Origin of the sequence: Bacillus sp. AY3-1 (assembly GCF_008368785.1) — a bacterium.
GTDB lineage: Bacteria > Bacillota > Bacilli > Bacillales > Bacillaceae_G > Bacillus_A > Bacillus_A wiedmannii.
The window spans coordinates 114,026-171,696 of sequence record NZ_QORZ01000017.1 but is presented as its reverse complement, the minus strand read 5'-3'; the positions used below and the strand labels follow the sequence as shown (position 1 = coordinate 171,696).

The window sequence follows — 57,671 nt, the reverse complement described above, 5'->3', positions numbered from 1 at the left end:
ACGTGCGCCAACACCGACTGCAGCAGCTGAGCTGGCAGCGCCTAACATTATAGAGTTACAAGAAAAGGTATTACAAAGAACTCTAAGATTGCAAAGAGCAATGAGAGAGTTAGTACATAAAAAAGAAGAAAAACTACAAGTATTGCAAAAATCTTATGCGTTCCGTTATCCAAGACAAGTATATGAGCAAAAAGAAGAGCAATTAGATAGAGCGTTAGAACAGCTTGTTTTAGCGAAAGAGCGCTATATTGATAAAAAGGTAAATCAGTTAAAACAGCTTTCATTTTATTTAGAGAAGCACCACCCAGCTCAAAAAATTATGCAAACGAAGGTAGCGGTTGAAACATTGCAAAAGCAATTGCAACGTGAAATGCAAACATTACTTCAAACGAAAGAATTTGCCTTTGTAAGAGCTGCTCAAAAACTTGAAGCGTTAAGTCCGCTTAAAGTAATGATGAGAGGGTACGGGCTTGTATATGATGAAGAGAAGCAAGTGTTAAAAAGTGTGAAAGATGTCAGCCTTGGAGATGCTGTTTCAGTTCAATTACAAGATGGAATACTAGATTGTAGCGTATCAGGCATAGAGGAGCGTGAATTGAATAATGGAAAATAAATTAAGCTTTGAAGAGGCAATTTCGCAACTTGAGCACCTCGTTTCTAAGCTAGAGCAAGGTGACGTACCTTTAGAAGAAGCAATTTCTTATTTTAAAGAGGGTATGGAATTATCTAAGCTTTGTGATGAGAAATTGAAGAACGTACAAGAACAAATGGCAGTTATTCTTGGGGAAGATGGAGAGCTTGAACCGTTTACTGCTTTAGGAGATGAAGCATAGTGACTATTGCTTTTGATACTTTTTTGAAAGAAAGTAAAACTTTCGTAGAAGAGAAGCTTGTAAGCTATGCAAATGAATTACAATGCCCAAATGTACTTCGTGAAGCGATGGCATATTCTTTGGAAGCGGGTGGAAAGCGTCTCCGCCCGTTACTTTTATTTGCGACATTACAAGCGTTTGGTAAAGAAAGAAATCTTGGAATAGGTGCAGCTTGTGCTCTTGAAATGATACATACATACTCGTTAGTTCATGATGATTTACCTTGTATGGATGATGATGATTTAAGAAGAGGTAAGCCCACAAATCATAAAGTATTTGGTGAAGCGATGGCAGTTTTAGCAGGCGATGGTTTGTTGACGTATGCTTTTCAAGTTATTATGGCATATGAACAAAAGGAAATCTCTGCTGAAAAAAAAGTAAGACTTGTACTTGAGCTTGCAAAAGCGGCAGGACCAGAAGGAATGGTTGGCGGACAAGTGGCAGATATGGAAGCTGAAGGGAAACAGCTTACGATTGATGAGTTGGAGTATATTCATAAGCATAAGACTGGGAAACTACTTGAATTCGCTGTACTTGCAGGATCGATACTTTCTGATGCCACAGAAGAACAAGAAGAAAAGTTACTTGCGTTTGCAAAATATATCGGCCTAGCTTTCCAAATTCGAGATGATATTTTAGATGTGGAAGGAACCGAAGAAGAGATTGGAAAACCGATTGGTAGTGATGTTTCCAACGAAAAGAGCACATATACGACGTTATTTACTGTAGATAGAGCAAAGGATATTTTAGAAGAAACAATTGCAAAAGCAAAAGGTGCTATTGGTTCCTTGCAATTACAAGATGAATATTTACTATCTATTTGCGATTTGATTGCAAAACGTAATAACTAATATAACAGCGTTTCCATTTGTTGAGTCATTCATCATTTTATGATATAAATGTAGGAAAAGGTTTTTCTTTTCTTGTTATTGGCAAAAATATATGTAGATTACATTGCCGTTATCACTTCGTGTTAGCGGCTATTTTTTTCATCGCCTAAAGAAATATGGTTTATAATAGGATTAGGGCGCAATAGACTGGTTAATTGCAGGACAAGGTGAAAAATAAAAAAAGATAATTTCTTGTTTTGTGTAAATGTTTTTTATAATATTTGACATGTTGACAGATTATGAAATGAAAGTGAGTGATCCATGTGGATCTAACGCAAATTCAAAACCCTAGTTTTTTGAAAGATATGTCTATCGGTGAACTAGAGGGATTGAGTGAGGATATTCGTAAGTTTTTAATTGAAGAGCTCTCTCAAACAGGTGGACATATTGCACCTAATTTAGGTGTAGTAGAACTCACAATTGCTCTGCATAAATTATTTGATAGTCCGAAAGATAAATTTTTATGGGACGTAGGACATCAATCCTATGTACATAAAATTTTAACAGGACGTGCAAAGGAATTCGGTACATTAAGGCAATATCAAGGTCTATGTGGTTTCCCAAAACGTTGCGAGAGTGAGCATGATGTATGGGAAACTGGCCATAGCTCGACATCATTATCTGCTGCAATGGGAATGGCTCTAGCACGTGATTTAAAGAAAACGAAAGAATATGTTATACCAATCATTGGAGATGGTGCTCTAACCGGCGGAATGGCTTTAGAGGCATTGAACCATATTGGACATGAAAAAACAGACATGATTGTTATTTTGAATGATAATGAAATGTCAATTGCACCAAACGTTGGTGCGCTTCATAATGTACTTGGACGTCTACGTACCGCAGGGAAATACCATTGGGTAAAAGATGAACTAGAGTATATATTAAAGAAAATCCCAGCAGTCGGTGGGAAAGTTGCTGCGACAGCAGAGAAAATAAAAGATAGTCTTAAATATTTACTAGTATCCGGTGTCTTTTTCGAAGAATTAGGCTTTACATATTTAGGTCCAGTTGATGGGCACGATTATGAAAAGTTATTCGAAACGTTGCAATATGCAAAGAAAACAAAAGGCCCAGTGCTTGTTCATGTTATTACGAAAAAAGGAAAAGGTTATAAACCAGCTGAGAGTGATGTTATTGGAACTTGGCATGGAACAGGACCTTATAAAATTGAATCGGGTGACTTCGTTAAACCGAAAGAAGTTGCACCAGCATGGAGTGCTGTTGTTAGTGATACAGTACTTAAGCTAGCGAGAACGGATGAGCGTATCGTTGCAATTACACCTGCAATGCCTGTTGGATCGAAACTTGAGAAATTCCAAAAAGAATTCCCGGATCGTATGATTGATGTAGGTATTGCAGAACAGCATGCTACAACAATGGCGGCAGGTATGGCAACGCAAGGAATGAAGCCATTCTTAGCGATTTATTCAACATTTTTACAAAGAGCATATGATCAAGTTGTTCATGATATATGTCGCCAAAATTTAAATGTCTTCATCGGAATCGATCGCTCTGGTTTAGTAGGAGCAGATGGTGAAACGCATCAAGGTGTATTTGACATCTCATTCTTACGTCATTTGCCGAATATGGTACTTATGATGCCGAAAGATGAAAATGAAGGGCAACATTTAGTATATACGGCGATGCAATATGAAGATGGACCAATCGCATTACGTTATGCGCGCGGTAATGGACTTGGTGTTCATATGGATGAAGAATTAAAGGCGATTCCAATCGGTACTTGGGAAACGTTAAAAGAAGGTACACAAGCGGCTATTTTAACATTTGGTACGACAATACCAATGGCAATGGAAGCAGCTGAGCGTCTTGAAAAGGCTGGAGTTTCAGTGAAAGTAGTGAACGCTCGCTTTATTAAACCGATGGATGAAGCATATTTACATGATCTCTTAGGGAAAAATATACCGATTTTAACGATTGAAGAAGCTTGCTTAATTGGTGGTTTTGGAACGGGAGTAGTTGAATTTGCATCTGAGAACGGGTACCATAGTGCGTTAATTGAACGAATGGGTATTCCAGACCGTTTCATAGAGCACGGTAGTGTAACAAAATTATTAGAAGAAATTGGTTTAACGACAGATGCTGTTGTAGACCGTATTCATACAATGATTCCATCAAAACAAAAAAGGGCGTAACAAATGAGTGCAAAAAAAGAAAGAGTAGATGTACTATTAGTAGAGCGAGGACTTATAGAAACACGTGAGAAAGCAAAACGCGCCGTTATGGCCGGACTTGTATATGCGAATGAGATGAGACTTGATAAGCCAGGAGAGAAGATCCCACAAGATACAGAGATTACGGTGAAGGGACAAGTTATGCCGTATGTAAGCCGTGGTGGTTATAAACTTGAAAAGGCATTGGAGACATTTCACCTGGATTTACAAGATAAAGTTATGATAGATATTGGTTCATCAACTGGTGGCTTTACAGATTGTGCGCTTCAAAACGGAGCGAAATTATCTTATGCATTAGATGTAGGATACAATCAACTTGCGTGGAAATTGCGTCAAGATGAGCGTGTTGTCGTAATGGAACGGACAAACTTCCGTTACGTGACACCAGCAGACTTAGAACGTGGTTTACCGCAATTTGCTAGTATCGATGTTTCATTTATATCATTAAAGCTTATACTGCCGGTTTTAAAAACAATGCTTATGCCTAATGGGGATGTAGCAGCGTTAATTAAACCACAGTTTGAAGCTGGAAGAGAGCAAGTTGGGAAAAAAGGTATCGTTCGTGATCGAAAAGTACATGAGGCTGTCGTAGAAATGATTGTCGACTTTGCTATAAAAGAAGGATACGACGTAGAAGGTTTAACATTCTCACCAATTACGGGCGGGGATGGTAATATTGAATTTTTAATTCATCTGAAATGGCATGGTGAACGTGAGAATGGCGAAAATCATTCTCCAGTTTCTGTTGAGCAAGTAGTTACAGAGGCGCATGATGTCCTAAAACAAAAAGGAAAAGGGGAATAACATATGTTGTTCCTCTTTTTGTTGTAATTGTATAATGATTGTAAAAACAATTGTGTACAAGCAACGAATTATAAGTTAACATAAATAAGTGAAGTATACCAATGTTTAAACTATGGTAAGAGATAGTGTGAGGTGCAAATGTATGAATAAAGGTCAGCGCCATATTAAAATCAGGGAAATTATTGCGAACAAAGAAATTGAAACACAAGATGAATTAGTTGATATTTTACGTAATGAGGGATTTAATGTAACGCAAGCAACAGTATCGCGCGATATTAAAGAACTGCACTTAGTGAAAGTGCCATTACATGATGGGCGCTATAAATATAGCTTGCCAGCAGATCAACGATTTAACCCGTTACAAAAATTAAAACGCAATCTAGTGGATTCATTTGTAAAATTAGACACGGCAGGACATATGCTTGTGCTAAAAACACTGCCTGGTAACGCTCATTCACTTGGAGCACTTATTGATCATTTAGAGTGGGATGAGATCATCGGAACCATCTGTGGTGATGATACTTGCTTAATTATTTGCCGTACACCTGAAGATACAGGTGTTGTCTCTGATCGTTTCTTAAATATGTTGTAAAAAAAAATCTTGTTTACTTTCCTCTGTAAAGTGGAAAGTGAACAGGATTTTTTTATTGGTTAAAAATGTGAATTCTTAATTGTAATATAATATTTTCTTTGAATAAAATTAGAAAATAGGTGGATTGACCCGTAAAACGAATGTTTGGTACAATGGAGCGGTTAGAAAAGTAATTTATACATACAAACATATAGTTTGACTATTTGAATGAAGAACTGAGAAAAGCCCTTAATAGGGGATTAGTTTATAACGAGGTGAATGGGGCATTGTTATCGGAATTATCGATTAGAAACTTTGCTATTATTGAGGCATTAAATATTTCTTTTCAAAAAGGGTTAACGGTTTTAAGTGGTGAAACAGGGGCCGGAAAATCGATTATTATTGATGCGATTAGTTTACTTGTAGGTGGCCGTGGTTCAGCGGAATTTGTTCGATACGGAACAGAAAAAGCTGAGATAGAAGGGCTATTTTATGTAGAAGATGATAAGCATCCGTGTATTGAAAAGGCAGAAGAGTTGGATATAGAAATAGAAGACGGCATGATTATTTTGAAGCGTGATATCGCTGCAAACGGAAAAAGTGTATGTCGTGTAAATGGGAAACTGGTCACCCTTAGTATATTAAAGGAAATTGGAAAAACACTTGTTGATATTCATGGGCAGCACGAAACACAAGATTTAATGAATGAAGAGCGTCATCTATTTATGCTTGATCATTTTGATGGAGATCGCATTGTTAAACAATTGGGTATATATCAAAATGTATACGGTGACTATGAGAAATTAAAAAAACAGTTAAAATCGTTAAGTGAAAATGAACAACAAATGGCGCATCGCTTAGATTTAATTCAATTCCAGCATGAAGAAATCAGTAAGGCGGATTTAAAGATGGATGAAGAAATTGAATTAACTGAAGAACGATTGCGAATTTCTAATTTTGAAAAAATTTACAAAGCATTAGGCGATGCATATCGCTCATTAAGCGCTGACGGACAAGGGTTAGATAATGTACGAAGCGCAATGGGACAAATGGAGAGTATTACACATTTAGATGAAGTTTATCAAGAAAATCATGATTCAATTGCAAATAGCTACTACTTATTAGAAGAAGTTGCATATCAACTTAGAGAAAAGCTCGATATGATGGAATATGATCCGAAGCGTTTAGACGAAATTGAAACGCGTTTAAATGAAATTCGTATGCTAAAGAGAAAATATGGAAATACTGTAGAAGAGATTTTAGCGTATGCTGATAAAATTGAACAAGAAATTTTTACGATTGAAAATAAAGACGTTCATATTGAAACGACGAAGAAGCAATTAAAGGAATTAGAAAGTGTTATTCTGCAAGAAGCAACGTCGTTAAGTAATATGCGTCATGAGCTTGCAGAGCATCTTACAAATGCCATTCATCAGGAATTAAAAGAATTATATATGGAGAAAACAAAATTTGAAGTGAGAATCATGAAGAGAGAAGGAAATGCTGAAGAGCCTCTTGTTGAGGGTGCCCCGGTAAGACTTACGGCGGATGGCTACGATCATGTGGAATTTTATATTTCAACAAATCCAGGTGAGCCGCTAAAACCACTTTCAAAGGTCGCTTCTGGCGGAGAGTTATCTCGTATTATTTTAGCTTTAAAAAGCATTTTTTCTAAGCATCAAGGTGTTGCATCTGTTATTTTTGATGAAGTGGATACTGGTGTAAGCGGTCGAGTTGCACAGGCTATTGCGGAAAAAATTTATCGAGTATCAGTAAACTCGCAAGTACTTTGTATTACGCACTTACCTCAAGTAGCTTCAATGGCGGATTCACATTTATTTATTCGAAAACAAGTAGCGAATGATCGGACAATTACATCAGTTACCGTTTTAACTATGGAGGATAAAGTAACAGAAATAGCTCGAATGATTTCTGGTGTGGAAATTACAGATTTAACGACAGAACATGCGAAAGAATTACTTACGCAAGCGCATCATTTTAAACAGACAGCAGAGGCTATCCAGTAATGGATAGCTTTTTTTCTCAAATAATGATTTCTTAATTCTTCCGGTTATAAATAAAGCACTGCAAGGAGAGATTAAAAAGTGAAGCCAAGAAGAGGCTGAATGTGGGGTAGGAGCGAGGAGAGTGAACAAATTGAGATTAGAAAGATTTCGCAAAATAATAGGTCTTTGTCTCCTTGTTTCTTTAGTTTTTATTGGGTGTTTTAAACCGCTTCGGACGTTTATTTCATCTCCGAAGCAACTTGTTGTTTTTGAAGGACAACAATCAGAAATAGCTTCATTACCAGTTTTTCAAGCTTCATCTACAGATCGTCATGTGTTTACAGTAAGTTCCAATGAACAAAAACAAGGACTTATGGTAAATCCTCATCAAAATGGTGAAGCAGATATGGTGTTTCAGCTTGCTGGTTTTCCAGTGAAAAAAGTAAATGTGAAAGTATTGAAAGATTTTAAAGTTATTCCAGGTGGACAATCAATTGGTGTGAAGTTAAATACAAAAGGGGTACTTGTTGTAGGCCATCATTTAATTCAAACTGAAAAAGGGAAAGTATCTCCTGGTGAAACAGCTGGTGTGCAAATTGGAGATATGATTACTGAAATTAATGGTAAAACAATTGAAAGAATGAGTGATGTAGCACCATTTATTCATAATAGTGGTGAAACAGGTGAACCGCTTAATCTTGTTTTGTTAAGAGATGGAAAACATATCCGCACTAAGTTAACACCACAAAAAGACAGTGGAGAATCGTCTTATCGTATTGGTTTATATATTCGTGATTCGGCAGCTGGAATCGGAACAATGACATTTGTTCATCCTGATTCTATGAAATATGGGGCACTTGGTCATGTCATTTCTGATAACGATACGAAAAAGCCGATTCAAGTCGAAGATGGACAAATTATGCGTTCGACAGTTACATCAATTGAAAGAGGTAGTCATGGGAATCCAGGAGAGAAATTAGCGAGGTTCTCACCAGATCGTGAAGTGATTGGTAATATTACAATAAATAGTCCATTTGGTATATTCGGGAAATTAAATACAAATATACCAAATGGCGTAATGGATAAAGCAATGCCTATTGCACTATCTCATCAAGTAAAAGAGGGACCGGCAAAAATATTAACAGTTATTGATAAAGATAAAGTGGAAGCGTTTGATATTGAAGTTGTAAGTACAGTACCGCAAAAGTTTCCAGCTACAAAAGGCATGGTAATAAAAGTAACAGACAAACGTTTATTAGCGAAAACGGGTGGTATCGTACAAGGCATGAGCGGAAGTCCAATTGTACAAAACGGGAAAGTAATTGGTGCTGTTACACATGTATTTGTAAATGATCCAACATCAGGATATGGTGTTCATATTGAATGGATGTTACATGAGGCTGGAATTAACATTTATGAACAAGAAAGAAAAGCGAGCTAATTAATAATTAGCTCGCTTTTCTGTTGAAAAATTCGTTGAAATTTTGTAAAAGCTCCGCAAGAGGTGTTTTTTGTTGTAAAATAAAAGAAAAGGGTTGAACGTTTCGTTGTATTTCTATGATGGAATGTGTTGCGAAAGGGAATAAATGAACGATAAACATATTTTTTTGTGATTTTATCGGAAAGTAACAAACTTTAAAAGGGAATTTTCACACAATTGTCGAACAATTCATGTAGCCTAGAAGGATACACATGTCGGAGAATCGATTCGGTAAGGGAGGAAAAGCTGTGGAGAAAATTAAAGTCTGTCTTGTGGATGATAATAAAGAATTAGTATCAATGCTAGAGAGTTACGTAGCTGCTCAAGATGATATGGAAGTAATCGGTACTGCTTATAATGGTCAAGAGTGTTTAAATTTATTAAATGATAAGCAGCCGGATGTACTTGTTTTAGACATCATTATGCCACATTTAGATGGTTTAGCTGTACTAGAGAAAATGCGAAATATTGAAAGGCTAAGACAGCCTAGCGTAATTATGTTGACAGCATTTGGACAAGAAGATGTGACGACAAAAGCAGTTGACTTAGGTGCTTCATATTTCATATTAAAACCATTTGATATGGAGAATTTAACGAGTCATATTCGTCAAGTGAGCGGTAAGGCGAACGCTACCATTAAACGTCCACTTCCATCTTTCCGTTCAGCAACTACAATAGATGGAAAACCGAAAAACTTAGACGCGAGCATTACGAGTATCATTCATGAAATCGGTGTGCCTGCTCATATTAAAGGGTATATGTACTTAAGGGAAGCAATCTCTATGGTGTACAATGATATCGAATTACTTGGATCTATTACGAAAGTATTGTATCCAGATATCGCGAAGAAATATAATACAACAGCAAGCCGCGTCGAGCGTGCAATCCGTCACGCAATTGAAGTAGCATGGAGTCGTGGGAATATTGATTCTATTTCGTCCTTATTCGGTTATACAGTATCCATGTCAAAAGCAAAACCTACGAATTCCGAGTTCATCGCAATGGTTGCGGATAAGCTTAGACTTGAACATAAGGCTAGCTGAGAGTAAAGATAGTAAGGGATTTAAGTTTTAGTAAAGCTTAATCATTCTTTAAATTTATACTCGATATTAAATGTAAAACCAATGAACTTTTTATTTAATGACCAATGAATTTTAGAATTCGTTGGTCTTTTTATTTTATTGAGAACAAGAGATCATTTGATATCATGGAAGATAAATCCTGTTTTTAGTAATATTACATATAAGTGAGTTTTTTTATAAGATAATTAAATAGGTATAGATAGGGAGAAGGGGAATGAAAAATAAAATATTAACTTGGCTAGGAATAGTAGCAGCTATGGGAGTTCTTGCTGTTGCAGTTACATTTGGAATGTTAGAACTTGCCGATAATCCAGTAGATAAAGAAGTGAATGCTCAAATAGATAAAAAAGAAGATCCAACGATAGTAGGTAGAGAGGTAGATGGAGTCTTTGTTGATGTGTATGTTACTGAAAATTCTACTGAAAGCGAAGTCATTACAGTGATGCATCATATGACTCATCAAAAAGTAGTGGCAGAACGAAAATCAGAATCCATTCCAATGATTCAAAATAATGCTGAAAAATTAAAAAATATCATAAATAAGAGTGGCTTTGCGAAAAAAATGAGCTTTTAGAGATTGCTGATAGATGGGCGAAAAAAGATTTTAGTCAAATTGTAGAAGATCACAATTATTTCTCGGATGCCCAAGAAGGTAGCACTTGTAAAGCCACTAGAGCGATGGATGCGGTAGAAGAGCAACATTATATTTTAACTACATTCGGGGAGGAAAAAGCGAAAGAACTATACGATTCAGGAGATGCTCCGCACGTTCAATAAAAAATAATATAAGGGCTTCTAGTTTTATTATTACCTTGCTTTAAGGGCGCAATGGGTACTTGTGAATAAATATTTTTCTTTCTTTATGAATTGTAACAAAAAAGAAGATATATCATTCATTATTAAATGATGAAGTGAATGCTAAATCGCATCATAGTATATCTGTTAAAGGATTTTAGTAGGGAAGTCATCCGTGATATAATAGAAAATAATAAAAAGCCCTGCAAAACAGGACTGTATTATTCTTCGTCTTTATTTTGTTTTTCTAATTCAACTAACTTTTGAATTAGAATGTGCTGCGGCATATGCATAAGTTGTTCAAGTGGAACACCTAATGCTTTTGATAGGCGGACTGCAGTGTCTGGAGAAATTTGTAATGGTCTCATAGAAGTACCTCCTTTTTCGTATAGTATAGCATAAGATTGGGGGAGTGAGGATGACTCTTATATTTGCACATCGTGGTGCAGCGGGAACGTACCCAGAAAATACAATGATTTCATTTGAAGCAGCTGAATCTTTTAGAGCAGATGGAATTGAGCTTGATGTTCAATTAACGAAAGATGGAAAAGTTGTCGTCATTCATGATGAAACAGTGGACCGGACAACAAATGGAAAAGGTGCGGTTCGTAATTATTTATATGAGGATTTATGTAAATTAGATGCGAGCTATAAATTCGGTGATAAAGTAGGCTTTTGTAAAATACCTCTTTTAGAAGAGGTGTTAGAATGGATTGATAAAACAGAGTTGCTACTTAATATTGAACTGAAAAATAATAAAGTTCCATACAGAGGTTTAGAGGAAGAAGTTATAACGCTTGTACGGAAATGTAATCTAGAAGATCGTGTTATATTTTCTTCATTTAATCACTACAGTATGAAAAGGTGTCATATGATGGCTCCTGATATTCAAACAGCGATTTTATATCGCGAAGGTTTGCATAGTCCGTGGGCGTATGCGAAAAAAATGGGCGCTACAGCAGTGCACCCTAATTATCGTTATCTTCAAGATGCTGTTGCTGAATTAACGATGGAGAGTGGTGTGGAGGTTCGCCCTTATACAATTAATGAAGAAACGCTTATGCGTAAATATTTTGATATGAATATTTCGGCGATTATTACTGATTATCCTGAAACGGCAAGAATGTTATTGCCAATAAAAAAATGAGACCGCGTGTAACGGTCTCATTTTTTATTTATAAATAGTGGAGCTTTCCTATCTTTTAAAGCGAGCTTGTACTTTATTTCGTTTACGGTCTCGGTGTAAGACGAAGCCGCCAAAAATATAAAACCCGAGCGCGAAGCAAAGAGCGCCAATTAAAAATTGTAACCACAGTATAGAGAGTGGAGGAAATAGAATCCCGAATACAGTATCTCTCATTAACTTAATGCCAAACACAGCTAATGAAATAGGGATGAGTGCTAATGATAGAGCAAGGTAATGCTGCATATAAACGCTCCTTTTCAGATTTTTTTGTTTATTTCAATGATGTTATATGAAAAGGGGGTTTGTCAAGAGGGGGCTGAACGAGTAAGATAAGGGTGTGAAAAATTTTGCAGAGATACTTCGAGAGGAAGTGTAATATATGAAACAAAAAGTTTTAATTGTTGGTGCAGGTGAAGGTGGTAGTACACTGCTGAATCTGTTACAAAGTTCAAATATATTTCAAATTATAGGAATTATTGATATAAATCCGATAGCAAAGGGATTACAAATGGCTAAGGAATATGGGGTTGCAATTGGAGAGAGTGTAACGCCGTTTCTTTCTATGCATATTGATGTAATGTTTGATATGACGGGTGACGATGAATTACATAAAGATTTAATAAAGAAAAAGCATAAAGATACTCTTCTTATACCAGGTGATATTGCGAAAATTGTTACGAGATTAGCACATGAGAAGGAAGGTTTAATTGGAAAGTTAGAAGAACAGACGCAGCAAGGGGATTTAATTTTAAATTCTACGCATGACGGTATGATTGTGATTGATCGAGAGGGACAAGTACGTCTATTTAATAAAAGTGCAGAGCGTATTATCGGATATAAAAAAGAAGATGCGGTAGGGAAATATATTTTAGAAGTTATTCCGACTAGTAAGTTGCTTCGTATTATACGTACGAAACAAATAGAAGTAAATTATGAACTGACATTAGAAAATGAAAAGAAAATTATTACAACCCGTATTCCAATATTAAAAGAGGGAGGAGAGGTACAAGGAGCATTTGCGATTTTTAAAGATATAACAGAGGTTGTAGATCTTGCGGAAGAAGTTACAGATTTAAAGGAGATTCAAACGTTACTTGAGGCGATTATCAACTCGTCTGAGGAAGCAATTTCGGTCGTGGATGAAAAGGGAAGAGGATTAGTAATTAACCCTGCCTATACGAAATTAACAGGTTTAACAGAAGAGGACATTATTGGGAAACCGGCTACAACTGATATTGTAGAAGGTGAAAGTATGCATATGAAAGTACTTCGAACGCGTAGGGCGGTACGCGGAATACATATGAAGATTGGACAAAAGAAGCGTGATGTAATTGTAAACGTAGCGCCAGTTATAGTGGATGGGATATTGAAAGGAAGCGTTGGTGTAATTCGTGACGTATCAGAAATTCAAAAGTTAACAAATGAATTGAATAGAGCAAGGCAAATTATTCGAACGTTAGAAGCGAAATATTCATTTGATGACATTGTCGGAAATTCAGATGAAACAACGGCCGCTATTGAACAGGCGAAACTTGGAGCGAATACACCAGCAACAGTATTACTACGCGGAGAATCTGGAACGGGTAAAGAATTGTTTGCACATGCAATTCATAATGGAAGTAATCGAAAATATAATAAATTCGTCCGGGTAAACTGTGCTGCTATTTCCGAGACTTTATTAGAAAGTGAATTATTCGGTTATGAGGAAGGTGCATTCTCAGGAGCAAAAAGAGGCGGAAAACGAGGTTTTTTTGAGGAAGCGAATAACGGTAGTATCTTTTTAGATGAAATAGGAGAATTGTCTGCAAATACGCAAGCGAAACTCCTTCGCGTGTTGCAAGAAAAAGAAATTGTAAAAGTTGGTGGAACGAAAGCGATACCTATAAATGTCCGGGTAATTGCAGCGACACATGTGAATTTAGAAAAGGGCATTCTAGAAGGAGAGTTTAGAGAGGATTTATATTATCGATTAAATAAAATTCCAATTCACATTCCGTCTCTTCGTCAGCGAAAAGGAGATATACCGGCAATTGCAGACAGATTGATTCAAAAAATTAACCAAGATTATGGTCGGAATGTAGAGGGGCTCACTGATTCGGCTATTTCATATTTACAATCATATGAATGGCCAGGAAATGTGAGGGAGCTTGAAAACATTTTAGGACGAGCTATTATCTTTATGAATTATAACGAAATATATATTGATGTCCATCATTTACCACCTTTACATACAGAAGAGCAGACTGAGGTAAAACAAAATAACTTATTACCTGAATTAGAAGAAAAGCCACTTGAACAATTAGTGACAGAGTTTGAAGGGCATATCATTCATGAATGTTTAGAGAGGTTTGATGGAAATAAAACAAAAACTGCAAGAGCATTAGGAATTTCGGTTCGAAATTTATATTACAAGCTAGAAAAGTATGAGTGTGCAAAAAATAGCATGCAATAAATTGCGTACTGTGCAATTTATTGCATGGTATACAAAATGCGACAAAACAAGACAGAATGTTTTGTTATTTTCCAAAGTATTGATTTTACTGCATTTTGAATGCGTTTTCATTATTGGTAAGACCACTTTTAAAAGTTGGCACGGTATTTGCTTTATAAATAGACGAGGGACGACGGAAAGGGTTGATTACAAAATATGAAGTTAGAACACTTAATTGATCAAGCAGCAGGACAGCCTAAAAAAACTGTGGCTGTAGCAGTAGCTGAAGATCATGAAGTAATTGAAGCTGTAGCGAAAGCAATTAAATTACAGCTAGCTCAATTTCGTCTATATGGAAATCAAGAAAAAATAATGGGGATGCTACAAGAACATGGTTTACAAACTTCAGAACACGTTGAAGTGATTGCAGCAGCGTCAAGTGCTGAGGCTGCAGAACTTTCTGTTAAAGCTGTAAGAAATGGCGAAGCAGATGTGCTTATGAAGGGAAACATCCCAACAGCAAATATTTTGAAAGCTGTATTAAATAAAGAGTGGGGACTTCGTAAAGGTAGCACACTTTCACACGTTGCAGCATTTGAAGTTCCAAATTACGATCGTCTTATCTTTGTTACAGATGCAGCGATGAACATTGCACCTGATGTAACACAAAAAGCTGCTATTATACAGAATACTGTAGAAGTTGCCCAGGCAATAGGAATGGATTTGCCAAAGGTAGCACCAATTGCAGCGGTAGAGGTTGTTAATCCTGCGATGCAAGCGACAATTGATGCAGCGATGTTAACTCAAATGAATCGCCGCGGACAAATTAAAAATTGTGTCGTTGATGGACCACTTGCTTTAGATAATGCAGTATCACAAATTGCAGCAGAACATAAAGGCATAGTAAGTGATGTAGCAGGTAAGGCAGACATTTTACTCGTCCCAACGATTGAAGCTGGAAATGTGCTATACAAATCACTCGTATACTTTGCGGATGCAAAAGTAGGAGCTATGATTGCTGGCGCAAAAGCACCGATTGTTTTAACATCTCGTGCTGATTCAGCAGAAACAAAAGTATATTCATTAGCATTGGCAGTTGCGACTGCTTCAAAATAAACCAAAAAGGGTAAAACACTAGGGGGAAACGACAATGACATTAGAAATCTTCGAATACTTAGAAAAATATGATTATGAGCAAGTAGTATTTTGTCAAGATAAAGAATCTGGTTTAAAAGCAATCATCGCAATTCATGATACAACACTTGGACCAGCTCTTGGTGGAACAAGAATGTGGACATATGATTCTGAAGAAGCGGCGATTGAAGATGCATTGCGTCTTGCAAAAGGGATGACATACAAAAACGCAGCAGCTGGCTTAAACTTAGGTGGTGCGAAAACAGTAATTATCGGTGATCCACGTAAAGATAAGAGCGAAGCGATGTTCCGTGCATTAGGACGTTACATTCAAGGACTAAACGGACGTTACATTACAGCTGAAGATGTTGGTACAACAGTAGATGATATGGATATTATCCACGAAGAAACTGATTTTGTAACAGGTATTTCACCATCATTCGGTTCTTCTGGTAACCCATCTCCAGTAACTGCATACGGTGTTTACCGTGGTATGAAAGCAGCTGCGAAAGAGGCTTTCGGTACTGATAATTTAGAAGGAAAAGTAATTGCGGTTCAAGGCGTTGGTAATGTAGCATATCACCTATGCAAACATTTACATGCTGAAGGAGCAAAATTAATCGTTACAGATATTAATAAAGAAGCTGTACAACGCGCGGTAGAAGAATTCGGTGCATCAGCAGTTGAGCCAAATGAAATTTACGGTGTTGAATGTGATATTTACGCACCATGTGCATTAGGCGCAACAGTTAATGACGAAACTATTCCACAACTTAAAGCAAAAGTAATCGCAGGTTCTGCAAATAACCAATTAAAAGAAAATCGTCACGGCGACATGATTCATGAAATGGGTATTGTATACGCACCAGACTATGTTATTAATGCTGGTGGTGTAATTAACGTAGCAGACGAATTATATGGATACAATAGAGAACGTGCACTAAAACGTGTTGAGTCTATTTATGACACAATTGCAAAAGTAATCGAAATTTCAAAACGTGATGGCATAGCAACTTATGTAGCAGCAGATCGTCTAGCTGAAGAGCGCATTGCAAGCTTGAAAAACTCTCGTAGCACATACTTACGCAACGGTCATGACATTATTAGCCGTCGCTAATCATTCATATATTACTTTTACAAAAGGTGTGGTTACCTCTTATGAGGTTTCCACCTCCTTTTGAATTTATTAGTGGAGGTAGCAACAGTGTCTTTAAATCGAATTCTTGTTATTAATCCGGGTAGTACATCCACAAAAATTGGTGTTTTTGATAATGAAAGACCTGTTTTAGAAGAAACTATTCGTCATGACGAAGAACAAATTGGAAAATATAAGAGAATTATCGATCAGTATGAGTTTCGCAAAGAAACGATTTTAGAAGTTCTACATTCTCACGGTATTAACATTTCAAAATTAAACGCAGTTTGTGGGCGTGGGGGATTACTTCGTCCAATCGAAGGCGGAACATACACAGTAAACGATTCGATGTTAGAAGATTTAAAAAATGGGTTTAGCGGTCATCATGCTTCAAACCTTGGAGGCATTTTAGCATATGAAATCGCTTCTGGATTAAATATTCCGGCATTCATAGTAGATCCTGTCGTTGTAGATGAAATGGAGCCGATTGCTCGTATAAGCGGTATTGCTGGTATGGAACGTAAAAGTATTTTCCATGCATTAAACCAAAAAGCGGTTGCCCGTAAAGTAGCTGAAGAATTAAATCACAAATACGAGGATTTAAATTTATTAGTTACACATATGGGTGGCGGTATTACAGTTGGTGCTCATAAAAAAGGAAAAGTTATTGATGTGAATAACGGCTTAAACGGAGAAGGACCATTTAGTCCAGAGCGTGCGGGTACAGTACCGGTAGGGCAATTAGTTGAGATGTGTTTCTCTGGTGAGTATTACCGTGACGAAATGGTTAAAAAACTTGTTGGACAAGGTGGACTTGTAAGCCTAATCGGTACAAATGATGCGATCAAAGTAGAACAAATGGTTGAAAAAGGTGATCCGGAAGCAACTCTTATTTATAAAGCAATGGCATATCAAGTTGCAAAAGAGATTGGCGGAGCTAGCGCTGTACTTCACGGGAAAATTGATGCAATCGTTTTAACTGGTGGACTTGCGTACAGTAAAATTCTTGTTGATGAAATAAAAGAACGTGTTGACTGGATTGCAGATGTTATCGTACATCCAGGAGAAGATGAATTACAAGCATTAGCAGAAGGAGCACTTCGTGTATTACGTGAAGAAGAAGCGCCGAAAGAGTATGTTGTACGAGAAAAACAAACAGTAGCTAGGGGTTGAGATAATGGCAAGAGAATATGATTTAGTCATCGTTGGCGGCGGTACTGGTGGATATGTTGCTGCTATTCGAGCGTCACAACTAGGTTTAAAAACTGCACTTGTTGAAAAAGAAAATCTTGGTGGTACTTGTTTGCACAAAGGATGTATTCCTAGTAAAGCTCTTTTACGTAGTGCGGAAGTTTACGCAACTGCTAAAAAAAGCGAAGAGTTCGGAGTTATTGCAAGTAATGTAGAACTAAACTTTGCGAAAGTGCAAGAGCGTAAAGAGAAGATTGTAACGCAACTTCATAAAGGCGTTCAACACTTAATGAAACAAGGTAAAATTGATGTGTTTGAAGGTATTGGCCGTATTCTTGGCCCATCTATTTTCTCTCCAATGCCAGGGACAATTTCAGTTGAACTTGCAAGTGGAGAAGAGAATGAAATGTTAATTCCAAAAAATGTACTTGTTGCAACAGGTTCTCGTCCGAATTCATTACCAGGTTTAGAATTAGACGGAGAGTATGTTATGTCTTCCGATCATGCCCTAAAAATGGAAACGCTTCCTAGCTCGATTATTATCGTTGGTGGCGGTGTAATCGGTATTGAGTGGGCATCTATGCTTGCTGACTTCGGTGTAGAAGTTACAGTATTAGAGTATGCGAAAACGATATTACCACTAGAAGATCAGGACGTTTCAAAAGAAATGCAACGTCTATTCAAGAAAAAAGGTATTAAAGTGGTAACTGGTGCAAAAGTATTACCAGAAACATTGGTAAAAGATAATGGAGTAACAATTCAAGCTGAACATAACGGTGAGAATAAAGAATTTAAAGCAGAAAAAATGCTTGTATCTGTAGGAAGACAAGCCAATACGCAAAATATTGGTTTAGAGAATACGGATATCGTTGTGGAAAAAGGATACATTCAAACAAATGAGTTTTATCAAACGAAAGAATCTCATATTTACGCAATCGGAGATGTAATCGGTGGCTTACAACTTGCTCACGTTGCTTCTCATGAAGGAATTGTTGCAGTAGAACATATTGCTGGTAAAGAAGTTACACCAATTGATTACTCTATGGTATCAAAATGCGTATATAGCAGTCCGGAAGTTGCTTCTGTCGGTTTAACAGAACAAGAAGCGAAAGAAAAAGGCTATAAGTTAAAAGTAGGTAAGTTCTCATTCCGTGCAATCGGAAAAGCACTTGTATACGGCGAATCAGATGGTTTCGTAAAACTTGTAGTTGATGAAGAAACAAATGACATTCTTGGTGTTCATATGATTGGACCACATGTAACAGATATGATTTCTGAAGCTGGTCTTGCAAGAGTACTTGATGCAACACCGTGGGAAGTAGCACATACAATTCATCCGCATCCATCATTATCTGAGGCGATTGGTGAAGCAGCATTAGCTGTAGATGGAAAAGCGTTACACGCATAAAAATGTGGATTTAGGAGGTTATGAAAAATGGCAGAAGTAAAAGAAAAGCGCCATGAAGAGCTTGGCTTAAGTGATGAGCAAGTATTAGAAATGTTCCGTACGATGTTACTTGCACGTAAAATCGACGAACGTATGTGGTTATTAAACCGTGCGGGTAAAATTCCATTCGTAATTTCTTGTCAAGGACAAGAGGCTGCACAAGTTGGAGCAGCATTCGCTCTTGATAGAGAGAAAGATTATGCATTACCATACTACCGTGATATGGGTGTTGTACTAGCGTTCGGTATGACAGCTAAAGAGCTTATGTTGTCTGCTTTCGCGAAAGCTGGAGATCCAAACTCTGGTGGTCGTCAAATGCCTGGTCACTTCGGTCAAAAGAAAAATCGTATTGTGACAGGGTCATCTCCAGTAACAACGCAAGTACCACATGCAGTTGGTATTGCATTAGCTGGAAAAATGGAAAAGAAAGATTTAGTAACGTTCGTTACATTTGGAGAAGGTTCTTCAAACCAAGGTGACTTCCATGAAGGGGCAAACTTTGCTGGTGTACACAAACTACCTGTTATTTTCATGTGTGAAAATAATAAATACGCAATCTCTATTCCAGTTGAAAAACAATTAGCATGTAAAAACGTATCAGACCGTGCAATTGGTTACGGTATGCCTGGATATACAATAGACGGAAACGATCCGCTTGCAGTATATAAAGCTGTAAAAGAGGCAGCAGACCGCGGCCGTCGTGGTGAAGGCCCAACTTTAATTGAAACAGTATCATATCGTTTAACAGCACATTCTAGTGACGACGATGATCGTGTTTATCGTGATAAAGAAGAAGTAGAAGAAGCAAAGAAAAAAGATTCAATTATAACATTTGCAGCTTATTTAAAAGAAGCTGGCGTGTTAACTGAGGAATTTGAAAAACAAATGTTAGACGAAATTATGCATATCGTAAATGAAGCAACAGAATATGCAGAAAATGCTCCGTATGCAGCACCTGAAGATGCATTGAAGCACGTATACGCAGAATAGGGGGGAACGTTTCATGGCTGTAATGTCTTATATTGATGCTATTACATTAGCAATGCGCGAAGAAATGGAACGCGATGAGAAAGTATTTGTTTTAGGTGAAGATGTTGGTAAAAAAGGTGGCGTATTTAAAGCGACACACGGATTATATGATCAATTTGGTGAAGATCGTGCGCTTGATGCACCGCTTGCAGAATCTGCAATTGCTGGGGTAGCAATTGGTGCGGCAATGTATGGTATGCGTCCAATCGCTGAAATGCAGTTTGCTGATTTCATCATGCCAGCAGTAAACCAAATTGTTTCTGAGGCAGCAAAAATTCGTTATCGTTCTAATAACGATTGGACTTGTCCAGTTACAATTCGTGCGCCATTTGGCGGCGGTGTTCACGGTGCATTGTATCATTCACAATCTGTGGAAGCGATGTTTGCGAACCAACCAGGTTTAAAAATTGTTATTCCTTCTACACCATATGATGCAAAAGGTTTATTAAAAGCAGCAATTCGTGATGAAGATCCAGTATTATTCTTTGAGCATAAGCGTGCATATCGCTTAATTAAAGGTGAAGTGCCAGAGGATGATTACGTATTACCAATCGGAAAAGCAGATGTAAAACGCGAAGGTGATGATATTACTGTTATCACTTACGGATTATGTGTTCATTTTGCTCTTCAAGCAGCTGAAAAGTTAGCGCAAGATGGCATCTCTGCACATGTTCTTGATTTACGTACTGTATATCCATTAGATAAAGAAGCAATCATTGAAGCAGCTTCTAAAACAGGTAAAGTTCTTCTTGTAACAGAAGACAATAAAGAAGGAAGTATTATAAGTGAAGTGGCAGCAATTATTGCTGAAAACTGTCTGTTTGATTTAGATGCGCCAATCGCACGTCTTGCAGGTCCAGACGTTCCAGCAATGCCATATGCACCAACAATGGAAAAATTCTTTATGGTAAATCCAGATAAAGTTGAAAAAGCAATGCGTGAACTTGCGGAATTTTAATCGGGGGGACTATACATGGCTGTAGAAAATATCACAATGCCTCAGCTCGGGGAGAGCGTTACAGAGGGTACAATTAGTAAATGGCTCGTTAATGTTGGCGATCACGTAAACAAGTATGATCCGCTTGCAGAAGTAATGACTGATAAAGTAAATGCTGAAGTACCATCTTCTTTCACTGGTATTGTGAAAGAATTAATTGCTGGTGAAGGTGAGACGTTAGCTGTAGGTGAAGTAGTTTGTGTTATTCAAGTAGAAGGCGCAGATGAAGTAGCAGCGACAGCTGTTGAGGAAAAAATAAAAGAAGAACCAAAGGCAGAAGTAGCTACGCCTGAAAAAGCACCGAAAGCAAAACAACCAACTGATGGAAAACCACGTTTTTCACCAGCTGTTTTAAAACTTGCAGGTGAGCATAATGTTGATTTAGATTTAGTAGAAGGTACGGGAGCAAATGGCCGTATCACTCGTAAAGATATTTTAAAGCTAGTGGAATCTGGAAATATTCCGCAAGTAGGTGCGAAGAAAGAGGAAGCGGTAGCAGCAGTAGTAGAAGCGCGTCCAGAAGCACCAAAAGCACCAAAAGCAGCGCCAGTAGCACAAAAAGTAGAAGCTGCAAAACCAGTTTCTGTACCAACAATGCCTGGCGATATCGAAATTCCAGTAACAGGTGTGCGTAAAGCAATTGCAGCGAACATGTTACGTAGTAAACACGAAGCGCCACATGCTTGGATGATGATTGAAGTAGATGTGACAAACCTTGTGTCATACCGTAATTCAATTAAAGGTGATTTCAAAAAGCGCGAAGGCTTTAATTTAACGTTCTTTGCTTTCTTCGTAAAAGCAGTAGCGCAAGCGTTAAAAGAGTATCCTCAAATCAATTCAATGTGGGCTGGCGATAAGATCGTTCAGAAGAAAGATATTAACCTTTCTATCGCTGTTGCAACAGAGGACGAACTATTTGTACCAGTAATTAAACACGCGGATGAGAAGACGATTAAAGGTATCGCTCGTGAAATTACAGAGCTTGCAGGAAAAGTACGTACGAAATCGTTAAAAGCGGACGAAATGCAAGGTGGAACATTTACAATTAATAACACAGGATCATTCGGTTCTGTTCAATCTATGGGTATTATTAATTATCCACAAGCGGCTATTTTACAAGTTGAATCAATTGTAAAACGCCCAGTAATTATGGAAAATGGTATGTTCGGTGCTCGCGACATGGTTAACTTATGTTTATCACTTGATCACCGTGTACTAGATGGCTTAATTTGTGGTAAGTTCTTAGGACGTGTAAAAGAAATTTTAGAAAATACGTCAGAAAATAATACATCTGTATATTAATAAAAAGCTCGCTTATGCGAGCTTTTTATCATCTTATTTCTTCATCTACATCCTACTATATGTATAATATCTTCCCCAGTAATCTTACAATGAACGATTATGTATTAGGAATTTATGAAAATACATTGCTGATATATGGTATATGGATATAAAATAAGAAAAGAATAATTTTTTTGGCAAATCTTACTGACGAAACTGTAGTATAATATATTGTATTGTATGAAAAAGAGAGTTATTCTATATAAGTGTTTTATAGATAATGTGTAATCAGTCGTCAAAACATGAAGAATGTTGACTCCTGGTTTTTTATTTTGCTGTAACAATGTTTCAGGAGGATGTCATGAAAAGAAGTACCGAGTTTCTAAAAAGTTTAGATGTAAAATTAATATTAATTTTGTTAGCATTATGTGTTACGAGTATAGCTGCTATATATAGCAGTCAGCAAACTGGCCAATATGGAGAGGCAAACTTTGCGATGAAACAGGGTTTGAACTACATAATTGGAGTTGTATTGTTATTGCTTGTTGCAAGCATCGACTTAGATCAATTACAAAAATTGTCTTGGCCACTTTATATCGTCGGATTTGGTTCACTTATTCTTTTGAAAATACTACCGGTTTCCACTTTCACACCTGAAAAATTAGGTGCAAAAAGATGGTTTGTATTTCCGTTAGTTGGACAAATTCAACCATCTGAGTTTTTCAAAATTTCATTGCTTCTCGTAGTAGCAAGTATAGCAGTGAAACATAATGCGCAGTATATGGCAAGGACATTCCAAACGGATTTACAATTAGTAGGTAAAATTGTGCTTGTATCCCTTCCGCCTATGGCTGTTGTATATAGCCAACCGGATACAGGGATGGTGTTCTTATATGCTGCTGCAATTGCATGTATTTTATTTATGTCAGGTATTCAGAAGAAATTGATAGCGTTATGTACAGTTATTCCAGTCACCATACTATCGGCGTTAATATTTATTTACGTAAGGTATGAGGATTTCTTCTTTAATAAGTTAGTTACGTTACTAAAACCTCACCAACAATCACGTATTTTAGGTTGGTTAGATCCATTTGAACATACAGATCAAGGTTATCAAACACAGCAATCGATCTTAGCTGTAGGTAGTGGCGGTATGGAAGGGAAAGGATTTGGCGAAGGGAACGTCTATATCCCTGAGAAGCATACTGACTTTATTTTTGCTACAATTGCCGAAGAAGGTGGATTTATCGTAGCAGCGTTAGTTGTATTCTTGTTCCTATTACTACTATATCGAACAATTATTATCGGTTATTCTGCTGATAATTTATTCGGTACATTATTATGTGCTGGATCAATCGGAATATTAACGGTTCAAATATTCCAAAACATCGGTATGATCGTTGGATTAATGCCTGTAAAAGGGATTGCATTACCGTTCTTATCATATGGGGGGAGTTCCTTGTTCTCGAATATGATTATGATGGGTCTCATATTATCCGTACGAAAAACGTATAAAAAGTATATGTTTTCCGTCAAGTAAGAAAAGCTGATTCGTTTAAAAACGAATCAGCTTTTTTACATATATGCTCTTAAACGTTGCAAACTAAAGAAAAGTAGCAGTTTGAGATGGGTAAGGAGTGCAAAGTGATGCATATGCATATTTTTGAAGGGGCACGGCATCTTTCTAATAGTGAATGGGTTATTCGGGCTATTATAGCATACATATTTTTAATATTAGTTGCGAAAGCGATGGGGCAAAGGTCCATCGCGCAACTTCGTTTTTTAGATGTTGTATTAGTGTTATTGCTTGGTGGGAATATTTCTAACGCATTATCTGATGAAAAAGTGGGATTACTCGGCTCGATGATTACAACGTTCATACTCGTTGTACTTCACATTATAAGCTCAGTCTTAATGTTGAAATGGGATAGATGGAGACGCTTTTTAGAGCCAGCACCTATTATTCTTATACACAATGGTTCCATTGATTTTAGCAATTTGAAAAAAGCGAGAATTACGGTGGAATATTTATTTTCGGAACTTCGTATGCGAAATGTGAGTGATATTCAAAAGATTAAATTAGCATTATGGGAAGCGAACGGTGTCGTTTCTATATTTCAGTATCCAGAATATGAAGGAGTTTCGCGGCTTGATCTGAAAGTGGCGGGAAAAAAATCTCCAGTTTCATTTGTATTAGTAAAGGATGGGAGCATTCAGAAAGATGTTCTTGCTTTATTAGGGAAAACAGAAGAATGGGCGAGAGAATTTCTAGAGAAAAACGCAGAAGTTGAATCCATTATGTTAGCTACAGTAGATGAAGCACATAAAATAAATATTTTGTTAAAAAAATGAAAAATATACGCATTTTGTCGTTTCATACATATGATACAATAGTGTGGACAACGAAAAAGGAGGCGATACGATGGGATATGTAGAAGAATTACGAAAAATAGTTGGTCATCGCCCTTTAATTTTAGTTGGTGCTGTTGTACTCGTTATAAATGAAAATGGGGATGTTTTATTACAGCAAAGAACAGAGCCTTACGGAAAATGGGGATTGCCTGGCGGATTAATGGAGCTTGGCGAATCACCAGAAGAAACAGCTTGCCGTGAAGTATATGAAGAGACAGGAATAGAAGTGAAGAACTTGCGATTAATTAATGTATTTTCTGGAGCGAATTATTTTACAAAACTAGCAAATGGTGATGAATTTCAATCCGTAACGACAGCCTATTATACCGAGGAATATGAAGGGGAGTTTGTTATGAATAAAGAAGAAGCGGTTCAGCTTGCATTCTTCCCACTAACAGAACTACCTGATTATATTGTAGGATCGCATAAAAAAATGATTGCTGAATATATGAAAATTATGGAAAAGTAACGAAAAGGTGTTAGAACAGGGTTCTAACACCTTTTCTATGCTGAAATACAAGTAAACTTACTTGTATTTCATAAACATTAACTGGTAAGATACAAATAGATAGTTTTAGAGGAGGGAAAAGATTGATTAATTTTAACTTTTTTATGAATGATGTTGTCCGCCAAGCACGTGAAGAGATTGTCTCTGCTGGATATACAGAATTGACGACGCCGGAAGCAGTAGAAGAAGCGTTTAAAAGAAATGGAACAACACTTGTAATGGTAAACTCTGTATGTGGTTGTGCAGGTGGTATTGCTCGTCCTGCTGCTGCGCATTCCGTACATTATGATAAACGTCCTAACCATCTTGTAACGGTGTTTGCAGGTCAAGATAAAGAAGCAACAGCAACAGCTCGTGAATATTTCGAAGGATATCCACCTTCTTCTCCATCATTCGCTTTATTAAAAGATGGAAAAATTGTAACGATGGTAGAACGTCATGAAATTGAAGGTCATGAACCAATGCAAGTTATTGCAAAACTACAATCTTATTTCGAAGAGAATTGTGAAGAACTATAAAGTGAAACTTTAATCAGTGGGGGCATCCCCCACTGATTATCAGCCCTCACCAATCGGGCTTTTACTGCCAGTTAATGCGGGGTAAATAAAAAAAGGCGGTACGTCCACAATGAAGTGGATGTACCGCCTTTTTTTATTTAGTATTAAAATTTATGGGATATGCATAGTTGTGTTGTTTTATGCAACATTTTATACATACAAAACGGTGTTTGTATTGATATTTTGTTTATTTTTATTTTATATATTGCATAAAAATGAAAGTGCTGATACAATACAAACATCGAATGAATATTCTATTAAACTTTTAAATATACATTATTAGGGGGAAGAAAGATGAAGAAGTTATTATCAATATCGTTTGCACTTATTTTAATTGTAAGTATGTTCAGTGCTTGTAGTAATGGGGAAGAAAAGGCTACTGGAAAAAATAAGAAAGTACTGGTTATGGGGACTTCAGCAGATTATAAACCATATGAATACGTAGAAGCCTCAAAAAGTGATGAAATTATCGGCTTTGATGTTGATGTTGCTAAATATATCGGAAAAGAACTTGGTTATGAAGTGAAAGTGAAAGATATGGATTTTGGTGGTTTATTAGCATCTCTTAGCTCAGGAAAAGTTGATTTCGTAATGGCAGGTATGACGCCAACGGCAGAGCGTAAAAATAATGTTGATTTCACAGATATATATTTTGTTGCGAAAAACATGGTCGTTTCTAAAAAGGATTCCAATATTCAATCTGTAGAGGATTTAAAAGGGAAAAAAGTAGGGGTACAAACAGGATCTATCCAAGAAGAGAAAGCAGCAGAATTTAAAAAACAAGTAGATTTCAAAGTTGAGGGACGTGACCGTATACCAGAAATCGTACAAGAAATTAAAGCTGGTCGTTTTGACGCTGCAATTATAGAAGACACAGTTGCTAAAAATTATTTAGAAAAAATGAAAGAATTACAAGGAATTGAAATTAAAGAAGCACCAGAAGAAGTAGGAGCAGCAATTGCCCTTCCGAAAAACAGTGATAAAACAGCAGAATTTAATAAAGTAATTAAAAAAATGCAAGAAAATGGAGAAATGGATAAATTAGTGAAGAAATGGTTTGGCAGCGAGAAGTAAGCTGCCTTTCACTTTTCTGTGAGGGGAATGAAAAGAATGAACTTAGATTTTTCGGCGATTACGCCTTCGATACCATATATACTAAAAGGCCTAGAAGTTACTTTAAAAATTGTAGCAGTATCAGCGTTAGTTGGGTTTATTTTAGGAACGTTATTAGCGCTTTGCAAAATTGCTAGAATACGAGCATTAAATATAGCGGCAGATTTTTATACATCAATTTTCCGTGGTACACCACTTGTATTGCAATTAATGATTATTTATTTCGGTGTCCCGCAAATAATTGGTTATGAAATACCAGCATTCGTAGCAGCTGTATTAGCATTTAGCTTAAATTCAGGTGCATATATGTCAGAGGTAATTCGTGCCGGCATTCAAGCGGTTGATAAAGGACAAACAGAAGCAGCGATGGCTTTAGGGATTCCTTACGGGAAAATGATGCGAAATATCATTTTCCCTCAAGCATTAAAAAATATATTACCAGCGCTTGTGAACGAGTTTGCGACACTTACGAAAGAATCGGCTGTAGTAACAGTAATAGGAGCGACCGATTTAATGCGCCGTGCTTACATTGTAGGCGGTGAGACGTTTAAATATCTTGAACCATTACTTTTTGTTGGATTAATTTATTATATGTTAGTCATTATTCTTACATTAGTCGGGAAGGCAATTGAAGGGAGAATGAAGAAAAGTGATTAAAATTGAAAACCTTCATAAATCATTTGGAAAAAACGAAGTATTAAAAGGGATTACAACAACGATTGAAAAAGGGGAAGTAGTAGCAATTATTGGACCGTCTGGATCAGGGAAATCAACATTTTTACGTTGTATGAATGTGCTAGAAGCACCGACAAATGGTCACATTTGGATTGGAACAGAAGAAGTAACGAATCCGAAAACGAATATTATGCACGTTCGTGAAAATGTCGGAATGGTATTTCAGCATTTTCACCTATTTCCTCATATGACTGTATTAGAAAATATTACGTATGCTCCTATCAATGTAAAAGGAGTAACGAAACAAGAAGCTGACAAGAAAGCCGAGAAACTTTTAGAAAAGGTCGGTTTATTAGATAAAAAAGATACGTATCCCAATCGTCTTTCGGGAGGACAAAAGCAACGTGTAGCAATTGCGAGAGCGTTAGCGATGGAACCAGAAGTTATGTTATTTGATGAACCAACATCAGCACTAGATCCAGAGATGGTAAAAGAAGTGTTAGAAGTTATGAAATCATTAGTTACGACAGGAATGACAATGGTGATTGTTACACATGAAATGGGATTTGCAAAAGAAGTAGCAGATCGTGTTCTCTTTTTAGATGGTGGAAAGCTTGTAGAAGATAGCGCGCCAACAGAATTTTTTGTAGCACCGAAAAGTGAACGTGCGCAACAATTTTTACAAAAAATATTGTAATATGTAAAGGTTGCGTGAATAATAAGAAGAAAAGGATGACATTGTGTCATCCTTTTTTTATACTAACTGTAAATACGTTTATACATATAGGAGCAGTGCTATGTTCAAAATTGGATACCGTACAGTAAAAACAGCAATAGGGACAGGCGCAGCAGTTTTTATTGCGCAGTTATTAGGATTAGAATTTTATAGTTCAGCGGGCATTTTAGTTATATTATGTGTACAAAATACGAAACGTAAATCACTTCAAGTGTCGTTACATCGTTTTTTAGCTTGTGTATTATCAATGGTATTCGCTTTTTGTATTTTTGAAACAATTGGATATACACCACTTGCAATTAGTATATTATTACTTACATTTATTCCGACTGCAGTTATGCTTAAAATTCAAGAAGGTATTGTCACAAGTTCAGTTATTGTGATGCATCTATATTCATTGAAACAAATTACATGGCTTATTGTTGGGAATGAAATTGCGATATTAACGATAGGAATTAGCGTGGCTTTATTAGTGAATATGTATATGCCAAGTAGTGAAAATAAGCTAAAAGAGTATCAGGATACAATAGAAAGTAATTTTAAAACAATTTTGTTTGAAATGGTCGTGTATTTACGAAACAGAGAAAGTAGCTGGAGCGGGGCAGAACTTATTGAAACTGAAAATATGCTAAATGAAGCAAGGGATTTATCGTTTAAGAAACTTGAGAATGCATTTATGCGAGAAGATGGCTATTATTATCGTTATTTTAATATGCGCATGCAACAATTCGAAATTTTAGAACGGATGATACCATTAGCAGCTTCTTTATCATGGACATATGAACAAGCTGATATGATTGCGGATGTGGTTGAAAACATTGGAAATGCTATTAGCCCTGAGAGTACTGGGGTTATTTCCTTAAGACAGCTTCAAGAAATGAGAGAATTATTTAGAGACATGCCATTGCCCGTTACACGTGAAGAATTTGAGATACGTGCGAAGCTTGTTCAACTTGTGTATGAAATGGAACAATATTTACTCATTAAAAGCCGTTTTAAGGGAAAGGATAATATAAAAGAACTTATATAGAAGGTAGGAATTATTATGCCGTATCTTCTCTCTTTCATATTATGTCTTTCTTTATCGCCTATTTGGCCTCTTGGTGACAATCCACGTGCTGGAGATCCTTTTATTATTGTAAATAAAGCGACGAATAAACTAGCTTATATTGACGATGGAAAGATTCAAAAGGTTTTTCCAGTAGCGACAGGGAAAACAAATGAATTAACTCCAGAGGGAACTTTTGATGTTGTAATGAAAGCAAAGGATCCGTATTATATTGCGAAGGATATTCCAGGTGGGTCACCGAAAAATCCACTTGGGTCAAGGTGGATTGGATTTAATGCAAGAGAAACTGATGGAAGTAAATATGGAATACATGGAACAAACCAACCTAGTTCAATTGGAAAGTATATTTCACAAGGATGTATAAGAATGAAGAAAAACGATGTGGAATATTTATTTGACCGCATTCCAATTGGAACGAAAGTATGGATTGTGAAGTCGAAAAAATCATTTCAGCAATTGGCAAAACAAAAAGGAGCCATTGCATATGAAAAAGCCAACGAAAAGGTTGGCTTTTTCTACTGTAATAAGTTGTCTTGACATGTGTACATAACCATGAGTTAATGAGAGTATAGAAAGATAAAGTGAAACTTTAATCAGTGGGATGTTTTTTACCCGCGGATTATCAGCCCTCACCAATCGGGATAAAAAATTAGATAAAGGGGTTGCTCATATGTACTTGAATCCAAAAATTTCGTATATGCAATTTTTTATGGGATTTCTATTTGTTATTACATTCATATTGGCAACTTTTAATATATGTTCTTATCTTGTAGCAATTGTATGTATGGCATTACTCAATCTTACTTTTGTTATTGGAGCATTTCAGCAGAAACAATATACAAGTTTTATAACAGCACTTGTAATGTCATTCTCCTTTAGTATTGTAGCGATTGTGCTTTATATAAAATAAACCATCTCGATATCGAGATGGTTTATTTTATTATGTTATGTGTAAAAAGTAAAAAAAGGACGAACACATCGTCCTTTTTACCAAAACATACTTGCGCCAGCAAGTAATGTTGTTACAAGCATAGAAATTAGCATTACATAAATCATAACTTTTTGAGCTTTTTTATGCATCGTTAAGCCTCCTTGCAAATCAGTACAATATTATTGTAACGAGAAATGATATTGTGGACAAGGGGAGAGAAGTGACAAAATTCGAGAAGTGCGTGTAAAGTATAACAGGAAATTTGTATGTATGTAGAGAATATATAATTAATGATAGAGTATAAGTTTTTTGTTATGCAAGCTGAAGAATGGAGATACGATGATGAAAATATATGAAACAAATCGTTTACATTTAAGGGAAATTGATGAGTCGTATGCTGAAAAAGTTCTTCAATATTACGACAGAAATCGTGAATTTTTAAAAGCTTGGGAAGAGTATAGACCGGATGATTTTTTTACGTTAGATTATCAGAAGAAAAAGTTACAAAAGGATAGAAAAGAGTTTGCAGAAGGTAAAATCATCAGGCTTTGGATTTTTAAAAAGGGTGATGATACGAAAATAATTGGATGTATTTCATTTAATTTAATTGTTCGCGGAATTTATCAATCTTGTGTACTCGGCTATAAATTAGATAAGGCAGAGTTAAACAAAGGTTATACGACAGAAGCGCTTAGAAAAGCGATTCAAGTTGCTTTTGAGGAATTTCAGTTACATCGTATAGAAGCACCGATTATGCCACGAAATTTAGCATCTATACAAGTAGTGACGAAGATAGGCTTTCAATATGAGGGCGTGTCTAGGAAAATGCTAATGGTTAATGGAGTATGGGAAGATCATATGCGCTGGGTATTGTTAAATGAGTAATAGAAAGCAGATGGTTATCTAGACATATAAACCGTCTGTTTTTTGTCTTGTATTTCGAAACTTTTGCGAAATTCTGTTATAATTAATAGTGTTACATACATAATGGTAGTGCAGGAGGCGCAGTCTTATGATTAATCAAGAACGTTTAGTAAATGAATTTATGGAATTAGTACAAGTAGATTCTGAAACGAAATTTGAAGCAGAAATTTGTAAAGTATTAACAAAGAAGTTTACAGATTTAGGTGTAGAAGTATTTGAAGATGACACAATGGCTGTTACTGGGCATGGTGCAGGTAATTTAATTTGTACTTTACCAGCAACAAAAGATGGTGTTGATACAATTTACTTTACTTCTCATATGGATACAGTAGTTCCTGGTAATGGAATTAAGCCTTCTATTAAAGATGGATATATCGTATCAGATGGTACTACGATTTTAGGTGCGGATGATAAAGCTGGATTAGCATCAATGTTCGAAGCAATTCGTGTTTTAAAAGAGAAAAACATCCCTCATGGTAAAATTGAATTTATTATTACAGTTGGAGAAGAATCTGGTCTTGTTGGTGCAAAAGCATTAGATCGTGAGCGCATTACAGCGAAATACGGTTATGCATTAGATAGCGATGGAAAAGTTGGTGAAATCGTTGTTGCAGCTCCAACACAAGCGAAAGTGAATGCGATTATTCGCGGGAAAACAGCTCATGCTGGTGTAGCACCAGAAAAAGGTGTATCTGCAATTACTATCGCAGCGAAGGCAATTGCGAAGATGCCACTTGGTCGTATTGATTCTGAAACAACTGCAAATATTGGACGTTTTGAAGGTGGTACACAAACAAATATCGTTTGCGATCATGTACAAATCTTTGCAGAAGCGCGTTCTTTAATCAACGAAAAAATGGAAGTACAAGTTGCGAAAATGAAAGAAGCATTTGAAACAACTGCAAAAGAAATGGGTGGTCATGCAGACGTTGAAGTAAACGTTATGTACCCAGGATTTAAATTTGCTGATGGCGATCACGTTGTAGAAGTTGCAAAACGTGCAGCTGAAAACATTGGTCGTACACCTTCTCTTCACCAAAGTGGTGGCGGAAGTGATGCAAACGTAATTGCAGGACACGGTATTCCAACAGTTAACTTAGCGGTTGGTTATGAAGAAATTCATACAACAAACGAAAAGATTCCTGTTGAAGAATTAGCAAAAACAGCGGAATTAGTTGTTGCAATTATTGAAGAAGTAGCGAAGTAATGTAATAGAAAAAGCGTGTAAATCACAATTGATTTACACGCTTTTTATTTTGATTCGATTGCTTTTACAAGGCGGATCAGCCAATACAAGAAAATCCATGGCAATATATAAGTTGTTGCTATATGTACTAGACGAGGGAAGAACCCAAACGTATTAATATTAAAAATAGGAAGCAGTAAATAATTAATGGCTATGATTAATATAATCACAAGGAACGTATAGTTGAGTTTATTAGTTGATTTCATCATAATCACCTCATTTTGTAATTTGATACATTTATGTAAATTATATCAAATTTATCAAAGGAAAAGAACAAGTAACTATTATAACTATTATGCAAAATTTGATATAATGAAAGAACGAACGTTCTGATTAGGGAGTGAGTACTATGCGAGAAATGTATCCGAAAAATGGTCGTGTTATTTTGCATGTAGATATGAATTGTTTTTTCGCATCTGTTGAAATTGCTCATGACCCATCATTACAAGGGAAGCCGTTAGCAGTTGCTGGAAATGAAAAAGAAAGAAAAGGAATTATTATAACATGTAGTTATGAGGCAAGAGAATATGGAATACGTACAACGATGCCTCTTTGGGAAGCAAAAAGGTTATGCCCGCAATTAGTTGTAATGCGTCCTAATTTTACATTATATCGTGAAGCTTCATTTCAAATGTTTCAAATTCTTTCCCGTTTTACGGAAAAAATACAACCAGTCTCTATAGATGAGGGGTATTTAGATATTACAGATTGCTACGCACTCGGTTCACCTCTTGAAATAGCAAAGATGATTCAGCAGGCGTTATTAACAGAGTTACAGCTTCCGTGTAGCATCGGAATTGCTCCTAACCTTTTCCTAGCAAAAACAGCTTCTGATATGAAAAAGCCTCTCGGTATTACCGTACTTCGAAAACGAGATATTCCAGAAATGATTTGGCCACTTCCAGTTGAAGCAATGCATGGAATTGGAGAAAAAACAGCTGAAAAATTGAATGATATTCATATACAAACAATTGAGCAGTTAGCAAAAGGAAACGAACATATCATTCGCGCTAAAATTGGAAAGCATGGCGTTGATTTACAAAGGCGGGCAAAAGGTATGGATGATAGGGAAGTTGACCCGAGTCAAATGGGACAACATAAAAGTGTCGGTAATTCGATGACTTTTTCAAAGGATATGGATGAAGAGAAAGAATTACTTGATATGTTAGAACGGCTATCAAAATCAGTGAGTAAAAGATTACAAAAGCGAACGCTTGTCAGCTATAATATTCAAATTATGATTAAATATCATGATAGGCGGACAGTAACACGGAGTAAGCAATTGAAAAATGCGATTTGGGAAGAACGAGATATTTTTCAGGCAGCCTCTCGTTTATGGAAGCAACATTGGGACGGTGATTCCGTTCGTTTACTAGGTGTTACAGCCACTGAAATAGAGTGGAAGACAGAATCGGTGAAACAATTAGATTTGTTTTCATTTGAAGAAGATGCGAAAGAAGAGCCGCTACTTGCTGTCATCGATCAAATTAATGATAAGTATGGAATGCCGATTTTACAACGAGGTAGTCAATTATTACGTAAGCAAGAAAAGTCTTTTCAGCAAAAATTAGAAAATAAGTTTATGTAGAAGGTGTCATGACGTAGTAAATATCATGACACCTTTTATTTTTACAATTAACTATGAAATTTTTTACTGTAAAGTTTTTATAGAAAATAAATTGTTTCTTTTGCACTACAAGCAAAGGAATTATTAAATAAATTAAGTGAAAGGATAAATTTAGATGAGTTTGATAGAAGTATGTATAAAGATCTTGGGGCGGAATATGCCGATTTGCTAAATAAGTATAAATAAAAAAGCACTGTAACCAGTGCTTTTTTATGATAGATTAAGAGATTGTAACATTTTCAAAAATAACAATTTCTGAACTGTTTGTTGTTGAAACGCGTTGTGCGTAATATGTTAAAGCTGAAGAAATATATGTTGGTAATGAATCATTTGTATGTGTTGTTGTATATTCATGGATTAATTCTTTCAAAGTCGTCCATTCTAATTGTGCTGGGTGATCAGACACGAAAGAACTTACCCAGCGATCAAATGAAGATGAAAAATCAGTTTGTAAACGAAATGCTTCTTTCATAATAAAACGCTCCCTTAAAATGTAGTATAATCATTTTAACATAAAACACGAACGATTACTAAGTTTTTTAAGTATAACGTTCGTGATATATAGTTGTCTAGATGATTGGTTATGTAAATTCGATTTGCCATTTGAAATAACATTCCGTAAGATGAAAGGTAGATTATATAAAGAGCTGGAGGAAAGAAAGTGGAATTTGTATTTTTAGGAACTGGTGCAGGTGTTCCTTCGAAAGGAAGGAACGTTTCGGCAATTGCTTTGCAATTGTTAGAAGAACGAGGACAGACTTGGTTATTTGATTGTGGCGAGGCGACGCAACATCAAATATTACATACATCAGTACGCCCACGCCGCATTGAAAAAATATTTATTACGCATTTACATGGTGATCATATTTTTGGCTTGCCTGGTTTATTAGGAAGCCGTTCATTTCAAGGAGGGACTACACCTTTAACAGTGTACGGACCAAAAGGAATTAAACAATTTATTGAAGTGGCATTATCAGTAAGTACGACACATGTAAAATATCCACTTGAAATTGTGGAGATAACAGAAGAAGGTACTGTATTTGAAGATAATGAATTTCACGTGGAAACGAAAAGATTGTCACATGGTATTGAATGTTTTGGGTATCGTATTGTAGAGAAAGATATACAAGGTGCTCTTTTAGTCGATAAATTGCTGGAGATGGGGGTGAAACCTGGCCCGCTCTTTAAACGTTTAAAAGATGGAGAAGTAGTTGAATTAGAAAATGGTACGATACTAAATGGAAAAGACTTTATTGGTCCACCTCAAAAGGGAAGAATTATTACCATTTTAGGTGATACAAGATATTGTGAAGCGAGTAGAGAGCTGGCACAAGACGCTGACGTACTTGTTCATGAAGCCACTTTTGCTGCAGATGATGAACAACAAGCGTATGATTATTTTCATTCTACATCTAAGCAAGCTGCGAGTATTGCACTTCAGGCAAATGCAAAAAGATTAATATTGACTCATATTAGTTCTCGTTATCAAGGAGATACATATAAGGAATTATGGAAAGAGGCAAGAGAGCTATTTTCTAATACAGAAATAGCTACAGATTTGAAATCATTTCCAGTAGATAGATAATAATGGTGTGAAAAAATGGTGACGAAAGGTTGCCATTTTTTTATTTCTAAAAAAAATTTAAAATAAAACTGTTATCATTTTATGTTTATATTGGATGAAACAGAAAGTTTTAATGATGTGAAGAGATAGGATAAAAATACATAGTACCGATTGTTTAGAAAAACTGTTATATAAGTCAGACGACATACGAGTGATACAAATAGCAAAAATGTATCGTTATTCAGAACTTTTAAAATTTATTAAAAGTAAGCGTTTTATTAAAAACAAGCTATAATGAGGGCAGATTATAATTTATTGTAGGCTACATGCGTTTTAGCCATTTGTCGTAACAAGTGGAGTTGACTAAATCGTGAGAGGGAAACATGAGAATTATAAATAAGAAGGATATTACTATTATTTGTACTAAGTCTTTTTTCACTTTTTAGCTTTAAAGCACTAAAAGGTATGAAAGCAATGGGAGTTTCACTTGTTTATGCTATCCTTGTAAGGGGTTCTGTGTTAAACTTTGGATTGCCACCAGACTTTATTCTGGATTAGCTTATATTATTTTTAAATGAAGGTAATGCTAAGTTTCTTATTTATTATCATAACTGGTATTATTTCAGGATATATTGTTTCACTGTTATTCAAAAACTATCCAATTCGTATAGCGTAACAAATTCGTCGTACAACTGGAAAAGCAACCGATTCGGTAGCTTAATAGAATAGTAAAAAATTTTTGCATAGAGGTTTAGGGGGAGTTATGATGAAGTATCGCTCAGTATTTGATATTATTGGTCCAGTTATGATTGGTCCATCAAGTTCACATACAGCAGGCGCAGCAAGAATGGGGCAAGTTGCTCGCCAGCTGTTTCGTCATGAACCAGAAAGAGTAAGCATTTCATTATATGGATCATTTGCAAAGACGTATCGAGGGCATGGTACGGATGTAGCATTGATCGGTGGAATATTAGGGTTTGAAACAGATGACTTACGTATTCCAGAGGCGCTAGACATAGCAAAAGAGCGCAACATCGAAGTAGAATTCATTGAAGAAGATGCAAATGCACCTCACCCAAATACAGCGAGAATTCGTTTGTATAAAGGTGAAGAAGAAATTGAAGTTGTTGCTTGCTCAATTGGTGGCGGTAAAATTGAAGTTGTAGAATTAAACGGATTTGATCTTCAATTAACAGGCACGAGTCCAGCACTACTTATTGTAAATAACGATCGCTTCGGTGCTATTGCAGCGGTAGCTTCAATCCTTGCGAAACATGAAATTAACATTAGTACAATGAGTGTTTCTCGTAAAGAAAAAGGAAGAAGAGCGCTTATGGTTATCGAAACAGATGAATTATTAGCAGATGAAGTGATTGAAGAAATAAACGCGCAACAAAATATTTGTCAAGTAACTATTATGGAATAATTGCAGGGGGGACACACCATGTTTCGGAACGCAGCGGAACTAGTGGCGCAAGCTAAAGAACAAAATGTAAAAATCGCAGAAATTATGATTCAATGTGAAATGAAAACAAGAAGTATTTCACGTGAAGAAGTAATTGCTGGTATGGAAAAGAACTTAGTCGTGATGGAGCAAGCAGTAGAACGTGGTATTCGCGGAGTGAAATCACCAACTGGTTTAACTGGCGGAGATGCTGTAAAAGTTCAGGCGTATATGAATAGCGGAAAAGGCTTATCTGGAGATACGATTTTGGACGCGGTGAGTAAAGCTGTTGCAACAAATGAAGTAAACGCAGCGATGGGAATTATTTGTGCAACACCAACAGCAGGGTCTGCTGGAACAGTGCCAGGTGTACTGTTTGCACTGCAAGAAAAATTACAGCCGACACGCGAAGAGATGATCGAATTTTTATTTACAGCAGGAGCTTTCGGTATGGTTGTTGCGAATAATGCTTGTATTTCCGGCGCGGCAGGAGGTTGCCAAGCTGAAGTAGGTTCAGCAAGTGGAATGGCAGCAGCAGCAGCAGTTGAGATGGCTGGTGGAACACAAGATCAAGCAGCTACAGCGATGGCGATTTCATTAAAGAATATGCTTGGTTTAGTATGTGATCCTGTTGCAGGGCTTGTAGAAGTACCTTGTGTAAAACGTAATGCAGCAGGAGCTGCGAATGCGATGATTTCAGCTGATTTAGCATTAGCTGGCGTAACGAGTACAATTCCATGTGATGAAGTGATTGAGGCGATGTTTAGAATCGGACAAACCATGCCAGTAGCACTTCGTGAAACAGCTGAAGGTGGACTTGCAGCAACACCAACTGGTCGCCGTCTGCAAGAAGAGATTTTTGGGAAGACTAATAACTAAACAATATATGTTAATAAAAAAATGGAGCTCAAGTAAGATTGAGCTCCATTTTTTATTTTTCTTTTGTTAGTTGTTCTAATGTTTTCCCAAGATTATGTGATCGTTGTGTAGCCTGTGTAATACAAGAAATAAGTGCTTGTTGAAATTTATGTTCTTGTAATACTTCAATGCCTGCTTCGGTCGTTCCGCCAGGAGAAGTAATTTCCTTTCGCAAAACAGAAGGGTGTTTTTCACTTGCTTTTAGCATTTCAGCAGCACCAATCATCGTCTGAAGAATAAGTGACTTTGCAACATCTTCTTTTAAACCAATTGTTTTTGCGGCTTCTTCCATCGCTTCCACTACGTAATAAATATAAGCAGGCCCACTTCCAGATAATGCAGTGACAGCATGCATATCTTCTTCCTCTACAACAGAGACGAGACCGATTGTTTCAAATAAAGCTATGGCAGTCTGAATATGTTCCGCTGTTGCATGTTTTGAAGGCGAGATAGCAGTAGCTGATTTTAAAATAGCTGCAGATGTATTTGGCATCGCACGAATAATCGGAACATCTTTTTGAAGTAGGTTTCTAATCGAGTGAGTAGAAACACCTGCTAATAAGGAAATAATAAGCAGGTTATTATGTATATCTTCTTTAAAAGGAGTAAGTGCTTCTGCAACATCCTTTGGTTTCATTGCTAGAAAAAGAATAGTTGTATCAGTGAGTAGCTCTTTTTTATTATGCGTACCTTGGACGCCATATTTTTTATGTAGCTCCTGCAATCTTGTCTCGTTAGAACGATTACTTACGGTAATTTGTTCGCCTTTCACAACATTTGCATGTAACAAGCCACCAATAATAGCTTCAGCAATAGAGCCTGCACCGAGAAAGGAAATGTTTTGAATAGACATGATGTTCCTCCTTTAAATTTGGTTAGAAATTCTTATAAATGTACATACATTCGTTTTTTTATAGGAAACACCTCTTTTTATCTGAAAATAATGACAAATATATATAGAAGTTGTAAACTGAAGAAGTATTCATTTTTGAACCGGAAAGAGACAGGGGGGCTAAGCATGACGGCGATTCACCGAATGGAGATTCCTGTACCATTTGCAGTTGAAACTGTGAATGTGTTTTTAGTTGAGGGGGAGACATTAACATTAATTGATACAGGGACGAATACAGAAGAGGCAAGAAGTGCATTAGAAAGGCAATTAGGTACATTAGGATATGCGATAGAAGATATTAAAACAGTAGTCATTACGCATCATCATGCGGATCATTGTGGGCTTTTAAATATATTTTCTGAGAAAACGAACATTATTGGACATCCTTGGAATGAGCCTTGGATCACGCAAAATCCAGAATTTTTAAAGCGGTATCATGAGTTTTTTAGAGAGACAGCTTTGCAATTTGGTGTTCCAGCGGCATTTTTGAAAGACGAGGCGTTATTGACGACGAAGACACTTAAATATTCTTGTAATAGATCGTTAACGCATACTGTGAGAGAGGGAGATCGTATTGATTCTTTACCTGGGTTTACAGTAATCGAAACACCAGGTCATGCTTCCACTCATATTTCATTATATAGAGAATCTGATGGAATATTAATTGGCGGGGATGCTCTCATTAGCCATATTTCTTCGAATCCCATATTAGAACCACCATATGAAGGACAAACAGAAAGGGCGCGCCCGTTATTACAATATAATCAAACGTTAAAGCGTTTAAGTGAAATGAATATTTCGCGCATTTTATCAGGACATGGAGAAGATGTTCTAAATGTGAAACAACTTATTGATACGAGATTACAAAAGCAAGAAACACGTGCGTTTAAAGTGCTTGAGTTATTAAAGGAAAAACCAATGACAGCATTTGAAGTATGTGTAAAACTATTTCCGGTATTATATAAGGAGCAATTGCCGCTTACTATTTCAGAAACTGTTGGACAATTAGATTTTTTAGCATATAATCAACAAGTGATGATTGATGAATCTTCGCAACAATTGATTTATTATGCAAAGTAGGTGACAGCAATGACGGGACGTTTACAAGATAAAGTAATCGTCATTACAGGTGCTTCTAGTGGAATTGGAGAGCAAGTTGCAATGCAAGTTGCAGAGCAGGGGGCGACTCCAGTATTAATGGCTAGAACAGAAGAAAAATTAAAAGCGTTAGCAGAGAAAATTAAAGAAACTTATAATACGCCTTGCTATTATTATGTATTAGATGTAAGTGAAGAGATGGAAGTACAATCTGTTTTTTCAAAGGTATTACAAGAAGTGGGACGTATTGATATATTAGTAAACAATGCGGGATTTGGTATTTTTAAAACATTTGAAGATGCGTCAATGGATGAAGTGAAAGATATGTTCCAAGTAAATGTATTTGGATTAGTAGCTTGTACGAAAGCGGTACTACCCTATATGGTGAAAAGGAACGAAGGACATATTATTAATATTGCTTCACTTGCTGGGAAAATTGCAACTCCAAAATCGAGTGCGTATGCAGCGACGAAACATGCAGTATTAGGATTTACGAATAGTTTACGCATGGAGTTGTCTAGTACAAATATTTTCGTAACAGCGATTAATCCAGGTCCGATAGATACAAACTTTTTTGAAATAGCGGATCAATCCGGTACATATGTGAAAAATATGGGACGGTACATGTTAAAACCAACATATGTAGCAGAGCAAATCGTAAAATCGATGCAAACGAAAAAGCGTGAAGTAAACTTACCGAAGTGGATGGGCATTGGTCCGAAACTTTATGTACTATTCCCAGGTTTATTTGAGCGTATTGCAGGTAAATCATTAAGTAAAAAATAGGAGATTTCCATATGGAAATCTCCTATTTTTTTATTTTCCAGTCACATAATCGTAAACGATATCCTCAACTGCCTCGTATACATCAATTTCAGTATTTGAATGAATTATCGTTTGAATATGTTTAATTAGCATTTCCTGATCCTCATTTGACATAGGATTACATTGATATTGTTGAAAACTTTTTATGATCATTTTCTCAATTAATTTTTCATTCATGTTTTTCCCTGCCTGTATGTACATATGTATTGTTTTATCCCGCTATTTGCCGGGCAGTAAAACTTCCACCTTAAAATTCGGCTAGAGCAAAGAAGTTAGGTGGGAGATCGACTGCCCGTAAACGCCCGATTGGTGTGGGCTAATAATCAGTGGGGATGAACAAAACCCCACTGATTATAGTTTCACTTTATTGTACTTGAAGTGAAATGAAAAAACTACTATACATTGTTTTTGTATAAAAATTCAATTATGTATATTGTTTTTCTAGTAAAATTAAGTTTTTTAAGTTTGTAAAATTTATAAATATTTAGTTGACTCTATAAATATACAATATTATAATCATACTTAATTTAAAGAATCGATATGAGGAGGAGCATATGAAAGTCGCGATTATTGGAGCAACTGGGTATGGAGGTATTGAGTTAATTCGGTTATTAGAGCAACATCCATATTTTTCGATAGCATCTCTTCATTCTTTTTCGCAAGTTGGCGAGTGTATAACAAATGTATATCCGCATTTTCAAAATGTTCTTGTTCATACGTTAAAAGAAATTAATGCGGAGGAAATAAAGAAGAAAGCAGAAATTGTATTTTTAGCAACTCCAGCAGGAGTATCAGGAGAGTTAACTCCCAAATTATTAGCAGTAGGTTTAAAAGTAATTGACCTATCTGGAGACTTTCGTATGAAAGATCCTTTGATATATGAACAGTGGTATAAAAGGGCAGCTGCAAAAGAAGAAGTTCTTAGTGAAGCTGTATATGGGTTAAGTGAATGGAAAAGGTCCGAGATTCAAAATGCAAATTTAATTGCAAACCCAGGATGTTTTGCTACAGCCGCATTATTAGCGATATTGCCGTTAGTACGTAGCGACATGATTGAAGAAGATTCCATTATTATTGATGCGAAATCAGGAGTATCTGGAGCTGGCAAAACGCCAACAACAATGACTCACTTTCCTGAGTTATACGATAACTTGCACATTTATAAAGTAAATGAGCATCAACACATTCCTGAGATTGAGCAAATGCTTGCAGAGTGGAATAGGGAAACGAAGCCAATCACGTTTAGTACACATTTAATACCGATATCACGGGGGATTATGGTTACCCTTTATGCAAAAGTAAAACGAGAAATGGAAATAGAACAACTTCAAAAATTATATGAAGAAACGTATGAACAATCGGCTTTTATTCGAATTCGCACGCAAGGAGAGTTTCCAAGTCCGAAAGAAGTGAGGGGCTCAAATTATTGTGATATGGGGATAGCTTACGATGAAAGAACAGGAAGAGTGACAGTCGTTTCTGTTATAGACAATATGATGAAAGGTGCGGCTGGGCAAGCGATTCAAAATGCAAACATAGTTGCGGGACTAGAAGAAACAACAGGTTTACAATATATGCCGCTTTATCTATAAGGGGGACATGATGATTAAAGTAGAGTCTATTACAAAATTAGAAAATGGTTCAATTGTAACGCCAAAAGGCTTTTCGGCAATCGGTACTGCAAATGGTTTAAAAAAAGAACAAAGAGATTTAGGTGTGATCATTTGTGAAGTGCCAGCATCATGTGCCGCTGTCTATACAACGAATCAAATACAAGCAGCCCCGCTGCAAGTAACGAAAGACAGTATAGCAGCTGAGGGGAAATTACAAGCGATTATCGTCAATAGTGGAAATGCAAATGCTTGTACAGGAATGAAAGGATTACAAGATGCATACGAGATGCGTGCATTAGGGGCGGAACATTTTGGAGTGAAAGAAAATTACGTTGCAGTAGCTTCAACAGGTGTAATTGGTGTTCCTTTACCGATGGATATAATCCGAAAGGGAGTTGCAAATCTTATCCCGACGAAGGAAGTAAGTGAAGCTCATTCTTTTTCTAAAGCGATTTTAACGACGGATCTTATAACGAAAGAAACGTGCTATGAGATGATGATTGATGGGAAGAAAGTGGTGCTTGCTGGTGTTGCTAAAGGTTCAGGGATGATTCATCCGAATATGGCAACGATGCTGAGTTTTATTACGACAGACGCTCATATAGAGCATGATGTATTGCAAATAGCATTATCACAAATAACGAATCATACATTTAATCAAATTACGGTGGATGGAGATACTTCTACGAATGATATGGTCATCGTTATGGCAAGTGGATTATCAGAAACGAAACCAATCAATATGGAACATGCAGATTGGGAAACTTTCGTATTTGCTTTACAGAAGGTATGTGAAGATTTAGCAAAAAAAATTGCACAAGATGGTGAAGGTGCTACGAAGTTAATAGAAGTAAATGTGCTAGGAGCTCGAACGAATGAAGAGGCAAAGAAAATCGCAAAGCAAATAGTCGGTTCGAGTCTTGTGAAAACAGCAATACATGGTGAAGACCCAAATTGGGGGCGAATTATTAGCAGTATGGGACAAAGTGAAGTAGCGATTAATCCAAATACAATTGATATTACTCTTCAATCTATCGCTGTGTTAAAAAATAGTGAACCTCAAATGTTTTCTGAAGAGGAAATGAAAAAGAAATTAAAAGAACATGAAATTATGATTGATGTGTATTTAAATTTAGGAGAAGAAACCGGATCAGCTTGGGGCTGTGACTTAAGCTATGAATATGTGAAAATAAACGCTTGTTATCGTACATAAGGAGAGGGCAGATGAACGATTATATTGTAGTGAAATGCGGCGGTAGTATGTTGGATCAATTAAATGATGTGTTTTTTGATTGTATAAAGAAATTGCAACAGAAGTATAAAGTAGTGATTGTCCATGGTGGCGGCCCAGAAATTGATGCGCAATTAAAAGATTGTAACATCAAAGTAGAAAAAAGAGATGGGTTACGAGTAACACCAAAAGAAGTTATGGATATTGTTCAAATGGTGCTATGCGGAAGTACGAATAAAAAATTTGTAATGAAGTTGCAAAGGCATAATTTACTTGCGGTAGGTTGTTCAGGGTGTGACGGCAATTTACTTCAAGTTCAACCTGTCAGTGAAGAAATAGGATATGTGGGAGAAGTAAGTTATGTCGAAACAGCCTTACTAAAAGGATTGATAAATTTGAATTATATTCCTGTTATTGCTCCAATCGGGATAAATGATAATGAGATTTATAACATAAATGCGGATACCGCTGCAGCTGGAATTGCGTCCGCGTTATCCGCAAAAGAACTCATTTTTATTACGGATGTAGATGGGATATTACATGAAGGAAAATTAGTAAAGAAAACGGATGAATTTGAAATTGTTACTTTAATAGAAAAAGGAGTTATTACAGGCGGGATGATTCCGAAAGTACAGGCGGCACTAGCTTCATTAAAAATGGGAGTGCAAAAGATAAGTATTGTGAACGGTACAAAAGATTTTACTGAAGTTACGGGAGAGTGTATCGGAACGACGGTAACGAAAGGGGTAAGTATCGTATGACAAGTCATCTTTTTCAAACATATGGGAGAAGAAATATTGAGTTTGTAAAGGGAAGTGGAACGAAAGTTATTGATAAAAATGGTAAGCAATATTTAGATTTTACATCAGGAATTGGCGTATGTAATTTAGGGCATTGTCACCCTACTGTTATGAAAGCTGTACAAGAGCAACTTCATGATATATGGCATATATCTAACCTGTTTACAAACAGCTTACAAGAAGAAGTAGCGTCATTATTAACAGAAAATACAGCGTTAGATTCTGTTTTTTTCTGTAATAGCGGGGCAGAGGCGAATGAGGCTGCGTTGAAGCTGGCTCGTAAGCATACTGGAAAATCTCTCGTCGTAACATGCCAGCAGTCTTTTCACGGTAGAACATTCGCAACGATGAGTGCGACGGGGCAAAATAAAGTGAAAGAAGGATTTGGTCCACTCCTTCCGTCTTTTTTACATATCCCTTTTAACGACGTGAAGGTGTTAGAGGAAGTAATGAATGAAGAAGTAGCGGCGGTAATGGTAGAAGTTGTTCAAGGAGAAGGAGGAGTCATACCTGCTAATCTATCTTTTTTGGAAGAGATTGAAACATTATGTAATAAGTTCGGCTCCTTATTTATTATAGACGAAGTACAAACGGGGATAGGAAGAACAGGAACACTATTTGCTTACGAACAAATGGGAATAAAACCTGATATCGTTACCGTTGCAAAGGCACTAGGAAATGGTATTCCTGTTGGAGCGATGATCGGCCGTAAGGAACTCGGAACGTCGTTCACTGCAGGAACACACGGTTCAACGTTTGGCGGGAATTATATTGCGATGGCTGCAGCGAAAGAAGTATTGCAAGTAAGTAAGAAACCATCGTTTTTAAAAGAAGTAAAGGAAAAGGGCGAATACGTATTAGAGAAGTTGCGAGAGGAATTACGACATGTCGACTGCATTCAAAATATACGTGGTAAGGGGCTTATGATTGGGGTTGAGTGTAAGCATGAAGTTGCAAGTTTTATAGAACAACTAGAGAAAGAGGGTCTTCTCGTATTACAAGCAGGATCTAATGTGATAAGACTATTACCACCACTTATTGTAACGAATGAAGAGTTAGAACAGGCAGTATATATGATAAAAAAAGTAGTTTGTACAAAAAATGTATCAATTATATAAGGGGGAAATTCCATGTCAACTGTACAAGTACCGAAATTAAATACGAAAGATCTTTTAACATTAGAAGAACTGACACAAGAAGAAATCATTTCTTTAATTGAGTTCGCTATATATTTAAAAAAGAATAAGCAAGAGCCTTTATTACAAGGAAAAATATTAGGGCTTATCTTTGATAAACATTCGACTCGTACTCGCGTATCTTTTGAAGCGGGAATGGTACAGCTCGGAGGACATGGCATGTTTTTAAGTGGGAAAGAGATGCAAATTGGAAGAGGGGAGAGCGTTTCAGATACTGCGAAAGTATTATCTCATTATATTGACGGGATCATGATACGTACATTCTCACATGCCGATGTAGAAGAGCTTGCAAAAGAATCGAGCATTCCTGTTATTAATGGATTAACGGACGATCACCATCCTTGTCAGGCGTTGGCAGATTTAATGACAATATATGAAGAAACAAATACATTTAAAGGAATAAAATTGGCTTACGTAGGTGATGGGAATAACGTATGTCATTCATTGTTGTTAGCGAGTGCGAAAGTTGGAATGAATATGACTGTTGCAACGCCTGTAGGATATGAACCGAATGAGGAAATTGTAAAAAAAGCGTTAATGATTGCTGAAGAAACAGGGGCTGAAATTGAAATTTTGCATAATCCTGAATTAGCGGTGAGTGAAGCAAATTTCATTTATACTGACGTTTGGATGAGCATGGGGCAAGAAGGAGAAGAAGAGAAATATACTTTATTTCAACCTTACCAAATCAATAAAGAACTTGTTATGCATGCGAAGCAAACATATCGTTTCTTACACTGTTTACCTGCCCATCGTGAAGAAGAAGTAACAGGAGAAATTATAGATGGACCACAGTCTATCGTCTTTGAGCAAGCGGGTAATCGATTGCACGCGCAAAAAGCATTATTAGTAAGTTTATTTAAAAATGTAGAAGAACTTTCCTAAATGATGTGCATCTCCAGTTGTTAGACATGAATAACAATTGGAGGTGTACTTTTTTATATTGAAATGTCGTATGTATATTTGGTTAATCATCTCTATATCATTTATAATAAAAGGAGTAAACTACATTTGTTTTTCATATCATGTAAGGACATACTAGATAGAAAAAATATAGTTAAAGAGATGATGAATTTGAAAACAACTAAGAAAACATATTCGTTTTTTCAGCGGATGTGGAGAATATTAAAGTTTCAATATTATAAGTTACTTCGATCGCCAGAAGGAGCAAAGAAAGTATCATTAGGCTTTGCGATAGGTTTTGGTTTAGAGATGCTGGTCCTATATACGGCATCGCTCGTATATGTAATATTTTATCCGATCGTTCGATTGGCAAAGGGATCTTTTCCTGCGGCGGTTATTGGCAATATTATTGGGAAAATATCATTTTTACCAGTATTTTTATTTCCATTTGCATATGCGTTAGGAAAAATGATTTATCCATTTCATGTGAAAAAGATACATCATGAACCATTTACGATCTCTGACTTGTTTTCAAGACATATTTTCACAATGTTAAAGAGCTTGTTACAGAGTGAAGTGTATGTATTAATTGGTATGACGATAATAGGAGTTGTGTTTGGGGTAATTTCATATTTTGTTGTGCATTATTTATATGAAAAGAACCGTAAGCTACGTTTGAAGAACAGAAAGAAACGAGTGAGAGAACCACTCGTGCAAATATAAAGAGTGTCACATTCATTTTCTCCTTGGAATATGTTTAAGAAAAAGGAGGAGAGAATGAATGTATTATTATTACGTACCGCAAGTATATCCATATGTAAATTATTATCCGGTAAATGATATGAGGCAGCAATTTGGAGTGTATCAGCAGCAACAATTACAGCAATTACCACAAATACCACAACAACAGCCTACGCAAGAACAAAAACCATATTTAACGACATGGCCATATTCAAATGTATACTATGGTAATTATTACGAATCATAAAGCTGCTTCTATGTAGAAGCAGCTTTATGCGTTTGTTTTCAAAATTAAATTTTGAATGGTTTGAAGAGAATGAATGAGCTTTTCGCGCTCTTCCTCAGATAATGTTTGGAAATTTTCTTTTAGTTTGTCTAAAATGAATTGCTGATACTGATTTACTAACAATTTCCCTTCAGCTGTTAGGGAAATTAAAATGACCCGTCGATCTTTTTCGCTATAATGACGCTCTATTAGTTCTTCTTGAATAAGTTTGTTTAATAGAGGTGTCATGTTAGGCCGTGAAATCGCTAGCCGCTTGCCGATTTCGGAAACTGCTAATGTGCCATTTTCATGCAGAAGTAGCAATACTTGTGTATGTGATGGCGGCATATGTCTTTGAGAAGAAAATTCTCCAGGAAGCATAAATTTGCGATAAAAAAGAGGCACTAGCGAAAGAAGATGATCAACAATACGTTCCCACTCGCGTGATTCCATATAAAGGCCCCCTTCCACTATCATTGTAACAAAAAAGACATGTTATAAAAATAGAATTGTTTCATGGAAATTTTAATATTTGTAGGCCAACACTTTTTTTGTAAATGAATCGGCAATAATCGCGTAGCCATCATCATTTGGGTGCACTTGGTCAAAGAGTAAATCTTTTTTATCATTTGACATTAATTTACGAATTGGTAAAACGATAGATGGTTGATTTGCTTTTGAAATGGAATAAACGGATTCATTCCATCCATCTAAAAACATATCTGCATAACTGGCGATGGAGTCATCGAGTTGTAACGGATTATAGAGTTCTGAGAGAATGAGTAAAGCGTTCGGATTTTGATCTCGAACTGTCTTTACAATATTTTTTATATCCGCTTCAAAATGAGCTTTTTCTTTATTTAACATTTTAATACCATCTATAACACCGACATCACGATTTAAACGGAATAAATTATTTCCTCCAATATTAATTGTAATGATATTTGCTGCTCTAATTTTTTGCTTTACATCTTCTGATTGCACTTTTTTAGCGAGACGATCTGTTGTAAGACCGTTTATCCCAAGGTTTTCTACTGTAATTGGCTTATGAATTTGTGCTTCTATTTGTCTAGAAGCTAATTCAGCAAATCCCCCTTGTGTCGATCCATATCCTTTGGCGAGTGAATCACCTAGTACGAGATGATAAAAGGAATCGTTTGTTTGCTTATCAATCCAACTTGGAGTAGATATTTTTTCTGTGTTTTCTTCGGGTTCATTTTGTTTTGTCTCATCGTTCTTTTCAAAATAAGAATAAGAAATGATTAGAAGGAGGAGACAAACAATTGTTAAGATGACTTTTTTCATATATTCATCCTCCTTGTAATTGGTAATTGTATCATATTCAGCAGTATTAACAATGTAAGGGCATATTATATGTTTATGAAAAGTTTACAACAACTTTACAGAAAATTTGTAGAAGTATGTCAAAAAATATTGACGATATGAAAGTACATTATATATGATAATGTCAGATAAGGTGAAATTTTAATGAGTAGGGCTTTATTTCCCACTAATTAAAGTTTCACTAATCGGGCGTTTAAGGGGACTACTCATTAGCGCAGGATGAAATGAAAATCTTGTCTCTAATAGAAGAAAAAAGGTATGTGGTTAGAGGGAAATAGAGGTTTATTTCATTATTTTTGGTAATTGTATAAGGGGGATTTTTTGTGAAAAAGTCAAAAAAAATGCTAGCTGGAGCAACTCTTGCGATTGGTGTAATGGCACCACAGGTGTTGTCAACAACAGCTCATGCGGATGAGAATACTGGGGAGAGTACAGTTAAGTTACGAATTCTAGAAACATCAGATATTCACGTTAACTTAATGAATTATGATTATTATCAAACGAAAACAGATAATAAAGTAGGTCTCGTGCAAACGGCAACACTCGTTAATAAAGCACGTGAAGAAGTGAAGAACTCGGTCCTATTTGATGATGGGGATGCATTACAAGGGACGCCGCTTGGAGATTATGTAGCAAATAAAATAAAAAATCAGGAGAATTCTGTTGATCCTAACTATGTCCATCCATTATATCGTGTAATGAATTTAATGAAGTATGACGTCATCTCTCTTGGGAATCATGAATTTAACTATGGTTTAAAGTATTTAAAGGGAGTGATTAGTAAAACAAAAATTCCGGTTATTAACTCGAATGTCTACATAGATGACCACGATAATGATGATACGAACGATAAACATTACTTTGAACCATATCATATTTTTGAAAAAGAAGTAGAGGATGAATCTGGTCAAAAACAAAAAGTGAAAATTGGTGTAATAGGATTTGTTCCGCCTCAAGTTATGAACTGGGATAAAGCGAATTTAGAAGGAGAAGTAAAAGCGAAAGATATTGTTAAAACAGCAAGGGAATTAGTACCGAAATTGAAAGATGAAGAACATGCAGATATTGTCGTTGCACTAGCTCATTCAGGCGTTGATAAGAGTGGATACAGTGTTGATATGGAAAACGCATCGTATTATTTAACGGAAGTTTCTGGCGTAGATGCAGTATTAATGGGACATTCACATACTGAAGTGCAGGATATATTTAATGGTGTTCCAGTTGTAATGCCTGGCGTTTTTGGCAGTAATTTAGGTATTATTGATATGCAATTGAAAAAGGTAAACGGAAAATGGGAAGTACAAAAAAAGGATCAACCTAAGCCAGAACTTCGTAAGATTGCTGATAGTAAAGGGAATCCATTAGTACAGTCGGATCAAAAATTAGTTAATGAAATTAAAGATGAACATGAAAAGACAATCGAATATGTAAATACACCTGTAGGTAAAACGAAAGCACCAATTAATAGTTATTTTTCATTAGTACAAGATGATCCTTCCGTACAAATTGTGACAAATGCGCAAAAATGGTATGTAGAACAAGAACTTAAAAAACCAGAGTACGAAAAGATTAAAGATATTCCGGTTTTATCTGCAGGTGCACCATTTAAAGCAGGTGGCCGAAACGGTGCTGCATATTATACTGATATTCCAGCTGGAACGTTAGCAATTAAAAACGTTGCAGATTTATATGTATATCCGAATACGTTATATGCTGTAAAAGTAAACGGAGCGCAAGTGAAAGAATGGCTTGAAATGTCGGCAGGTCAGTTTAATCAAATTAATCCTAAACCAAAAGAAAAAATTGAACAGCAATTGGTGAATACAGGATATCCTACATATAACTTTGATATTATAGATGGTTTAAAATATGAAATTGATGTAACACAACCGGCGAAATACGATAAAGATGGAAAAGTTGTAAATGCAAATACGAATCGTATTGTAAATATGACATATGAAGGTAAGCCAGTAGCTGATGATCAAGAGTTTATCGTTGCTACAAATAATTATCGCGGTAGCAGTAAAACGTTCCCTGGTGTAAGTGAAGGAGAAGTTATTTACCAATCGCAAGATGAAACACGTCAAATCATAGTGAAATATATGCAAGAAACACCGGCTATTAATCCGACAGCCGATCAAAATTGGACATTTAAACCGATTGTTGCAGATAAATTAATTACAACATTTGATTCTTCACCAAAAGCAAAAGAGTATATAAAGAAAGATGGAAAGATATCATATGTTGGACCATCTGAAAATGAATTTGCTAAATATGCAATTGATATAACGAAGAAGAACGATGATGATAAGGAAACTGGTGGAGAGAATCCAACGACACCGCCAACAGGTGAAGGGAATAATGGAGGAAATCCAACGACACCACCAACAGGTGAAGGGAATAATGGAGGAAATCCAACGACACCACCAACAGATGAAGGTAGTAATGGAGAAAATCCAACGACACCACCAACAAATGAAGCAAATAATGCAGGATCTGGACAAACTACAACGGATAATCAAAACTCAAAAGAAACAACAACTGTAAGTGAAAATAAAGAAGACCGTGATTTACCGAAAACAGGTACAAGTGTTGCTTCTACAATTGGAGCAGGCTTGGCGTTTGTTGGAGCGGGATTACTTCTGTTATTTAGAAGAAAGAAAGCAAATAGATAGTGGAGAAATATAAAAAGGATTACCGATTCAGGTAATCCTTTTTAATATATTATGAAAGTGTTACAGCTTTTTCTTTCTTCCATGAAAGGCCAAATCCAGTGAAACCAACAATAATTGTTAAGACTGGGCAAGCTAAACAGAAAATTGCGAATGGAAGGTAATCAAATGTCGGAACGCCAAGGACGTTCGATAAGAATACACCACTTACGCCCCATGGTACGAGAGGGTTAATAACTGTACCTGCATCTTCTAGTACTCGTGATAAATTCCGACGTTCTAAACCGACTTCATCGTATTTATTAGCAAATGCTTGTCCTGTTAAAACGATGGATAAGTACTGCTCACCAAGTAAGAAGTTTACACCAATTGCAGTTGAAGCAGTAGAAATAATTAAACGTGTGCTATTTTTTACGAAGCTAGAGATGATATTCATGAGCTGCGTAATAATACCCATTCCTTGTAATAATCCTCCCATACAAAGAGCCAGGAAAATAAGTGCAATCGACATCATCATACTTTGTAGACCACCGCGAGATAGTAAGCTATCAATGTCTTTAATACCAGTTTTAGAAACGTATCCGTCTTGCATAATTTTCATTAAATCAGCTAAAGAAGTGCTAGGTTTAAAAATAAAGAGAATAATAATTCCTACCACAATTCCTGCAAGTAATGTTGGAACTGCTGGAACTTTTTTAAATGCGAATAGGAACAGTAATAAAATTGGAATTAGTGTAACGATAGAAATCGTCGTAGTTTTCTCTAAAGTGCTAATAAAGTTTGTGAAGTCAACGTCTCCGCTAGTACCGCCTCCTAAAATGAAAAATGCGATAAAAGCAATAATGAAAGCTGGAACTGTTGTCCAAAGCATGTTACGAATATGCTCAAATAAATCTACACCCGTTACAGCAGGAGCTAAGTTTGTTGTATCAGATAAAGGAGACATTTTATCTCCAAAGAATGCACCAGAAATAATTGCACCAGCGATTAGAGCTGGATCGTATCCGAGAGCACTACCCATACCCATAAAGGCAAGTCCTACAGTTGCGGCAGTTGTAAAGGCACTACCGATACTTGTTCCAACAATTGCACAAACAACAAAAACAGTTGGAATGAAAATTTTAGGAGATACAAGTTGGAAGCCGTATACCATTAAAGTTGGAATTGTTCCAGCGGCGATCCAAACACTAATTAATACGCCTACAAGCAAGAAAATAAAAATAGATGGAATACCAGCTGAAATACTACTAATCATCCCTTTCTCCATCGTAGACCAAGAGATTTTTTTCATAAATCCAAATGCTAATAAAAGAACGATACCAAATAAAATTGGGATGTGTGGTGAAACTTCTAATTGAATAACACTAAAGCCAATACAGAAAAAGATAAATAATGTTAAAAGAACAGATTCAATTTTTGAAACCATTGTTTTCCCCTCCTAAGTAATTTAAAATAGCTCTTTTTTATATAAAATTCGCCAATATTGTGTATTTCCTTCTAAAGTTTAGAATTTTGTGACAAATTATCGGTAATTGTTGGTCCTTCATTATGATACGGAAATGATTGGATAAAAAAACGTCCCTGCATATAATTATGCAGGGACGAAGAAATCGCGGTACCACCCTAGCTTGTGAAATGAATGTATCACAAAATAAAGGGTCGTATGATATGCGTTAATAAAATAAAAACGCCCCTGCAATATATGCAGGGACGAAAAATTCGCGGTACCACCCTAAATTGTGAAACAGTTTCGTTTCACCACTCTTTAGATATAACGGTCTATAACCGTCTTTCGCTACTCCTTACGTTTCGCAAAAGAAGCTCCAGGGGGTAATTCATAATTCGCTCTGTACTGGTTCGCACCGACCACCAGCTCTCTGAAATCAGAAATCGAAATACTACTAAGTCCTATCAATGCCGATTCATATGATGTTAGTTAAATTTTTATCACATTTTCATCTTATATGTCAATAAAAATGTTCAATATTTTTTTAGGGAAATAAAGGTTAAATGTTTTTAATGTTCTAAATTTGTACGTTATAATGAATTTGAAAGGGGAGGAAAGAGTGAAGAAAAAAATAATTCTTTTTACCACCTTACTAGTCATTGGCGGAAGTGCTGGAATTTACACAGCTTTTGCAGCTGAATCAGAGCAGTCAAAACAAAGTCGAACAAAGCAGTCAGAAGTGAAGAAAGTAAAAGAAATAGAAGAGAAGAAATCGACGGAAAAAGCAGCTGAGAAACTAGGAGTTTCTACTGAAGGGAAAACAAAAGAAGAGGTTACGAAAGAAGTAAATACCGCAAGATTTGAGAAGCGCCATGATTTATTAATTGAACATGCAAAACAACTTGGAATTGATACAGAAGGAAAAAAAGATGAAGAGATTATTTTAGAAATCGGAAAGGTACAACACGGAAAGTAGAACAACTTATCGTATGATAAGTTGTTCTTTTTTAAGAACTATTTGATTTAAAAATAATTGACAGTCATTTAAATTTAATGTTAACTTTATTTATAAATTAGTTAACATTAGAGGTGGCAATTGTGACTGTTAATAGTAATACGACTGAAAAATCGTCTTATACATATGAAGAATTATCGGAGAAAAATAAAGCTTATGTATGGCATCCGTTTACACAAATGAAAGATTATTTAGAAGAAGACCCTGTCATTATTGAACGTGGAGAGGGAAGAAAGCTATACGATGTAAATGGAAATGAATATTGGGATGGTGTTTCATCTATTTGGTTAAATGTTCACGGACATCAAGTACCAGAATTAGATGAAGCAATTCGTGAGCAATTAAATAAAATTGCCCATTCTACTATGCTAGGACTTGCTAACGTTCCATCTATTTTATTAGCAGAAAAAATAATTGAAGTTGTGCCAGAAGGTTTGAAGAAAGTATTCTATTCAGACTCCGGTTCTAGCGCCGTTGAAATTGCAATTAAGATGGCCTTTCAATATTGGCAGCATAAAGGAAAACCGAAGAAACAAAGATTTGTTACATTAAAAGAAGCGTATCACGGTGATACAATTGGAGCTGTTTCAGTAGGAGCGATAGACTTGTTTCACCAAGTGTATAGTTCACTTTTATTTGAGGCAATTAAAATGTCGTATCCATATACATATCGTTCTCCTTATGGAAATAATAAGGAGGAAATTGTGAAAAAACATTTAGAAGAAATGGAAGAGCTGCTGAAAGAAAAGCATGAAGAAATTGCGGCGATTATTGTAGAGCCTTTAATGCAAGGTGCTGGCGGTATGATTACAATGCCAAAAGGATACTTAAGAGGGCTCCGTAATTTATGTACAAAATATAATGTTCTATTTATTACAGATGAGGTAGCGACTGGATTTGGGCGTACCGGGAAAATGTTTGCATGTGAACATGAAAATGTAACGCCGGATATTTTAACAGCCGGAAAAGGTTTAACAGGTGGATATTTACCAGTTGCAATCACCGTAACGACAGATGAAATTTATAATGCCTTTTTAGGAGACTATGAAGAACAAAAAACGTTTTTCCACGGTCATAGTTATACAGGGAATCCGTTAGGGTGTGCGGTAGCCATTGCGAATCTAGAGCTATACGAGAAAACAAATTTAATAGAAGAAGTGGCACGTAAGACAGAATATGTGGCGACGCAATTAGAATCGCTCTTTGCATATAAACATGTAGGGGATATTCGTCAGTGCGGGTTAATGGTTGGAATTGAACTTGTGAAGAATAAGGAAACGAAAGAAGCGTTTGAATGGACAGAGAGAGTCGGTGTTCAAGTATGTAAACGTTCAAGAGAGCTGGGCATGATTTTGCGACCACTCGGTAATACGATTGTATTTATGCCTCCTCTTGCTTCTACAATTGATGAGATTGATGATATGTTACGTATTTTGTATAAATCAATCTCGGATGTTACGGAGGGAGAATAATGGGCGGTTTTTTTGTTACAGCAACGGATACTGAAGTGGGGAAAACTGTAGTTGCCGGTGCATTAGCAGGTGTATTTAGAGAATTGGGATATAACATCGGGGTATATAAACCGTTGCAAAGTGGACATGTTGCATCAAATCCAGAGGGAGATGCAGCAAGGTTAAAAGCATTATCAGGTGTACCGACAAAAGAAGATGAAATTTGCCCTTATTCTATTGAAGAGCCTCTTGCTCCGAGACTTGCCATGAAAAGAGCTGGAAGAGTAGTACATTTAAAAGACATTATGGATCATTATAATGAACGATTGAAAGAGTTTAATAGCCTATTTGTAGAAGGAGCAGGTGGACTGGCTGTTCCATATACAGAAGACGCTTTAGTAATTGATTTCGCAAAGGAATTACAGCTTCCTCTTATTATAGTCGCACGCCCTACATTAGGAACAGTAAATCATACAGTTTTAACGATTGCTTATGCAAAGGCACATGGCTTAACAGTAGCAGGTGTAATTTTATCCGGCTGCAAAGAATGTGAAATGGAAAGAGTACAAGCAAATAAAGAAATGATTGAAGAGCTAAGTGGGGTACCGGTTTTAGGTTTATTACCATTCTTTGAAGGTGCGTTTACAAAAGAAGAAGTCTTGGAATCTGCAAAAGAGTATATAATGATTTCAAAATTAGAGGAGTTCATCCGAAATGAATCAAACGTGGCGCACACATCTTCAATCTAAATTGCAACAATTAAATAAGCAAGGGCAGTATCGCAATTTGCATGTAACAGAACAAGCAGAAGAGACATGGCTTATTCGAGATGAAAAAAGGATGCTAAATTTAGCGTCAAATAATTATTTAGGGTTAGCTGGAGATGAGAGGTTAAAAGAAGCTGCTATTGCATGCACAAGAAAATATGGAACTGGAGCGACAGCATCAAGGCTCGTTGTAGGAAATTATTCACTGTATGAAGAGGTTGAGAGAAGTATATGCGATTGGAAAGGCACTGAAAAAGCCTTAGTTGTAAATAGTGGATATACCGCAAATGTTGGAGTGATTTCTTCATTAGCCTGTCGTCACGATATTGTGTTTAGTGACAAATTAAATCACGCAAGCATCGTTGATGGGATTATATTAAGCGGAGCAGAGCATAAAAGGTATCGTCATAATGATTTAGATCATTTAGAGAAGCTGTTGCAAGTAGCACCGCCAAAAAAGAAAAAATTAATCGTAACAGATACTGTTTTTAGTATGGATGGTGATACTGCATATTTAAGAGATTTAGTGCAAATGAAAGAGAAATATGGAGCAATGATTATAGTCGATGAAGCACATGCGAGTGGAATATATGGAATTGATGGAGCAGGGTTGTCTCATATAGAAAAAGATATTGCTCAAAAAATTGATATACATATGGGGACGTTTAGCAAAGCTCTAGGGTGTTATGGTGCGTATTTGACAGGTGATGCAATTTATATAGAGTATTTACAAAATATGATGAGAAGCTTTATTTTTACAACAGCTTTACCACCAGGAACGTTAGGAGCAGTGCAAAAAGCAATTGAAATTGTGAAAGAAGATAATGAAAGAAGAGAGAGACTTATAGAGAATGGAGCATATTTTAGGACACATTTGCAAGAAGCTGGTTTTGATATTGGGAATAGCTCAACTCATATTGTACCGATTGTAGTCGGTTCAAATGAAGCAGCTTTACGGTTTAGTAGAAGGCTGCAAGAGGTAGGTATTGCAGCAATTGCAATTCGTCCACCAACGGTTCCAGTTAATAGTTCACGGGTCCGTTTTGCAGTTACGTCCCAACATACAATAGCTGATTTGAAATGGGCTATTCAGCATATTATACGCATTGATAAAGAAGAGGGGTTTTTCGTATGAAAGAGCTAAAGGTTATTTTTATTCCT

The 57,671-nt window shown here is 36.3% G+C and carries 59 protein-coding genes, 2 pseudogenes and 1 other annotated feature (2 of these 62 running past the window's edge); of the genes and pseudogenes, 51 read left to right on the top strand and 10 right to left on the bottom strand.

Features of this window, described 5'->3' with window-relative positions:
* The 10 genes and pseudogenes from xseA to DN389_RS28835 all read left to right on the top strand — a co-directional run.
* Positions 1-613, top strand: the 3' portion of a protein-coding gene (gene xseA, locus DN389_RS16365; RefSeq protein ID WP_000415269.1) for an exodeoxyribonuclease VII large subunit. Its footprint begins 746 nt before the window's first position; 613 of the gene's 1,359 nt are visible here — the last part of the coding sequence; the start codon falls outside the window, past its left edge; it ends in the stop codon at positions 611-613.
* A complete protein-coding gene (gene xseB, locus DN389_RS16360; protein ID WP_000428423.1) occupies positions 603-833 on the top strand; it encodes an exodeoxyribonuclease VII small subunit in 231 nt (76 codons plus the stop codon). The genes xseA and xseB overlap by 11 nt, the downstream gene beginning before the upstream one ends.
* The gene (gene ispA, locus DN389_RS16355; RefSeq protein WP_000150365.1) at positions 833-1,723 is read left to right on the top strand and encodes a (2E,6E)-farnesyl diphosphate synthase; all 891 of its coding nucleotides are present in this window, start codon (positions 833-835) and stop codon (positions 1,721-1,723) included. The genes xseB and ispA overlap by 1 nt, the downstream gene beginning before the upstream one ends.
* Before the next feature lie 302 nt (positions 1,724-2,025).
* Positions 2,026-3,918: a 1-deoxy-D-xylulose-5-phosphate synthase gene (gene dxs, locus DN389_RS16350; RefSeq protein ID WP_046956368.1), complete on the top strand. Its 1,893-nt coding sequence runs from the start codon at positions 2,026-2,028 to the stop codon at positions 3,916-3,918.
* A 3-nt stretch (positions 3,919-3,921) separates the two neighbouring features.
* Positions 3,922-4,761: a TlyA family RNA methyltransferase gene (locus DN389_RS16345; protein ID WP_001274751.1), complete on the top strand. Its 840-nt coding sequence runs from the start codon at positions 3,922-3,924 to the stop codon at positions 4,759-4,761.
* Positions 4,762-4,903: 142 nt separating this feature from the next.
* Positions 4,904-5,353 carry an arginine repressor ArgR gene (argR, locus tag DN389_RS16340; protein WP_001032581.1) on the top strand — a complete coding sequence of 150 codons (450 nt, stop codon included), beginning with the start codon at positions 4,904-4,906 and terminating at the stop codon, positions 5,351-5,353.
* A gap of 266 nt (positions 5,354-5,619) precedes the next feature.
* The gene (recN, locus tag DN389_RS16335; RefSeq protein ID WP_060488309.1) at positions 5,620-7,359 is read left to right on the top strand and encodes a DNA repair protein RecN; all 1,740 of its coding nucleotides are present in this window, start codon (positions 5,620-5,622) and stop codon (positions 7,357-7,359) included.
* A gap of 121 nt (positions 7,360-7,480) precedes the next feature.
* Complete coding sequence (spoIVB, locus tag DN389_RS16330; RefSeq protein WP_002096319.1) at positions 7,481-8,779, top strand: SpoIVB peptidase; 1,299 nt, start codon at positions 7,481-7,483, stop codon at positions 8,777-8,779.
* A gap of 287 nt (positions 8,780-9,066) precedes the next feature.
* Positions 9,067-9,861 carry a sporulation transcription factor Spo0A gene (gene spo0A / locus DN389_RS16320; protein ID WP_033658812.1) on the top strand — a complete coding sequence of 265 codons (795 nt, stop codon included), beginning with the start codon at positions 9,067-9,069 and terminating at the stop codon, positions 9,859-9,861.
* A 253-nt stretch (positions 9,862-10,114) separates the two neighbouring features.
* Positions 10,115-10,677: pseudogene (locus DN389_RS28835) on the top strand (PRK06770 family protein).
* 239 nt (positions 10,678-10,916) lie between these two features.
* Here the strand turns inward: DN389_RS28835 and DN389_RS16310 are convergent.
* Positions 10,917-11,063, bottom strand: a complete 147-nt coding sequence (locus DN389_RS16310; protein ID WP_001247671.1) for a YycC family protein — start codon at positions 11,061-11,063, stop codon at positions 10,917-10,919.
* Positions 11,064-11,113: 50 nt separating this feature from the next.
* On the opposite strand from DN389_RS16310, the gene DN389_RS16305 reads away from it, so the two are divergent.
* Entirely contained in the window at positions 11,114-11,842 is a 729-nt protein-coding gene (locus DN389_RS16305) for a glycerophosphodiester phosphodiesterase (RefSeq protein ID WP_000172569.1), read from the top strand.
* A 48-nt stretch (positions 11,843-11,890) separates the two neighbouring features.
* On the opposite strand, the gene DN389_RS16300 is transcribed toward DN389_RS16305, so the two are convergent.
* Entirely contained in the window at positions 11,891-12,124 is a 234-nt protein-coding gene (locus DN389_RS16300) for a DUF2627 domain-containing protein (RefSeq protein ID WP_149237369.1), read from the bottom strand.
* 136 nt (positions 12,125-12,260) lie between these two features.
* Between DN389_RS16300 and DN389_RS16295 the strand changes: the two genes are divergently transcribed.
* From DN389_RS16295 to DN389_RS16195, 18 genes are all read left to right on the top strand, one after another.
* A complete protein-coding gene (locus DN389_RS16295) occupies positions 12,261-14,333 on the top strand; it encodes a sigma-54 interaction domain-containing protein (RefSeq protein WP_060488312.1) in 2,073 nt (690 codons plus the stop codon).
* Between the two features lie 195 nt (positions 14,334-14,528).
* Positions 14,529-15,428 carry a phosphate butyryltransferase gene (yqiS, locus tag DN389_RS16285; protein WP_097857885.1) on the top strand — a complete coding sequence of 300 codons (900 nt, stop codon included), beginning with the start codon at positions 14,529-14,531 and terminating at the stop codon, positions 15,426-15,428.
* 34 nt (positions 15,429-15,462) lie between these two features.
* A complete protein-coding gene (locus tag DN389_RS16280) occupies positions 15,463-16,563 on the top strand; it encodes a leucine dehydrogenase (protein ID WP_000171359.1) in 1,101 nt (366 codons plus the stop codon).
* 87 nt (positions 16,564-16,650) lie between these two features.
* Positions 16,651-17,754: a butyrate kinase gene (buk, locus tag DN389_RS16275; RefSeq protein WP_000056195.1), complete on the top strand. Its 1,104-nt coding sequence runs from the start codon at positions 16,651-16,653 to the stop codon at positions 17,752-17,754.
* Between the two features lie 4 nt (positions 17,755-17,758).
* Complete coding sequence (gene lpdA, locus DN389_RS16270; protein ID WP_000090438.1) at positions 17,759-19,180, top strand: dihydrolipoyl dehydrogenase; 1,422 nt, start codon at positions 17,759-17,761, stop codon at positions 19,178-19,180.
* Positions 19,181-19,207: 27 nt separating this feature from the next.
* Positions 19,208-20,209 carry a 3-methyl-2-oxobutanoate dehydrogenase subunit alpha gene (gene bfmBAA, locus DN389_RS16265; RefSeq protein WP_000852549.1) on the top strand — a complete coding sequence of 334 codons (1,002 nt, stop codon included), beginning with the start codon at positions 19,208-19,210 and terminating at the stop codon, positions 20,207-20,209.
* Between the two features lie 13 nt (positions 20,210-20,222).
* Entirely contained in the window at positions 20,223-21,206 is a 984-nt protein-coding gene (gene bfmBAB, locus DN389_RS16260) for a 3-methyl-2-oxobutanoate dehydrogenase subunit beta (RefSeq protein WP_000290073.1), read from the top strand.
* 15 nt (positions 21,207-21,221) lie between these two features.
* Entirely contained in the window at positions 21,222-22,547 is a 1,326-nt protein-coding gene (locus DN389_RS16255) for a dihydrolipoamide acetyltransferase family protein (RefSeq protein WP_098189935.1), read from the top strand.
* Between the two features lie 340 nt (positions 22,548-22,887).
* Complete coding sequence (locus DN389_RS16245) at positions 22,888-24,066, top strand: FtsW/RodA/SpoVE family cell cycle protein (RefSeq protein ID WP_000831201.1); 1,179 nt, start codon at positions 22,888-22,890, stop codon at positions 24,064-24,066.
* A 107-nt stretch (positions 24,067-24,173) separates the two neighbouring features.
* Positions 24,174-24,878, top strand: a complete 705-nt coding sequence (locus DN389_RS16240; protein ID WP_098189936.1) for a DUF421 domain-containing protein — start codon at positions 24,174-24,176, stop codon at positions 24,876-24,878.
* A 70-nt stretch (positions 24,879-24,948) separates the two neighbouring features.
* Positions 24,949-25,407, top strand: coding sequence for an NUDIX hydrolase (locus DN389_RS16235; protein ID WP_098189937.1), 459 nt, complete (start codon positions 24,949-24,951; stop codon positions 25,405-25,407).
* A 143-nt stretch (positions 25,408-25,550) separates the two neighbouring features.
* Entirely contained in the window at positions 25,551-25,964 is a 414-nt protein-coding gene (locus tag DN389_RS16230; RefSeq protein ID WP_002008492.1) for a BrxA/BrxB family bacilliredoxin, read from the top strand.
* Between the two features lie 333 nt (positions 25,965-26,297).
* Entirely contained in the window at positions 26,298-27,077 is a 780-nt protein-coding gene (locus DN389_RS16220; RefSeq protein WP_000735475.1) for a transporter substrate-binding domain-containing protein, read from the top strand.
* A gap of 36 nt (positions 27,078-27,113) precedes the next feature.
* Positions 27,114-27,773, top strand: a complete 660-nt coding sequence (locus tag DN389_RS16215) for an amino acid ABC transporter permease (RefSeq protein ID WP_001046922.1) — start codon at positions 27,114-27,116, stop codon at positions 27,771-27,773.
* Positions 27,766-28,488: an amino acid ABC transporter ATP-binding protein gene (locus DN389_RS16210; RefSeq protein WP_087985156.1), complete on the top strand. Its 723-nt coding sequence runs from the start codon at positions 27,766-27,768 to the stop codon at positions 28,486-28,488. Before DN389_RS16215 ends, DN389_RS16210 begins: the two co-directional genes overlap by 8 nt.
* Before the next feature lie 100 nt (positions 28,489-28,588).
* Positions 28,589-29,557, top strand: a complete 969-nt coding sequence (locus DN389_RS16205; RefSeq protein ID WP_000472675.1) for an aromatic acid exporter family protein — start codon at positions 28,589-28,591, stop codon at positions 29,555-29,557.
* A gap of 15 nt (positions 29,558-29,572) precedes the next feature.
* Entirely contained in the window at positions 29,573-30,133 is a 561-nt protein-coding gene (locus DN389_RS16200; protein WP_064474843.1) for a L,D-transpeptidase, read from the top strand.
* A gap of 133 nt (positions 30,134-30,266) precedes the next feature.
* Positions 30,267-30,506, top strand: a complete 240-nt coding sequence (locus DN389_RS16195; RefSeq protein WP_000281162.1) for a DUF3894 domain-containing protein — start codon at positions 30,267-30,269, stop codon at positions 30,504-30,506.
* Between the two features lie 77 nt (positions 30,507-30,583).
* Here DN389_RS16195 and prli42 read toward each other — a convergent pair whose 3' ends face one another.
* On the bottom strand, positions 30,584-30,676 hold the full coding sequence (prli42, locus tag DN389_RS16190) for a stressosome-associated protein Prli42 (protein ID WP_000549038.1): 93 nt from the start codon (positions 30,674-30,676) through the stop codon (positions 30,584-30,586).
* Between the two features lie 190 nt (positions 30,677-30,866).
* Here prli42 and DN389_RS16185 point away from each other — a divergent pair, with 190 nt between their 5' ends.
* Together DN389_RS16185 and DN389_RS16180 are read left to right on the top strand one after the other, a co-directional pair.
* The gene (locus DN389_RS16185; RefSeq protein WP_002008488.1) at positions 30,867-31,412 is read left to right on the top strand and encodes a GNAT family N-acetyltransferase; all 546 of its coding nucleotides are present in this window, start codon (positions 30,867-30,869) and stop codon (positions 31,410-31,412) included.
* Positions 31,413-31,539: 127 nt separating this feature from the next.
* The gene (locus DN389_RS16180) at positions 31,540-32,658 is read left to right on the top strand and encodes a tripeptidase T (RefSeq protein ID WP_000609805.1); all 1,119 of its coding nucleotides are present in this window, start codon (positions 31,540-31,542) and stop codon (positions 32,656-32,658) included.
* Between the two features lie 44 nt (positions 32,659-32,702).
* Here the strand turns inward: DN389_RS16180 and DN389_RS16175 are convergent, their stop codons facing one another.
* On the bottom strand, positions 32,703-32,903 hold the full coding sequence (locus tag DN389_RS16175) for a hypothetical protein (protein WP_046957503.1): 201 nt from the start codon (positions 32,901-32,903) through the stop codon (positions 32,703-32,705).
* 143 nt (positions 32,904-33,046) lie between these two features.
* On the opposite strand from DN389_RS16175, the gene DN389_RS16170 reads away from it, so the two are divergent.
* Positions 33,047-34,285: a DNA polymerase IV gene (locus DN389_RS16170; RefSeq protein ID WP_098189938.1), complete on the top strand. Its 1,239-nt coding sequence runs from the start codon at positions 33,047-33,049 to the stop codon at positions 34,283-34,285.
* Between the two features lie 90 nt (positions 34,286-34,375).
* Positions 34,376-34,510: pseudogene (locus DN389_RS29185) on the top strand (DNA polymerase IV); the annotation flags it as partial.
* Positions 34,511-34,544: 34 nt separating this feature from the next.
* Here the strand turns inward: DN389_RS29185 and DN389_RS16160 are convergent.
* On the bottom strand, positions 34,545-34,796 hold the full coding sequence (locus DN389_RS16160; protein ID WP_000656497.1) for a DUF3932 family protein: 252 nt from the start codon (positions 34,794-34,796) through the stop codon (positions 34,545-34,547).
* A gap of 189 nt (positions 34,797-34,985) precedes the next feature.
* On the opposite strand from DN389_RS16160, the gene rnz reads away from it, so the two are divergent.
* The 3 genes from rnz to sdaAA all read left to right on the top strand — a co-directional run bounded on the left by rnz (position 34,986) and on the right by sdaAA (position 38,211).
* Positions 34,986-35,909: a ribonuclease Z gene (rnz, locus tag DN389_RS16155; RefSeq protein WP_098189939.1), complete on the top strand. Its 924-nt coding sequence runs from the start codon at positions 34,986-34,988 to the stop codon at positions 35,907-35,909.
* Between the two features lie 745 nt (positions 35,910-36,654).
* Entirely contained in the window at positions 36,655-37,314 is a 660-nt protein-coding gene (gene sdaAB / locus DN389_RS16145; RefSeq protein ID WP_000877443.1) for an L-serine ammonia-lyase, iron-sulfur-dependent subunit beta, read from the top strand.
* Between the two features lie 18 nt (positions 37,315-37,332).
* Positions 37,333-38,211, top strand: coding sequence for an L-serine ammonia-lyase, iron-sulfur-dependent, subunit alpha (gene sdaAA / locus DN389_RS16140; protein ID WP_000489470.1), 879 nt, complete (start codon positions 37,333-37,335; stop codon positions 38,209-38,211).
* A gap of 52 nt (positions 38,212-38,263) precedes the next feature.
* Here the strand turns inward: sdaAA and proI are convergent, their stop codons facing one another.
* Entirely contained in the window at positions 38,264-39,103 is an 840-nt protein-coding gene (proI, locus tag DN389_RS16135) for a pyrroline-5-carboxylate reductase ProI (protein WP_098189940.1), read from the bottom strand.
* Positions 39,104-39,268: 165 nt separating this feature from the next.
* On the opposite strand from proI, the gene DN389_RS16130 reads away from it, so the two are divergent.
* Together DN389_RS16130 and DN389_RS16125 are read left to right on the top strand one after the other, a co-directional pair.
* Positions 39,269-40,222, top strand: coding sequence for an MBL fold metallo-hydrolase (locus tag DN389_RS16130; RefSeq protein WP_046956382.1), 954 nt, complete (start codon positions 39,269-39,271; stop codon positions 40,220-40,222).
* Positions 40,223-40,231: 9 nt separating this feature from the next.
* Positions 40,232-41,026 carry an SDR family oxidoreductase gene (locus DN389_RS16125; protein ID WP_000147782.1) on the top strand — a complete coding sequence of 265 codons (795 nt, stop codon included), beginning with the start codon at positions 40,232-40,234 and terminating at the stop codon, positions 41,024-41,026.
* Positions 41,027-41,056: 30 nt separating this feature from the next.
* Here the strand turns inward: DN389_RS16125 and DN389_RS16120 are convergent, their stop codons facing one another.
* Positions 41,057-41,242: a YqzH family protein gene (locus DN389_RS16120; RefSeq protein WP_001003210.1), complete on the bottom strand. Its 186-nt coding sequence runs from the start codon at positions 41,240-41,242 to the stop codon at positions 41,057-41,059.
* 377 nt (positions 41,243-41,619) lie between these two features.
* Here DN389_RS16120 and argC point away from each other — a divergent pair, with 377 nt between their 5' ends.
* The 7 genes from argC to DN389_RS16085 all read left to right on the top strand — a co-directional run bounded on the left by argC (position 41,620) and on the right by DN389_RS16085 (position 47,796).
* Positions 41,620-42,657 (top strand): N-acetyl-gamma-glutamyl-phosphate reductase, encoded by a 1,038-nt coding sequence (gene argC, locus DN389_RS16115; protein ID WP_098189941.1) that lies wholly within the window; start codon positions 41,620-41,622, stop codon positions 42,655-42,657.
* A 10-nt stretch (positions 42,658-42,667) separates the two neighbouring features.
* Entirely contained in the window at positions 42,668-43,891 is a 1,224-nt protein-coding gene (argJ, locus tag DN389_RS16110) for a bifunctional glutamate N-acetyltransferase/amino-acid acetyltransferase ArgJ (protein WP_142343566.1), read from the top strand.
* Positions 43,892-43,902: 11 nt separating this feature from the next.
* Positions 43,903-44,670, top strand: a complete 768-nt coding sequence (argB, locus tag DN389_RS16105; RefSeq protein WP_098189942.1) for an acetylglutamate kinase — start codon at positions 43,903-43,905, stop codon at positions 44,668-44,670.
* Positions 44,667-45,827, top strand: a complete 1,161-nt coding sequence (locus tag DN389_RS16100) for an acetylornithine transaminase (RefSeq protein ID WP_098189943.1) — start codon at positions 44,667-44,669, stop codon at positions 45,825-45,827. The genes argB and DN389_RS16100 overlap by 4 nt, the downstream gene beginning before the upstream one ends.
* 12 nt (positions 45,828-45,839) lie before the next feature.
* Complete coding sequence (argF, locus tag DN389_RS16095; RefSeq protein ID WP_088123363.1) at positions 45,840-46,790, top strand: ornithine carbamoyltransferase; 951 nt, start codon at positions 45,840-45,842, stop codon at positions 46,788-46,790.
* 180 nt (positions 46,791-46,970) lie between these two features.
* Positions 46,971-47,531 (top strand): DUF2062 domain-containing protein, encoded by a 561-nt coding sequence (locus DN389_RS16090; RefSeq protein ID WP_098190056.1) that lies wholly within the window; start codon positions 46,971-46,973, stop codon positions 47,529-47,531.
* A gap of 58 nt (positions 47,532-47,589) precedes the next feature.
* Positions 47,590-47,796, top strand: coding sequence for a hypothetical protein (locus DN389_RS16085; protein WP_098189944.1), 207 nt, complete (start codon positions 47,590-47,592; stop codon positions 47,794-47,796).
* 24 nt (positions 47,797-47,820) lie between these two features.
* Here the strand turns inward: DN389_RS16085 and DN389_RS16080 are convergent, their stop codons facing one another.
* Positions 47,821-48,267 (bottom strand): MarR family winged helix-turn-helix transcriptional regulator, encoded by a 447-nt coding sequence (locus DN389_RS16080; RefSeq protein WP_000445817.1) that lies wholly within the window; start codon positions 48,265-48,267, stop codon positions 47,821-47,823.
* A gap of 72 nt (positions 48,268-48,339) precedes the next feature.
* A complete protein-coding gene (locus tag DN389_RS16075; protein WP_098189945.1) occupies positions 48,340-49,119 on the bottom strand; it encodes a GDSL-type esterase/lipase family protein in 780 nt (259 codons plus the stop codon).
* A 362-nt stretch (positions 49,120-49,481) separates the two neighbouring features.
* Between DN389_RS16075 and cpdB the strand changes: the two genes are divergently transcribed.
* Positions 49,482-51,833: a bifunctional 2',3'-cyclic-nucleotide 2'-phosphodiesterase/3'-nucleotidase gene (cpdB, locus tag DN389_RS16070; RefSeq protein ID WP_098189946.1), complete on the top strand. Its 2,352-nt coding sequence runs from the start codon at positions 49,482-49,484 to the stop codon at positions 51,831-51,833.
* Positions 51,834-51,882: 49 nt separating this feature from the next.
* Here the strand turns inward: cpdB and nhaC are convergent, their stop codons facing one another.
* Positions 51,883-53,256 carry a Na+/H+ antiporter NhaC gene (gene nhaC / locus DN389_RS16065; protein WP_098189947.1) on the bottom strand — a complete coding sequence of 458 codons (1,374 nt, stop codon included), beginning with the start codon at positions 53,254-53,256 and terminating at the stop codon, positions 51,883-51,885.
* Between the two features lie 277 nt (positions 53,257-53,533).
* Positions 53,534-53,754, bottom strand: a binding site (T-box leader).
* 142 nt (positions 53,755-53,896) lie between these two features.
* On the opposite strand from nhaC, the gene DN389_RS16060 reads away from it, so the two are divergent.
* The 5 genes from DN389_RS16060 to DN389_RS16040 form a co-directional block, all read left to right on the top strand.
* A complete protein-coding gene (locus DN389_RS16060; RefSeq protein WP_000726904.1) occupies positions 53,897-54,253 on the top strand; it encodes a hypothetical protein in 357 nt (118 codons plus the stop codon).
* A 122-nt stretch (positions 54,254-54,375) separates the two neighbouring features.
* Entirely contained in the window at positions 54,376-55,764 is a 1,389-nt protein-coding gene (gene bioA, locus DN389_RS16055) for an adenosylmethionine--8-amino-7-oxononanoate transaminase (protein WP_149237367.1), read from the top strand.
* A complete protein-coding gene (gene bioD, locus DN389_RS16050) occupies positions 55,764-56,492 on the top strand; it encodes an ATP-dependent dethiobiotin synthetase BioD (RefSeq protein ID WP_060488335.1) in 729 nt (242 codons plus the stop codon). The genes bioA and bioD overlap by 1 nt, the downstream gene beginning before the upstream one ends.
* A complete protein-coding gene (bioF, locus tag DN389_RS16045; protein WP_060488336.1) occupies positions 56,458-57,645 on the top strand; it encodes an 8-amino-7-oxononanoate synthase in 1,188 nt (395 codons plus the stop codon). The genes bioD and bioF overlap by 35 nt, the downstream gene beginning before the upstream one ends.
* Positions 57,642-57,671: the 5' end (the start) of an alpha/beta fold hydrolase gene (locus DN389_RS16040; RefSeq protein ID WP_046956392.1), read on the top strand. 711 nt of this gene lie beyond the right edge of the window; only the first 30 of its 741 coding nucleotides appear in the window; its start codon is at positions 57,642-57,644; its stop codon lies beyond the right edge, outside the window. Before bioF ends, DN389_RS16040 begins: the two co-directional genes overlap by 4 nt.

Coding starts and splice junctions, on each gene's coding strand:
- DN389_RS16085 (WP_098189944.1), top strand. CDS start 47,590: ATGTATTATTATTACGTACCGCAAGTATATCCATATGTAAATTATTAT.
- bioD (WP_060488335.1), top strand. CDS start 55,764: ATGGGCGGTTTTTTTGTTACAGCAACGGATACTGAAGTGGGGAAAACT.
- DN389_RS16230 (WP_002008492.1), top strand. CDS start 25,551: ATGAATGATGTTGTCCGCCAAGCACGTGAAGAGATTGTCTCTGCTGGA.
- DN389_RS16255 (WP_098189935.1), top strand. CDS start 21,222: ATGGCTGTAGAAAATATCACAATGCCTCAGCTCGGGGAGAGCGTTACA.
- DN389_RS16195 (WP_000281162.1), top strand. CDS start 30,267: ATGTACTTGAATCCAAAAATTTCGTATATGCAATTTTTTATGGGATTT.
- DN389_RS16160 (WP_000656497.1), bottom strand. CDS start 34,796: ATGAAAGAAGCATTTCGTTTACAAACTGATTTTTCATCTTCATTTGAT.
- proI (WP_098189940.1), bottom strand. CDS start 39,103: ATGTCTATTCAAAACATTTCCTTTCTCGGTGCAGGCTCTATTGCTGAA.
- DN389_RS16090 (WP_098190056.1), top strand. CDS start 46,971: ATGATGAATTTGAAAACAACTAAGAAAACATATTCGTTTTTTCAGCGG.
- argR (WP_001032581.1), top strand. CDS start 4,904: ATGAATAAAGGTCAGCGCCATATTAAAATCAGGGAAATTATTGCGAAC.
- DN389_RS16280 (WP_000171359.1), top strand. CDS start 15,463: ATGACATTAGAAATCTTCGAATACTTAGAAAAATATGATTATGAGCAA.
- DN389_RS16080 (WP_000445817.1), bottom strand. CDS start 48,267: ATGGAATCACGCGAGTGGGAACGTATTGTTGATCATCTTCTTTCGCTA.
- sdaAB (WP_000877443.1), top strand. CDS start 36,655: ATGAAGTATCGCTCAGTATTTGATATTATTGGTCCAGTTATGATTGGT.
- DN389_RS16170 (WP_098189938.1), top strand. CDS start 33,047: ATGCGAGAAATGTATCCGAAAAATGGTCGTGTTATTTTGCATGTAGAT.
- DN389_RS16200 (WP_064474843.1), top strand. CDS start 29,573: ATGCCGTATCTTCTCTCTTTCATATTATGTCTTTCTTTATCGCCTATT.
- DN389_RS16185 (WP_002008488.1), top strand. CDS start 30,867: ATGATGAAAATATATGAAACAAATCGTTTACATTTAAGGGAAATTGAT.
- lpdA (WP_000090438.1), top strand. CDS start 17,759: ATGGCAAGAGAATATGATTTAGTCATCGTTGGCGGCGGTACTGGTGGA.
- DN389_RS16075 (WP_098189945.1), bottom strand. CDS start 49,119: ATGAAAAAAGTCATCTTAACAATTGTTTGTCTCCTCCTTCTAATCATT.
- DN389_RS16245 (WP_000831201.1), top strand. CDS start 22,888: ATGAAAAGAAGTACCGAGTTTCTAAAAAGTTTAGATGTAAAATTAATA.
- DN389_RS16300 (WP_149237369.1), bottom strand. CDS start 12,124: ATGCAGCATTACCTTGCTCTATCATTAGCACTCATCCCTATTTCATTA.
- DN389_RS16100 (WP_098189943.1), top strand. CDS start 44,667: ATGACAAGTCATCTTTTTCAAACATATGGGAGAAGAAATATTGAGTTT.
- bfmBAA (WP_000852549.1), top strand. CDS start 19,208: ATGGCAGAAGTAAAAGAAAAGCGCCATGAAGAGCTTGGCTTAAGTGAT.
- sdaAA (WP_000489470.1), top strand. CDS start 37,333: ATGTTTCGGAACGCAGCGGAACTAGTGGCGCAAGCTAAAGAACAAAAT.
- prli42 (WP_000549038.1), bottom strand. CDS start 30,676: ATGCATAAAAAAGCTCAAAAAGTTATGATTTATGTAATGCTAATTTCT.
- DN389_RS16205 (WP_000472675.1), top strand. CDS start 28,589: ATGTTCAAAATTGGATACCGTACAGTAAAAACAGCAATAGGGACAGGC.
- DN389_RS16220 (WP_000735475.1), top strand. CDS start 26,298: ATGAAGAAGTTATTATCAATATCGTTTGCACTTATTTTAATTGTAAGT.
- argF (WP_088123363.1), top strand. CDS start 45,840: ATGTCAACTGTACAAGTACCGAAATTAAATACGAAAGATCTTTTAACA.
- argC (WP_098189941.1), top strand. CDS start 41,620: ATGAAAGTCGCGATTATTGGAGCAACTGGGTATGGAGGTATTGAGTTA.
- DN389_RS16345 (WP_001274751.1), top strand. CDS start 3,922: ATGAGTGCAAAAAAAGAAAGAGTAGATGTACTATTAGTAGAGCGAGGA.
- argJ (WP_142343566.1), top strand. CDS start 42,668: ATGATTAAAGTAGAGTCTATTACAAAATTAGAAAATGGTTCAATTGTA.
- DN389_RS16180 (WP_000609805.1), top strand. CDS start 31,540: ATGATTAATCAAGAACGTTTAGTAAATGAATTTATGGAATTAGTACAA.
- bfmBAB (WP_000290073.1), top strand. CDS start 20,223: ATGGCTGTAATGTCTTATATTGATGCTATTACATTAGCAATGCGCGAA.
- DN389_RS16175 (WP_046957503.1), bottom strand. CDS start 32,903: ATGAAATCAACTAATAAACTCAACTATACGTTCCTTGTGATTATATTA.
- DN389_RS16310 (WP_001247671.1), bottom strand. CDS start 11,063: ATGAGACCATTACAAATTTCTCCAGACACTGCAGTCCGCCTATCAAAA.
- yqiS (WP_097857885.1), top strand. CDS start 14,529: ATGAAGTTAGAACACTTAATTGATCAAGCAGCAGGACAGCCTAAAAAA.
- DN389_RS16295 (WP_060488312.1), top strand. CDS start 12,261: ATGAAACAAAAAGTTTTAATTGTTGGTGCAGGTGAAGGTGGTAGTACA.
- bioF (WP_060488336.1), top strand. CDS start 56,458: ATGAATCAAACGTGGCGCACACATCTTCAATCTAAATTGCAACAATTA.
- argB (WP_098189942.1), top strand. CDS start 43,903: ATGAACGATTATATTGTAGTGAAATGCGGCGGTAGTATGTTGGATCAA.
- xseB (WP_000428423.1), top strand. CDS start 603: ATGGAAAATAAATTAAGCTTTGAAGAGGCAATTTCGCAACTTGAGCAC.
- DN389_RS16235 (WP_098189937.1), top strand. CDS start 24,949: ATGGGATATGTAGAAGAATTACGAAAAATAGTTGGTCATCGCCCTTTA.
- DN389_RS16125 (WP_000147782.1), top strand. CDS start 40,232: ATGACGGGACGTTTACAAGATAAAGTAATCGTCATTACAGGTGCTTCT.
- DN389_RS16120 (WP_001003210.1), bottom strand. CDS start 41,242: ATGAATGAAAAATTAATTGAGAAAATGATCATAAAAAGTTTTCAACAA.
- DN389_RS16240 (WP_098189936.1), top strand. CDS start 24,174: ATGCATATGCATATTTTTGAAGGGGCACGGCATCTTTCTAATAGTGAA.
- nhaC (WP_098189947.1), bottom strand. CDS start 53,256: ATGGTTTCAAAAATTGAATCTGTTCTTTTAACATTATTTATCTTTTTC.
- DN389_RS16305 (WP_000172569.1), top strand. CDS start 11,114: ATGACTCTTATATTTGCACATCGTGGTGCAGCGGGAACGTACCCAGAA.
- DN389_RS16215 (WP_001046922.1), top strand. CDS start 27,114: ATGAACTTAGATTTTTCGGCGATTACGCCTTCGATACCATATATACTA.
- DN389_RS16130 (WP_046956382.1), top strand. CDS start 39,269: ATGACGGCGATTCACCGAATGGAGATTCCTGTACCATTTGCAGTTGAA.